A 57,325-nucleotide genomic window follows, 5' to 3' on the forward strand; every position below is an offset into this window, starting at 1 on the left:
ACGCGGGCGACAGTTGCAATCATTGGCCCTTTTGGCTCGTCGGGACACCAGTGGGCGGTTCCTCATCATCGATCACGCCGATGCGGCCGCCTATTGCCTGCCCGGACGGCGTAACGAAATAGTGTTCACATCGTCAGCATTGGACGCCCTCGATGCGGATCAGCGGGCCGCAGTGCTCGCCCATGAGATGGCCCACCTGCGTGGGCGCCATCATCTGATCCTCGCCGCCGCGAACGCCCTCCACCGCGCTTTCCCTCGCGTCCCGGCGTTCCGGATCGCACGCATCGAATTACAACGTCTGGTTGAAATGGAAGCCGACGACCGCGCCGCACGCGGCAGCAGCCGGCTCACCGTGGCTACCGCCGTTGTCCAGCTGGCCGAAGCGCGCAGCACCCCTGCGGCGGCCCTGGGCGCAGGAGGCGCAAGCGCCCTGGCAAGGGTACGCCGGCTCACCACCCCAAGGGCGCCCCTTGGAGCCTTGCGCACAACATTTGCGCTGGCCACGGCCGCAGCGATGCTCGTACTGCCACTGACCGTAGCGGCGACACCGGCCGTTTCCAGTGCTTACGCTCAAACCTGCCCCACCGGGTTCCCCGCCTCCGCCTAGTCCGGATTCCAGCACGCCGCTCCCCGGCCGCCGGAACACGCTGATCGTTCCCCGGTCTTGGGACTACCAGTCTACTAACGTCTATAGTAGGCTGGGTATTGCAGGCATGAAGTCAATTCGAGGGGGGTGTAGGGAATGGGCGGATTTATGGACGACGGCATGATGGGCGGGACCATGTTCGGCGGGGGTATGTTCGGCGCGGCGGTGATCTGGTCGGTTGTGGTGGTACTGCCTTGGCTGTGACTGCGACAGTAGTAGTCCTGATTGCCCGTGCGAGTGGCGCCGGGCACCGGTCCAATCGCGCGCCGCTACCGCGCAGCAGGCCGGCGATATCCTGCGAACCCGCTATGCCAACGGTGGGATACACGTAGAGGAATACCGGCGCCGGATCGCCACCATAAATACGCCCACCTAGCCGTCCAGCGAACCAGCCCCTCATAGATAACCGATAATCGCCGGTAGAGAATCCGCAGGCTGACTGCACCCTTGCTTGTTACCCATAAATTTTGCACCTCTATGACCCACGTCCAGGGCAACCGCCCCGCGGCTTACAGATCTTTACGAGAAAGTGCTTACCCCTATGAATGATGATGCGATGGATATGACAGCCATGGAAACAGTGATACCGGGCTGGTTGACGCCGGTGTCCTGGATCTTTGTTGCGCTGGGAGTGATCAGTGCGGCGCTGGTGCTCTACGACATCTACGGTCGTCGCAACCGCCAGCCCAACGCCGCCATGGGCATCGTATGGCCGATCTCCGCGCTTTATCTGGGGCCGTTCGGTCTCTGGGCCTACAATCGGTGGGGCAAGACCCGCAGCAGCACACCGGAGGGCCCGGCGGCACAGTCCGAGAAGGATCTCCACGGCAAGGCGCTTACTGGAAGCACACCGGGCGGAGCCGCTGCAACCGTGGGACACTTCATCGGCGTTCCCCTCGTCGTCGCCAGCGGGCTGACCATCGCCGGAACAAACCTCTGGGTACTGATCATCGTGATCGCGCTACTTGCCATCGCTTTGTTATTTGTCTATGAGTATTTCTTCGCCTCCCGGGCCGGCCGCAGTTCCGCGGGGAAAAACGCCGGTGTTGCCCTGGTGACCGCCGCCATCACAGTCCTGGCCTTCGACATCGGCATGGGCGGGTGGATGCTCTTGATGCACTTCGGCAACTTCATGCCAGCACCCACCGACATCAACTTCTTCTTCCTCATGCAGATCGGACTAGTCCTTGGTTTCCTCACTGCCTACCCAGTAGTCCGAGGACTCATGCGGCGCCGCGTCAAAGTCGCCGCATAAGGACAACACGGCCGAAACACCAGTTCCATCGAACCGCCCAACTGCTTCGACTAATCCGCGAGGAAGGCGCGGTTCAAGAAATCGTTTCCGCCTTCTTAACTCCACCCTTGGTCAGGGCAGGCCAAACTCCTTGTTAACCGCGAGAGCCGATCTGCCCTGCTCGTTAGGTGGATCCCGGCAGTCATCTTCCGAGCACAGGAATCATGTTCTGTTCGACATCCGCTCTCTACTATGTTGTATAGTAGTCATGCGTGTGCGTTTGACGGTCTCGGCAAAAGCCTTTGTCCAGCCCGCGTGGGTTCTTGCAACTTGGGATCGCCCGTGGCGCACGAGAAAAGCCCTACCCGAAAAATTGATTCTGGGCCTGTGGCCCAGAGTCGACACCTATCAAAGGAAAGCGCATGTCGACCAACGTTATCCCCCTGGAAATGACAGCCATGGGACCACCAGCCCTGCCCGAGTGGCTCGCCCCAGTCGCTTGGTTCTTTATTGCCCTGGGAGTATTGTCGGCGGCCGTCGTTCTATACGACGTCTACGGTCGAGGCTTCCGTCAGCCCCACCGCCTGATGGAAGCCGTGTGGCCGATAACGGCTTTATACCTCGGACCCTTTGCCATATGGGCTTATCACCGGTGGGGCCGAACACGAAGCGACAAATGGCAGCGAAAGAACGGGACAGGCCCCGAACAGGGATTGTCGTCCAAGGCGCTAGTCGCCGGAAGCCCCGGTGGAGCGGCCGCGACCGTGGCGCACATTATCGGGGTTCCTCTGGTTCTTGCCAGCGGGCTGACTATTGGTGGTATAGCCCTGTGGGTGCTGATTATCGTAATTGCGCTGCTCGCCATAGCCCTCCTGTTCGTTTTTGAATTTTCTGCATCAAGGGTCACGAAAAAGGGTATGCCCGTTGGTAAAAGGACCTCTGCTGCTCTGCTGGCGGCGACCGTAACGGTACTGGCCTTCGATATTGGCATGGGCGGCTGGATGATTTTCCTGCACTACGGGATGTTCATGCCGGCACCTACGGAGGCAAGCTTCATTTTCCTTATGCAAATTGGCAACATCCTCGGATTCGCCACTGCCTACCCGGCCGTCCGTTGGCTGGTTCGACGGGGCCTCATCGGCCCATCCGCCTCCACCGGCGGCACGACATCACACGACGGAGAGCTGGTCGACTCCACAACGGGCAAACTCCCGGGATAGTCCAGCCATTCGGCCGGGGGCATCGTCTGTGGTCCCCGGCCGCAACGGCACTTTGCCAGGACAGCTACTAAGTCAACGCCGTCGTGAGGTAAAGCCTTACCCTGTCTTATTCCCGGCGAAAATGGGCCCAGACCTCACCCAGACCGGTGTTCGTCGGTGCTTTTGATGATGGTGCCCCAGGCATAGACCGCAACGCCGATCGTGATGAAGGCATCGGCAAGGTTGAAGGTAGGGAACCATCCGGTGTGCAGGTAGTCCACAACTCCGCGTCCGTCGAGGCGATCGATAAAGTTACCGATGGCTCCGCCGAGCAGCAATGCAGCACCTGCCAAGGATACTCTCGTCATGGCCGGGATCGTCTTGATGGCGTACCAGATCAGTGTTGTAATGATCAGGCCGGTTGCCGCGATCACGACCCACGAGGGCAGATCCGCGCCGAGGCTGAACGCGACTCCGGGGTTGTAGGACAATCGGATATTCACCACCCCAAGCTCTGTCGTTGTGTCGGTGGAGAGCAGCGCTTCGGCTAAGGCTTTGATCAGTAGATCCGTTGCGGCCAGAACTATTGCCGACAAAAGCAACACTGTCCTGGACCGCCGAGCCCGCAGGTTCGATGGGTGCGGATCGGTGCTCATGTGGTCGGTTCCAGAGCCAAGGTGGGCTGATTTGCTTGAAATGCGGTTTTGCGGCTGATCCGGCCCGCGCGGACGCCATTGCCGATCACGAGGATTTCGGCCAGTTCGTGTATCAGTACGACGGCGGCCAAGCCGAGGGCCCCGAAGAGTGCCAACGGAATCAAAGCCGCGATCAGCAGCAGGGATAGCACGACGTTCTGGAGCATGATGCCCCGGGTTCGGCGGGCATGGTCGAGCACCTGGGGCAGGTGGTTCAAGTCCTCGCCCATCAGGGCGATGTCGGCAGTTTCGATGGCGACGTCGGTACCCATGGCACCCATTGCGATGCCCGTGTCGGCGGTGGCCAACGCCGGGGCATCGTTGACGCCGTCACCGACCATCGCCGTCGGTTGCCTAGATTTGAGGGTGCGGATAATTTCGGCTTTATCCTCGGGGCGCAGGTCAGCATGCACCACGCTGATGCCGGCAGCTTCACCTAGGGCTTTGGCGGTAAGGATGTTATCGCCGGTCAGCATGACCGTGGTGTACCCGGATCTGGTCAACCGGGCGATGACAGCGGGGGCTTCTGGGCGCAGTTCATCACGCACGGCGATCGCCCCGATGACTTGCCCTGCTTCCTCGATGAGGACCGCGGTCGCGCCGGCCTTCTGCATCCGTTCGACGTCCGCGGCCAGCGAACCGGGATCGATCCACCCGGGCCGGCCGAGGCGGACATGATTGCCGTCAAGCGATCCTTCAATACCTGCGCCGGGGATCGTTTCCATGTCAGTGATGTCGGCGCGTTGATCCGTGGCTGCGAGAATCGCTCTCGCCAGCGGGTGTTCGCTGCGCGCCTCCAAGCCGGCCGCGAGGGCGAGTACCCGGTCGCGGGTCGCGTTGCCGGCGGTGGCCACGTCGATCACAGCTGGCTGGTTGCGGGTGAGGGTCCCGGTCTTGTCCACGGCAATGGTGCGGATCTTTCCCAGCGTTTCCAATGCGCCGCCACCCTTGATGAGGACGCCGATGCGGCTCGCAGCGCCCACGGACGCGACGACCGTGACGGGGACGGAGATGGCTAGCGCACAAGGCGATGCGGCGACGAGCACCACAAGGGCGCGTTCAAACCACAGCAGCGGTTCCCCGACGATGAACCCGTAAGCAATGATGAGGGCCGCGGCAATGAGGATGCCCGGAACGAGTTTGCTCGCGATGGCATCTGCCAGACGCTGACCCGGCCCTTTGCGGGACTGCTCGGCTTCAACGATGTGCACGATGCGGGCCAGTGAGTTGTCTTCGGCGCTATTAGTGACTTCGACCTCAAGGGGGCCGGTGCCGTTGATGGACCCGGCATAAACTTCGGATCCCGGTCCTGCCTCGACGGGCACGGACTCCCCGGTCAGAGCAGAGGTATCCAGCGAGGTACGGCCAGCAATGATCCTGCCGTCCGTGGCAAGCCGTTCACCGGGACGAACCACCATCACATCGCCCGGGACAAGTTCAACCGGGGCAACGATGGTTTCAACCCCGCCTCGCAGCACCCTGGCTTCGGAAGGGACAAGATCCAAAAGAGCGCGAAGGCCCCGTCGGGCCTTCACCAGCGAATACTCCTCAAGCCCTTCCGAAATCGCGTAGAGGAAGGCGAGCATGGCCGCTTCCTGGACCTCGCCAAGGGCGACCGCCCCGACCGCGGCGATGGTCATTAACGTGCCGGCCCCGATCTTGCCCTTCATCAGGCGACGGAGAGTGGAGGGAACGAACGTCCAGGCCGCAACTATTAGCGCGGTGATCTCCAGGGGAAGCGTCAGCCACTGGGGTCCGTCGGCCCAAGACATGATCCACGCCGCAAGCAGCAGGACCCCCGGAAAGCCCTGCCGCCCGGACTTCGGTGACCTGCCAGATACCGACGGCGCCCTCCACCTCGTCGACCTCCCCCACTCCAGCCTTCCCATCGCTGCAGCCGCAAGCATCACTCATCGTTCGTTCTCATTAGATAGGGAGGCAGCGGTGATACCAATACCGTAATTCGGGCAGAGGATGACTGCGTTGCCGGTAGCGGCGAGCAGAATCTCGGCCTGAGCGAGCATGTCCATCAGCTCCGGCCGCGACAGCGAGTAGTACACGCTGCGGCCCTGCACCCGGCCGCTAACGAGGCCACACTCGCGCAAGCACGCCATGTGCGCCGAGACCGTGGACTGCGCCAGACCCAGCTCCCCCGTCAAATCACCCACACGGACCTCTCCGTTAACCATCCGGGTCACAATGGCCAACCTAGTCGGATCGCCCAAAGAGTGGAACAACGCAGCAGCCGGTTCGAGTCGGCCGCACGTTTCTCCAGAAACCACTGAATTTATGATCGTCATAGAGCGATGGTATCGCAAATTCCTGCTAGTTTCGGCAGTGGCCATGGTGATTGGGAAGGAAGCTGGCCGAGTGAATGCCGGCATGTGAGTTGAGATGGTGGGGCAGGAGGTCATTAAGGGAATGACATGGTCAGTCGAAGTTTTGCAGCCCAATCGGCGCCGTCTGCAGCAAACATGACAGGGCATCGGAATGAATTCCGCGTTTAAAGGATCTGTTTGCTTTTAGGATTCTGTGTTAGGCACCGGCGGTGGGGGTGTGAAGCGGTTGAGTCGGGCCGAGTTGACGACGACGCTAATGCTGGACAGTGCCATCGCCGCTCCGGCAACCATTGGTGAGAGCAACGCGCCGGTAAGTGGGTAGAGCAGGCCGGCTGCGAGGGGGATTGCTGCTGTGTTGTAGCCGAACGCGAGGACGAGGTTTTGGCGGATGTTGCGCATGGTGGCTTTGGAGAGTGCGATCGTTTTTGTCAGCCCTGAGAGGTCCCCGGACATGAGGGTCACGTCAGCGGCTTCGATGGCGACGTCGGTTCCGGTTCCGATGGCTATGCCGACGTCGGCTTGGGCGAGGGCGGGGGCGTCATTGATGCCATCGCCGACCATGGCCACGAGTTTGCCTTCGTCTTGCAGGTTACGAATTTCGGCAGCCTTGTGTTCGGGCAACACTTCGGCCAGTACCCGGTCGATGCCTACCTGTCGGGCGACGGCGAGGGCTGTTGCCTGGTGGTCACCGGTGATCATGGCAACTTCCAGGCCCAGCCCGCGTAGGCCAGCGACCGCCGATTTCGAGCTTGGTTTGAGGGTGTCGGCGACGGCGATGACGCCGGCCGGCTGGCCGTCAATGGCCACGAACATGGGTGTCTTTCCCTCGCCCGCGAACTGTTCAACCGCTTCCAGGAGGTCGCCGGTGGGTATCCCCTCCTCACTGAGCAGGACCGCGTTGCCGATGAGGACCTGCCGGTGATCAACGGTGGCACGTATCCCTTTGCCGGTGATCGATTCGAATCCGGTCGCGGGAATCAGTACCGCACCGCTGTTACGGGCGCCTTCGGTGATCGCTGCAGCCAACGGGTGCTCGCTGTCCGCTTCGGCCGACCCTGCCAGGCGAAGGAGCTCGGCCTCGTTGATGCCAGCTGTGAACACGTTGGTGAGCGCGGGTTTGCCCTCGGTGAGGGTGCCCGTCTTATCCAGGACGACGGTGTGCAGTTTGTGGACTGTTTCCAAGGCAGCAGCGGTCTTGATCAGCACGCCTAGGGCTGCGCCTTTGCCGGTCGCGACCATGATCGACAGTGGTGTGGCTAGGCCCAGCGCGCAGGGGCAAGCGATGATCAGCACGCTCACGGCTGCCACGACGGCCAGCGGGAGCGAATCGGCGAGGACGAACCACAGGACGAACGTGGTGATCGCGATGAACACCACTGCTGGTACGAAATAACCCGACACGGTGTCCGCGAGGCGTTGGATGGGAGCCTTGGAACTTTGCGCTTCCTGCACCAGCTTGATGATCTGCGCCAGGGCGGTATCTGATCCGACCCGGGTGGCGCGCATGGTGAACGCGCCGGTTGTGTTGACGGTTGCCCCGATCACGGTATCCCCGGTGGTTTTGGTCACCGGGATGCTTTCTCCGGTGACCATCGATTCGTCGATGGTCGAGCTTCCGTCGACGATTTCACCATCGACAGGTAGTTTCTCTCCTGGGCGGACTCGGATGTCGTCACCGACGCGTACCTGCTCAACCGGTGTTTCTACTTCCTGCCCGTCCCGCAGGACGCGTGCCGTCGCGGGAGTCAGTGCGACGAGGGCGCGGATGGCGTCTCCCGTACCTGCCCGGGCGCGCGCTTCGACCAGCCGGCCCAGCAGGATGATCGTGATGATGAAAGCCACCACTTCGTAGTAGACGTCTCTGACGCCTTCCGGGAGGATCTGTGGGGCGAAGGTGGCAACCAGGCTGTAAAGGAAAGCAGCGGTGGTTCCCAGGGTGATCAGGCTGTTCATTTCAGCGGAACGGTTTGCCAATGCCCGCCATCCGATCCGGTGGATAGGCCAGCCGACGACCAGCATCACCGGCAGGGCAAGCATCAACTGGCTCACGGGGTTCTGCAAGATGCCAGGCACATACTGCTCGCCGACTAATTCGGAGACCATGACCGCGTACAACACTGGCAGGGTCAACACCGTCCCCAGGCCAACCCGCCATCGCAGGTCTTTCAGCTCGGCTCTACGAGCCTCGGCCTCTGCATCCTCAGTTGACGCCGAGCCTGGCTCGGGGCGCAGACGTGCGGGGAAGCCGGTTGAATCGGCGACCGCACGCTCGAGTGTGTCAATGTCGACCTGCTCGGCGTCATAGGTCAGGACAGCGCGCTCGGCGCCGAAGTTGACCACGGCAGACCCGACTCCCGTGAGGGACCGGAGTTTGGATTCACTGCGTTCAGTGTCGATGGGCAGGCTGCGCAGGGCTCCCGGCAGTATGAACTCGGCACGCAGGTAATGGTCTTGAAGCTCAAGTGTCGGCCCAACACCAACAGCCCTAGCTACTTTGCTGGCGCTGCTACCACTGTCCGATGTTCTGACCGCAGACCCGCCAGTGTCCGCGGAAGCCTTCCCCGAAGTAGAGGTGCCATCGGCCGGGGGAGCTTCAACGATGAGTCTGCCGTGCAGCATGTTCATGCCACACGCCCAGGGATACTCACCCGGCTCCTCAATCATCAGATCAACTGTTGTGGTAGCGAAAGCCGCCAGGGAAGCGCTCTGGCGCAGATCGGGGAAAACCACGCGACTAGTGCAGTCGCTGTTGTCCTGCCGGTCAAACCGTAGCTGAACAGGAACCCCTGCGGTGACCCGGATCAGATTCGGGGAGTACCCGCCGCGCACTGAAATGTCCACAATCTGCCTTCCGGCGCGGACCAGAGCCACCTCGGCCGTGCGCGGTGCAAAAAAATACCACGCCAGAAAACCGATTGCCAGAATACCTCCGGCAATCACTACTGCATCGACTACATCCATCAACACTTCTCCTGTTAGCTTTGCCTGTCATAAAGCCCCGGCACAACACCATCGAACACCTTGCTACTATGGAAGATAGTATCGCATGTAGCGACGAAAGGTAGAACGATCATGCAACCAAACACAGCGGGGCTAAACACCTCGACCAGAGTTGGCCAGATGGGGCTAGTACCGCGCCCAACACAGCGAGTCGCCCGCCTTGCGGGCGGTATCGCGGTCGCGTCGGTTGTCTTCCTCACTGGATGCGGGGCAGCCGATCCGTTGGCACAGCAGGCGGCGGCGGGGGACAATAAAAACTACATCGCAGGGGATGGCTCCGTCTCAGAATTTGCCGCCGAAGACCGCGAAGAACCAATATCACTCGAAGGAACTCTTCTCGACGGAAGCACAGTCAGCACCACAGACCTTCAGGACCAAGTGACTGTGCTCAACTTCTGGTATGCCGCCTGCGCGCCATGCCGCGTGGAAGCACCGGACCTAGAAGCGCTCCATCAGGAGTTCTCCGGCCGAGGCGTGCAGTTCTACGGCGTCAATATTCGAGATGAAGCACCCACAGCGACCTCGTTCGAACGAAACTTCGGCATCTCCTATCCGAGCATGCTCGATACCGACGGAAGCATCCTGTTGGGGCTGAGCGCACAAGTCCCCCCACAAGCGGTGCCAACCACTCTGGTACTGGATAAACAGGGGCGAATCTCCGCGCGGATACTCGGCATAGCGGAAAAAAGCACCCTCAAAGCGCTCATAGAAGCCGCGTCCGGCGAGCCGTAACCTGACCATCCCCGCTCCGGGACACGCAATGGCTGCGCCGAACCGGCTTCTGGAAGCCTCCAAACACACCGTCGACCGGCTGATGCGCGAGGAGAGCATGAACGGTCTGATCAGGGGTTCTAAGGCCCATACCACGGTCCCCGGCAAGGACGGCCGCCGCGCCGGGGATCTGCTGAATCGGGACTTCACAGCCCTCTGCGCGAACATGACGCGCTACTGCGCGAACACCGTCAACACTCCACGGAGCCAACCTTCCAAGAGGACTATTGCACTCACCGGCCCATGGTCGAGCGGTCCATCGCCTGGCTCTCCCGCGGCAACCGACGCGTTCGGCACCGGGGCATCAGCCGGAACAACGCACGGCTACAGCGACGGATCGCGGGACTAAGCCTGCGACGAATGCTGGCCCGCGGACTGACCGCGAAGCAGGGAACATGGAGCGCTGGGCCAATCCACCGCTCCAACCCGGTTCATCCATAAAACCACTCGATGACAGCCCAAATTCGAGGCAGAATGAACGCAAGCGGGCGGAGCGACCCCGTTGTCGCACCCAAAGCGCTGACCAGAACACGCCGCTAGACGGCCATTGATGGCGTTCCGATCTCACGATTACCTCGTTGTTCAGCAGCCTTCTAGCGGCGGCGGTCCAAGTGAAGCCGGGTCCACCTTTCTGAAGCCAACTCAGCCGTAAATGGCTCCGCCTCGGCGCTCAGCCGCAGCTCAGCTGGTGCTATCGAGGATCAGGCGCACCGCTTCCGTTGGTTGGTCCCAGTGCGGGAAGTGACCGCAGTTTTCAAACCAGTGGAGCGTTGCATCCGGGAACAGCTCGGTGGCCCGCGCCGCCTGACTGGGAACGGTGACCTTGTCCTTCCGCCCCCATCCAATAACCATTTTGCCCTTGAGCGAACCAGCAGGCGCGCCTTCCTGACGGGGTCCGTGAATCAGCGCGTTGAGGGCCGGGTCGAGACTGGTCGATGTTTTGAAACCGCGAAGCTCGTGCAGGACCAGATCTTGTGGCAGCTTCCAGGGACGGGCGGAGAACTGCGCCAACAGGGCCGTGCGGCCCACGGGATTGCCTGTGAGGAAGGGCAGTGCCGGTTGGATGCGGCGCACCAGTGCTACGGATGCCTTGATGCTTGCACCAAAGATGGCTGCCTGGCGGTCATTCCAAAATCCACCGGGGTCCAGTGCGACAGTCGTGCCAGCGTGCCCTCGACGTGCCATTTCCATCACCATCCGGGCGCCCATGGAGCTGCCTACCAGGTCAAGGTCGCCCAGTTCCGCCTCGCGGATAAAGGCTTCGACGGCATCGGTCAGCGTGGCAATGGTGGTTTCGCCGGTCAACGGCTCTGATTCGCCGCAACCGGGGAGGTCGACGGCGATGACATCGCGTTCAGCGGCCAGCGCCGGGATTATCGGGTTCCAGTTGCCAATACTGGAACCGAGCCCGTGGATCAGGAGGAGTGGCTTACCGGAGCCTTGCCGGGTTGAGTGCAGCATTGTTTCACTCTAACCCGGATTCTTCATCGCCCGTCTGATCGGCAGAGAATTCTGAGTGGGCCGCTGTTGGTCTGGTGCAGGTTGTCTTTGGGCATGACAGTGTGTCCTTTGGGTCGCTGGGTGGACGCCGGTTCCATTGGCCAATGGATTTCCCGCATTGGTGGTCGGCGGGTTTCCGACCGGTCGCCCGGCTGTCTTCGGGCCACCGGGGATTCTTGGGTCAGTCACGTGCTGCGAGGAACTGCTCGAGGGCGGGGAGGTCATCGGTGTTGATGTGATCGACACCAGCATCCGCCAATTCTGCCCAAACGGCTTCACGTGCCGCTCCGGGGAGGTCCGGGGTTGCCCAGAACCGGACGCGTGCGTCCCGTTCGTGGGCAGTAGCGACATAGGTCCGGAGTTTCTCGCGTTCAGCGGCCGGCATTTCGCCCACGCCCTGCCAGAGGAAAAGTTGATTCCAGTTGTTGCTGATCAACGGCATAAGATTCGCTGGCAACGCGGAAATCAGGTCGGTTGCGCGTCCGTCGTAGAAGCTCGCGCGTTGCTGGTCTGCCGCCATCGTTGCTAGGGGACGGTTGCCGCTCACGACGACGCTCACCGCGCCCTGTTTCACTTTTCCGTTGTTGAAGCGGGTGAGCATGGAGCGGTGCTTGTCGAGCTCGGCCTCAAGGGCCGCGTAGGTCTGCTCGGCATCACCTTTGATGTCGACCAGCAACTGGAACTCGCCGTCCCATCCCGGGTAGACGCTTCCGGCTTTCCCGTCGACCAGTTCATCGAGCGGGTCAAGGTAGAGGCTTTCGAGTGTCACTCCAGCAGTGACATCTTCGCGGTCATGAGCTACGAGGAGCTCGCCGTCAACGAGCCAGACATCAGCTTCGACACTGGTGAAACCGTGCTGGAGTGCATCGAACAGCGGACGGTCGTGCTCATAGTCGTTATGAGCGTGTGCCGCCTCGCGGGGCTGGCCGAGAGATACCTCCTCTGTTGTCTGGGCTGCGTTCGCCGGAATGGCTGTAGAGATGGCAAGGGACGAGCAGACGAACAGCAGAACGAACGGACGGGGCAAGGACATGGTCCTCAACTTTCTCAAGGGGGATGCTGGCCCTCTGACGCTAGGACGTTCAGGTGAGCATTAGGCTGACACACGCTGGCGCACAGGTGAACATCGCACGACGCCAGGTCAGGCGAGCATCGGGGCATCCATCGACCCGGACGACGCAACCAGGCGCGAATCGCCTGAACTCGTTGGCCGCCTTCGTTTATCGTAAGTCAGCTGGCTCGGTTTTTTTGAGACCGGGATAACCCCTTGTTCACTATTCGTTTACCGAAGGGATGGCTGAACGGTTGAAGAGGGATGTCTACGACTGCGAAGTTGGCGGAGAACCATCCGATTGGCTTTTAGCCTTTATAGGTGAGTTGCTGCGGTGATTTCGGACAGCGGATTTGGTGGTTTTCTCCACGCTGCCATGTCTGGCTGTTTATAACTGTAATGGACTTCGTTGGGCCGGCGATGGGTATGTTTCGGTGGCACGGCATGACGCCGATAGTCCATTTGTTCTGTCAAGAAGCTACCTTGTTCGGTGACACCACCACGGCGCTTCTAAAGGCTCGCCTTGTTCCTGCGGTTCGGTCGCACACAGGTGGCGTTCAGCCCACGGCTTACCCACCGGAAACAACGAGCCGGGTCGAAAGGCGATGATCAGTCGGAATCACTCAAGGGGCGTTATTACTGGGGATTTATGGGGTGGTGGAATCCACCGGAAACTGACAAAAGACAGGGATTGCTAATCCGTTTGTCCTGGATTCAAGCCCCATCAGCCCTACCCCTGCGAAGTCCCCGGAACAATGCGTTCCGGGGACTTCGTTGTTTCGCCTGATCCCGCGTCGGTCATTGGCAACGAAGTTACTCATGGGTAACGTAGTCCCAAGAACCGCTGGACTACGTAAAGGACACCCGCATGAGCAAGCCGGTCATCGATGTAAACAACCTCCCGTACGCCGACGGCGACTTCTACTCCTACGAAGCACTACTCAGCCAGAAGGAACGAGACCGGCTCGAAGAGATTCGCCAGTTCCTGAAAGCCGAAGTCAAGCCTCATGCCACGGGTTGGTGGAACGCCTCAACGTTCCCCAAAGACCTCATCCCCAAGCTTGCCGAACTGGATATAATGAGCCCGGTCCGCCGTCAGGGCTTCTCCAATCTGTTCGCCGGTCTGATGCACGCCGAGTTCACCCGCGCCGATACCTCAATCGCAACATTCATTGGGGTCCATGATGGTCTGTTTACCGGGTCGATCGAAGAACTTGCCTCGCAGGAGCAGCAGGAAGCCTGGCTCCCAGACATCTACTCGATGAAAAAGATCGGCGCGTTCGGACTAACCGAGCCTCTCGGCGGATCCGACGTGGCCGGCGGCACCCGCACCACGGCCCGCCGCGACGGCGATAGCTGGATCATCAATGGAGCCAAACGATGGATCGGAAACGCCACCTTCTCGGACTGGGTCGTCATCTACGCCCGTGATCTCGAGGACAACCAGGTCAAAGGCTTCATGGTGGACACCGGTCTCAAGGGTTACCACGCCACCAAGATCGAAAACAAGATTGCGCTGCGCACCGTCGAGAACGCCGATATCACCCTCGACAACGTAGTGGTCCACGACGACTTCCACCTTAAAGGGGCCAACAGCTTCAAGGACACCAACAAAGTGCTGAAGGTTACCAGGCTCTCGGTCGGCTGGCAGGCGGTAGGTCAGCAGCTCGCAGCATTCGATGTGGCGCGTCGCTACACAGTGGAGCGGTACCAGTTTGGGCGCCCGCTCGCCTCCTTCCAGCTCGTCCAGCAGCAACTCGTCGAGATGCTAGGTAATACTGTTAGCTCAATGGGGATGATGGTCCGTCTGGCGCAGCTGGAAGACGATGGGCTTGCTAAGGACGAGCAGTCGGCCATGGCTAAGGCCTTCACCACGGCACGAATGCGCAAGACAGTTGCCATGGGCCGCAGCCTGCTCGGCGGAAACGGAATTGTCACTGACTACGAAATGGCCAAGATCTTCTCCGACGCGGAGGCCGTGTACTCCTATGAGGGCACTCACGAGATCAACACCCTGGTGACAGGACGAGCCATCACGGGTATCGCCGCATTCGTCTAAGCCCATGCGTATCGTTTGACTCACGGGCCGTGCAGGGGGAGAAGCACCGACGGGCGGCGGTCAACGACAAAGTCGAGCGGATTCACGTAAACGCCATCCCGTCGGACCCCCCAGTGCAGGCAGGTCGTCGGGCAGTGCGTCCCGGCGGCTTCCGGACCTGAGGTGCGCAGATCGGCGGCGTCCGGTTCGGGGCCTCGCAGCTCAGACGCAAGGGTGCCGACCGTTTGGCCCTTGTGAACCACCTCCCCGCGCTGCAGGCGGGCAACTACTGGCTCGAAACTGCTCAGTAGCCCGCCGCCGTGGTCCACGGTGACCACCGGCCGGTCCACCACCCACCCAGTGAAGACCACCCGACCCGGCGCAGGGCTGCGGATGTCGACGGTCCCGGTGGCTGGGAGATCGACGCCTCGATGGCCTGCCAGCCACCGCTGGGCCGGTGGTTCAAAGGGTCTCAGCACCCTCGGTGTGGGGGAGAGCGGCCAGGTCCACGTTGGCTCGGCCGTGATGCCCGGGCCCGTGCGAACCGCACCGGCACCAGCGGACCCGGTGGCCAGCACCAGCAAGGCGCTAGCCACGAGCACCACGAGAGCGGCGGCCCTGCTCCGAACTGAACCATGAATTTGGCCTGGGCTCGTGACCTGGCCGGATCCCTTATTCCAGTCGGTGCTTCTGACCAGGGTGGAACCCTTGCCTGGGGCGGGGCCCCTGCCCCCGATTTTGCCCCCGCGCCGGACTCGGTTTCGAATGCTGCTCTTCGACATGGTTCAAGTGTTCGCCGGCCGGCCCTGCATTGGGGGTGTGGGGCTGCTATGTGGATAAGTGCAGTTATGCCTCCGGTCCCGGCTGACGACCGCCCTGTAGTACACTCGATACAGCAGTCTGCTGCGATGCCGCGCGCCTTCCGCAAGATCTTCGGAGAGTGGCAGCTCGTCGTGACTGACTACGCGTATCTTTTCCCTTTGCGGCCCTGCGGGTCGCAAAGGGCATGGCTCCAACGGTCCGGAAAATCTTCCGGTGATGGACTCCATGGGCGAAGGCCAACTGGTACCAGGAGTGACGTTCATCCCGAACGGAACACTAGCAACCGTCAACAGGCAGAAACGGCGCCACGCGCCCTGCCGATAGAAAGGAACGACATGCCAGTCGTTACCATGCGCCAACTGCTCGACAGCGGCGTACATTTTGGCCACCAGACCCGTCGCTGGAACCCGAAGATGAAGCGTTTCATCTTCACCGAGCGCAACGGCATCTACATCATCGACCTCCAGCAGTCACTGTCCTACATTGACCGCGCCTACGAGTTCATCAAGGCCACCGTCGCACACGGCGGCACGGTGCTTTTCGTTGGCACGAAGAAGCAGGCACAGGAAGCCATCGCCGAGCAGGCGACCCGCGTGGGCCAGCCCTACGTCAACCAGCGCTGGCTCGGTGGCATGCTCACCAACTTCCAGACCGTGTCCAAGCGCATCCAGCGCATGAAGGAACTTGAGGAAATCGACTTCGACGATGTGGCCGGATCCGGGCACACCAAGAAGGAGCTCCTCCTCCTGCGCCGCGAACTCACCAAACTGGAAACCAACCTCGGTGGTATCCGCAACCTGACCAAGGCCCCTTCGGTCGTGTGGATCGTTGACACGAAGAAGGAACACCTGGCCATTGACGAAGCCAAGAAGCTCGGCATCCCCGTCGTCGCGATCCTCGACACCAACTGTGATCCTGACGAGGTTGACTTCCCGATCCCCGGCAACGACGACGCCATCCGCGCCGTTCACCTGCTGACCCGCGTGGTTGCAGATGCCGTTGCAGAGGGCCTGATCGCCCGTCACAACCGCTCCGGCGGAAACGACGCCGACGCCGCGACCGAGCCAATGGCCGAGTGGGAGCGCGAACTGCTGGGCGACAGCGCCGCAGACGCCGCCCCAGCGGCAGACGCCGCGCCAGCGGCAGACGCCGCGCCAGCAGTTGAGGAAGCTGCACCTGCAGAGGCCGCCGCTGAGGAAGCCGCACCTGAAGCAGCAGCAACTCCAGCAGCCGAGGAAGCACCAGCAGCCGACGACAGCAAGTAACCGGATGAGGGGGTGCGGGTGTCTCACCTGCGCCCCCTTCTCTATCTGCCCAGGCGTCAGAGCCTGCAGGCACCACCCTTCTTGGACACAACATACTTAGGAGTTCACATGGCGAACTACACCGCCGCTGATATCAAGGCCCTCCGCGAGCGCACTGGCGCTGGCATGATGGACGTGAAAAAAGCCCTCGACGAGGCCGACGGCGACGCCGGCAAGGCGATGGAGCTCATCCGCATCAAGGGTTTGAAGGGTGCAACGAAGCGCGAGGGCCGTTCAACCGCTGAGGGCCTCGTAGCAGCCAAGGTCGACGGCAACGTCGGCGTCATGGTCGAGGTCAACTGCGAGACCGACTTCGTCGCCAAGGCAGGCCCGTTTGTCGAATTCTCCAACAAGGTCCTTGCCGCAGCGATCGAGTCCGGCGCCAACGACGTCGACACCCTCCTCGCCTACACGGTTGACGGCAAGCCCGTCTCCGAGCATGTCATCGAGGCCGGCGCCCTGCTGGGCGAAAAGGTGGCTATCCGCCGTCTCGCACGCATCGAGGGCAGCATCGTCGATGCTTACCTGCACAAGACGTCCAAGGACCTTCCGGCCCAGGTTGGTGTGCTTTTCGCTGTTGAGGGTGAGGGCGACGCCGCCAAGGAAGCCACCCACGACATCGCAGTCCACATCGCTGCCTACTCGCCGACCTACCTCGTCCGTGACGAAGTACCGGCGGAACTTGTCGAGACGGAACGTCGCATCGCCGACGAGACCGCGCGCGCCGAAGGCAAGCCTGAGGCAGCATTGACCAAGATCGTTGAAGGGCGTCTGACGGGCTTCTTCAAGGAGGGCGTACTCGTCGACCAGGCATTCGCCAAGGACGCCAAGAAGTCGGTGGCCCAGGTGTTGGCTGAGGCCAACTCCACGCCGACCGCATTCGCCCGGTTCCGGGTTGGAGCCTAGGTCAGTTAGGCACAGCAGGCAGTTGGACAAAGGGGTGGTTACCACGGTGATCACCCCTTTTTCCTGCCCCATGGGACAAGCCAGACGGCACCGCAACGTATTCTTTTAGCAACGAACCCCGCAACCGCCCTTGGAGGCACAATGGATAACTCTGATTTGGGCACGCATGGCCAGGAAAGCCAACGACGTCGGGTGCTTCTGAAGCTCTCCGGCGAAGTCTTCGGCGGTGGCAAGCTCGGCGTCGACCCGGAGACGGTCCGCTCGGTAGCGAAGCAGATCGCCGCGACGGTCGGTCAGGTGGAAGTTGCCATCGTCGTTGGCGGCGGTAACTTCTTCCGGGGAGCCGAACTTTCGCAGAGCGGCATGGACCGGTCCCGCGCCGACTACATGGGCATGCTCGGCACCGTCATGAACTGCCTGGCCTTGCAGGACTTCCTGGAGCAGGCGGGTGTCGAAACCCGGGTACAGAGCGCCATCACGATGGGGCAGGTCGCCGAGGCCTACATCCCGCGCCGCGCCATCCGCCACCTCGAGAAGGGCCGCGTCGTCATCTTCGGCGCCGGGGCGGGGCTCCCCTACTTCTCCACCGACACGGTCGCGGCGCAGCGGGCCCTCGAAGTGCACGCTGACCTGGTGCTGATGGCCAAGAGCGGTGTCGACGGCGTTTATACCGCCGACCCGCATAAGGATCCCACAGCGAAGAAGCTTGAGACGCTTTCCTACGATGATGCGTTGCGCCAGGACATCCGGGTCATGGACCAGACAGCCATGACCATGTGCAAGGACAATGACCTGTCGATGGTCGTCTTCGGCATGGAGGGCGAGGGCAACGTCACCCGGGCGATCCTCGGCGAAAAGATCGGGACCATCGTCACCACCTAGGCGGACTCCGCCGGTTTGCCCCAGCGGGGCGGCCCGCGTGAACTAGGATTGGAAATCGAACCGGACGACGCGCCGCTGCACCTCAGCGGGCGCACTGCTTAGGAGTTACAGTGATCGACGAAACATTGCTAGAGGCCACCCAGAAAATGGATAAGGCGGTGGAGGCCGCGAAGGAAGATTTCGCCACCATCCGCACCGGACGTGCCAACGCTTCGCTGTTCTCCAAGGTCATGGTCAACTACTACGGCGCTCCAACGCCGCTCCAGCAGTTGGCGTCCTTCCAGAACCCTGAGGCGCGTACCCTCCTGATCACACCCTTCGACCGGGCGGCGCTGAACGACATTGAACGGGCCTTGCGGGACTCCGACCTAGGCGCCAATCCATCAAACGATGGCAACATTATCCGGGTGGTCCTTCCGGAGCTGACCGAGGAACGCCGCAAAGAATACGTCAAGCTGGTCAAGACGAAAGCCGAAGACGCCAAGATTGCCATCCGCAACATCCGCCGCAAGGCGAAAGACGGCATTGATAAGGCAGTCAAGGACGGCGGCGCCGGCGAAGACGAGGGATCGCGAGGCGAAAAAGACCTCGACGCCCGCACCAAATCGCACACAGACACGATCGACGAGCTGCTCAAGCGCAAGGAAACCGAGCTGCTCGAGGTCTGATGAGCGACACCCACCACTCTGCTAACACCGGCGCCCAGCCAGCGGCCAGCGTGGACGCCGTGGTGAGGGGGCGGCGCGCCCAGCAGGCTCCCGGCACCCGGCAGCTCCGCCGCAGGTCCGGGCGGAAGACCCGTGGCACGCCGAAGGGCCCATCCCGGGCAGGAAGAAACCTGCCAGCGGCAATCGCCGTGGGAGTCGCGCTCCTCGGGTCGGTGCTGGGCGGGATCCTCTACCTGCCCATTGCCTTCGTGGCGATTTCCACAGCCTTTGCACTGCTCGGCGTTTGGGAAGTTTCCCGGGCGCTCGAGGTGCGACAGATTCGGCTTCCCCTGGTACCCGCCATCGTTGCGACGATTGCGCTGCCGTTTGCTGCCTACCTCGGCGGCCCCGAGGCCCTGGCCTACGCCGTCGTCCTATCCACCACCGCCCTGGCCTTATGGCGCAGTGTCGATCCGGCACCGGATGCAGCGAGATCCATCACGGCTGGCATTTTCGTTGTGCTCTGGATACCACTGTTGCTCAGCTTCGCCATGTTGTTGTTGCGGGAACCTTCGGGCAAGCTGCTGGTGGCGACGCTGCTTCTTCTGGTGGTCGCTAACGACACCTTCGGCTATCTGATCGGAGCGTTCTTCGGGAAGCACGCCATGGCGCCGAAGATCAGCCCGAAGAAGTCATGGGAGGGGTTCGCCGGTTCAGTGGGCGGCGCCGTGCTGGTGGGAACCGTTGCAGCGGTGTTCCTCCTGGAGCGGCCCTGGTGGTTTGGCCTCGTCCTGGCAGTGGCCACCGTCTCCGCCGCGACCGCCGGGGACCTCGCCGAGTCAATGATCAAACGTGAACTGGGCGTCAAGGACATGGGCAATATTCTGCCGGGGCACGGCGGCATGATGGACCGGCTCGACTCCATTGTCTTCGCCTCCCCGGTTGCGTTCGTGCTGTCAGTTACATTGGTACCGGGATTCCTCTAGCCCCGGCCGCACAACCCAAAGGACTCAGGACACCATGGACGAAGCTCGTCAGGGCAGCTCTCCCTTCGCGCGGGTGGGACGCCGGGAGTATGGCTACAACCTTCGGCAAGTGGACAGCTTTCTCACCCGGGCTCGCGAGTTCTACAACACGGAAGACCTGACCGGTGGCCCGGTGAGCAGCATCGACGTTCGGTCGATGGCCTTCGACCCCGCCAAGGGTGGTTACGAGCCGCAGGCCGTCGACGCTGCGCTGGACCGGTTGGAGGACGTCTTCGCGCAGCGCGAGCGCGACCGCCTGATCTCGGCGAAGGGCGAGGACGTCTGGCTCATGCAGATTGGCCGCTCCTCGGCCGTGCTGCGAAGCAGGCTGCACCGTGAGCCCGGCGAAAGGTTCAGGCGTCCCACCAGGCGGAAGGCCGCCAGCTACAACGTCGACGACGTCGACACCCTCTGCAACGAACTTCTCGCCTACTTCGAAAGCGATGCTCCGCTGAGTGTCGACGTCGTACGCCGCTCCGTCTTCCGTGACGCGGTGGGCGCTGAGGGTTACGAGGAAACCCAGGTCGACGCATTCATGGACCGCGTGGTCGAACTGATGGCAGCCATCGACTAGTTGCGGCCTACGTTGGTCCCTGCACCGGTTCCGGTGTATGCAGCCTGGCCAGGACCCGTGACACGCTTCCCGGCGTCCGGCGGGCGGTCAGCCGCGACACCAGGATGGTGACAGCGAACGCCGCTGGCACCGTCCACAACGCGGGTTGCTCAAGCCATTCGTAGCGCGCCGCCGCTGGCCCCAGCGCCGCCGCGGTCAGGATAGATCCGCCGCACAGTACGGCCCCAGCGAGCATGCCCGCAACGGCTCCCACATCGGTCAGCCCGCGCCACCAGATTCCGAGCAGCAGGAGCGGACAGATCGTGGAGGCAGTAAAGGCGAACACCATGCTCACGCTGCCGGCCAACGCCAGCGTGTTGGTGGCTAGTGCCAACAGCAAGGGGATCAACGCCGAAATCACTGCGGCCCGCCTGAACCCGCGCACGCTGCCCTGGAAGAACTCCTGGCTGACCACCCCGGCGAGGGATACCACCAGCCCACTGGTCGTCGAGAGGAACGCGGCAAACGCCCCCGCCGTGACCAGGGCCGACAGCAGATCCCCGGCGGTACCCTCGAAGATACGGCTCGGGAGTAGCAAGACCGTGGCGTCGGCGGTGCCGTCGGCCGCAAGATCGGGGGTATAGATCCGGCCGAGAATCCCGTACATGGTGGGGAACAGGTAGAACACCGACAGCAAGCCCAGCACAATGAGGGTGGTCCGGCGAGCCGAGGCGCCGTCCGGGTTGGTGTAGAAACGCACCAGCACATGGGGCAGGCCAAGAGTGCCGAACAGCAGCGCGATCACCAGGGAAATATTGCGGTACAGCGATGCGTCCCCGACAATATTTAGCTCGGTAGCAAACACCGCACCGGCATCGGTGATCGGGCTCCCGGTTGCGGAAAGCCGCAGCAGGATAAAGACGATCGGCACCGCCAGCGCGGTCAGCTTGAGCCAGTATTGGAAGGCCTGCACAAAAGTGATGGACCGCATCCCGCCGGTCACGACGCTGAGGCAGACCACCACCACCACCGCCACCGCGCCCACCCACGGCGGGAGCCCAGTGGTGATCTGGACGGTGAGTGCGGCCCCGTGCAGTTGCGGCACAATGTAGAGCCAGCCGACGACGACGACGAGCAGGCTGGTCACGCGCCGCACCATCAGCGATTCGAGGCGGGCTTCAGCGAAGTCGGGGATCGTGTAGGCGCCGGAGCGCCGCAGGGGAGCGGCCACGAAGAGGAGCAGCATCAGGTACCCGGCCGTGTACCCGATCGGAAACCAGAGTGCATCCACACCGGAGATGAGAATCAGCCCGGCGACGCCGAGGAAGCTCGCAGCCGACAGGTATTCGCCGCCGATCGCTGACGCATTCCACCAGGGCCGTACGGTCCGCGAGGCCACGTAGAAGTCGCCGGTGGTCCGCGAGATCCGCAGCCCATAGATGCCGATCAGCACGGTGCTCAGGGAGACCAGGGCCAGCGCCAGGTAGCCGACCACCGGATTCAGTTCAGCGCTCACAGCGGCCTAGTCCTCATCGACCAGGTCCCTGAAACGTTGTTCGTTGCGGGAAGCGCTGCGCACGTAGAGGGCCGCGCAGCTGATGACCAGCGGGTAGACGCCCACCCCCAACAGGAGCCAGGGCACCGGGATGGTGAACACCGAAAGATTCCCGATTTGTGGAAAGACCGCCAACATCACGGGGATACCAATCAGGATGACCAGGAAGCCGGCGGCGACCACCACGGCGAGCCTGAGCTGGGACCGGATCAAGGAACGGACAAACAGTTCGCCCACCTCCGACTGCTCGGCCATTTCCCGGGTGACCGGGTAGGAGCCGCCAACCGGCCGGGCGGCGCTGCGCGGCGCGGTGACCCGCACCCGCTGGGGTACGCCGTCCGGCGTCGTCATCGAGGGCACCTCACGGCTGTCGGGGCCGGAGGCGGGTGGCCTCAAGCTTGTCCCGCACCACCGGAAGGTGCCGGCGGCTGACCGGAAGCTCGGCGTCCCCCACGAGGAGCGATGCGCGGCCCGCCCCGATCCTGACCTGACGGACCTGGTTCATCGCCACCAGGTAGGACCGGTGGATCCGCAGGAAGCCGGCGTCGGCCCACTGACGCTCCAGATCGTTGAGGGGAATACGGATCAGGTAGCTCGACTCGGCGGTGTGGAGGCGCGCATAGTCGCCCTGCGCCTGGACGTAGCGGATATCGTCCCGCCGGATCATCCGGCTGATACCGCCCTGATCGACGGTGATCACCTCGGGCGCGGCCGCGGTGCCGTCCTGGCCCGCTTCCATCAGTTCACAGATACGCCGGACAGACTCGGCGAGGCGTTCCAGCCGCACCGGTTTGAGCAGGTAATCGACGGCCCGCAGATCGAACGCCTCAAGGGCACGGTCCTCGTCAGCGGTGACGAAGACGACGGCGGGAGGTCGGCTGAACCGGGAAATGACCCGGGCGATGTCCAGGCCGGAGAGGGCCGGCATGTGAATGTCGAGGAACAACGCGTCGACGTCGTGGGTCTCGAGGGCGCGCAGTGCCTCGGCGCCGCTGGAGGCACGGTGGATGGTGTCGATCCGCGCATCCTTGGCGAGTAGGAAAGCCAGTTCCTCAACTGCGGGGAGCTCATCGTCGGCGATGACAACATTGACCATGTGCTCCAGATTACGCGCACCTGCCGGTCGACGTGTGACGTGGGCTGTGTCACCTGTGATGTGGGACAGGTGCTCAGGCGTGGTGGTCTGGCTGCGACTTCGGGATCCGCAGGGTGATCATGGTGCCAGCGCCCACCGCGGTGTCGATGGCGAGCCCGTGATCCTCGCCGTACACCTGGCGTAGCCGCTGATCGACGTTCCGGAGCCCAACATGTACCCCGTCGGTATGCCCAGCGAGGACTGACCGCAGATAGTCGGGATCCATGCCGACGCCGTCGTCCTCAATCGTCACCTCGGCGACTGCTCCGGCGTCGTGCGCCGTAATGGTGATGTGACCCGATCCGTCAGTGGATTCGAGGCCATGCCGGACGGCGTTCTCCACCAGGGGCTGGAGGCTGAGGAACGGAATGACTGTGCTGAGCACCTCGGGGCCAATCTCCAGGCTCACCTTCAGTCGGTCCCCGAACCGGGCACGCTCCAGCAGCAGGTAGCGGTCGATGGACCGGAGCTCCTCCGCAACGGTGGTGAAGTCACCATGCCGACGGAAGGAGTACCGGGTAAAGTCGGCGAACTCCACCACCAGTTCGCGGGCCCGGACGGGGTCCGTATTGATGAAGGATGCGATGGCGTTGAGCGAGTTGTAGATGAAATGGGGGCTGATCTGGGCGCGGAGGGCACGCACCTCAGCCTCCATCAGCAGGGTCCGGGAGGAGTCAAGTTCGGCGAGTTCCACCTGGGTGGACACCCAGCCGGCCACCTCGTTGGCGGCCCGTACCAGGCCGGCATTGACGTGCGGGGCGAAGGCGCCCACCGTGCCGACCACCCGCTTGTCGACGCGGATCGGGGAGATCACCACCTGCCCGTCACCTGGTACTGCGGCCGGGCCCAACTGGGCCTCCCTGAAAATCTGGGTCCGCCCACTGGTGAGGACCTGCTGCACCAGGTCCATCACCTGCTCGGGCATCTCGCGCCCACCATCCCAGGCGAGCACAGCGCTTTCGTCGGTGATCAGGAGCGTGTCGCACCGCAGCAGGCTGCGTAAATGCTTGCTGGCCTTCGAGGCTCCCGCGGGGGTGAGCCCGGCACGCAGGTGCTCCGACGCGAGCGCCGCGGTGTGCAGGGTCGCATAGGTGGCGCGGTCGGCGTCGGACCCCAGGTCTCGGTAGGAGCGGGACAGCTTGAATCCCAGGGCAGCAACCATGGCGATCGTCAGGGAGACGATGGCGCCTACCAGGGCGGTGTCGACGGCAGTGCTGAACATTGCTCAACAGTAGCCGTCAACCACTCCGCGGTCGTCCCACTCGCCGCACGAGGGGTCCGCTCACCGCAGCTGAGCGTCCACTGAGCGATACACCGTGCTGCGGTACTGTGAAACCGCGCTCGCAGGACGCAAGGTGATGGGAGTCACACCTTCACGCGCCTGTCGCTGCTCCCAACCGAATCGGAGTCGGCCCGGCGTGGAAGACGTTCTCAACGAGGAGGAACCATGGCTACCGAGCCATCGCCGCCGGAAGCTGGCACCACAGCGACCGTCGACTTCACCGCATACCAGAAGAATCCGCAGTTCGTGGAACTGCGCAAACGCCACCGCAGTTTCGTTTTTCCCATGGCAGTCTTCTTTCTGCTCTGGTACTTCCTGTATGTGCTGCTGGCGTCCTACGCGACGGACTTCATGTCCACCCCGGTCTGGGGAAACATCAACATCGGGCTCATCATGGGCCTGCTGCAGTTCGTCACCACCTTCGCCATCACGATGGGGTACGTCACCTACGCCAACCGGAAGCTCGACCCGATCGCCGCGGATATCCGCCACGAGCTTGAGGTCACCGCTCCGGAGGTCTTCACTGAAAAGCCAGGAGTGAACAAATGATGCCGGTCTCCCTGCCGATGCAGACGGTCGAAAGCACCCAGGTCGGTGAACCATGGCTGAACATGACCATTTTTGGTTTGTTCGTCGCCGTCACCCTCGTGATCGTGCTCCGTGCAAGCCGTAACACCAAGACCGCCGCCGACTACTACGCAGCGGGCCGGTCCTTCAGCGGACCGCAGAACGGCACCGCCATTGCCGGCGACTACCTCTCGGCGGCTTCCTTCCTCGGAATCGTCGGTGCTATTGCCATCAACGGCTACGACGGATTCCTTTACTCCATCGGCTTCCTGGTGGCCTGGCTGGTGGCCCTGCTCCTCGTGGCGGAACTGCTCCGCAACACCGGCAAGTTCACCATGGCCGACGTCCTCTCGTTCCGGTTGCGCCAGCGCCCCGTGCGCATCGCCGCCGCCATCACCACCCTGGCCGTCTGCTTCTTCTATCTGCTCGCACAGATGGCTGGCGCCGGCGGACTGGTCTCCCTGTTGCTGGGGATCGACGACCGGATCGGTCAGTCCCTGGTCATTACCGTCGTCGGCGGGTTGATGATCCTCTACGTACTGATCGGTGGGATGAAGGGCACCACCTGGGTGCAGATCATCAAGGCGGTCATGCTCATCACCGGCGCGTTCATCATGACCATCTGGGTGCTTGCTCTCCACGACTTCAACCTCTCCACGCTGCTGGGTGCAGCGATGGAAACCGCTGGAAACCCCGACATCATCAACCCGGGCCTGCAGTACGGTGCCACCAGCACCTCGCAGCTGGACTTCGTGTCCCTCGCCCTGGCGCTGGTCCTCGGCACCGCAGCACTACCGCACGTGCTGATGCGGTTCTACACCGTACCAACCGCCAAGGAAGCCCGCCGCTCAGTGGTGTGGGCCATCTGGCTGATCGGCGGGTTCTACCTGTTCACCCTGGTCCTCGGCTACGGCGCCGGCGCCATGATCGGCGCGGATCGCATCCAGGCCGCTCCGGGTGGGGTCAACTCGGCAGCACCACTGCTTGCGTTTGAACTGGGCGGGCCCATCCTGCTCGGCATCATTTCGGCGGTCGCGTTCGCGACGATCCTCGCCGTCGTCGCCGGTTTGACGATCACTGCCGCAGCCTCGTTCGCTCACGACATCTACGCGAACGTCATCCGCAAGGGCAACCTGGATCCCGACGGTGAGGTGAAGGTGGCGCGGCGGACCGTCGTCGTGATCGGCATCCTCTCCATCCTGGGTGGCATCGGCGCGCAGGGGCAGAATATCGCCTTCCTGGTGGCGTTGGCCTTCGCGGTTGCAGCCAGCGCCAACCTGCCGACCATCCTCTACTCGCTGTTCTGGAAGCGTTTCAACACCCAGGGTGCGATCTGGAGCATGTACGGCGGGCTCGGTTCAGCACTGCTGCTCATCGCCTTCTCGCCCGTCGTCTCGGGCAAGGAGACCTCGATGATTCAGGGCGCCGACTTCGTCTTGTTCCCACTGAACAACCCGGGTATCGTCTCCATCCCGCTGGCGTTCTTCCTCGGCTGGCTGGGTAGCGTCCTCGCCAAGACCACCGAGGATCCGCAGAAGCAGGCGGAAATGGAAGTACGGTCCCTGACCGGGGTCGGCGCGGAAAAGGCGACTGAACACTAAGTCGCCGGGTTCGATCATTTCCTTACACGGCAGCAGGCCGACCCGACATCGGGTCGGCCTGCTGCCGTGTAAGGGGGTTGTGCCTGACCCGGCCGCTCCCTACTTGCCCGGGTGACGGGGCCCGCGCTCCAGGAGGGGCTTAACCCGGAAGGGAACCAGTTCCCCCATGGCCAGGGAGGTATCGCATCGTTCCACCCCGTCGCAGCCGAGGATTTTCCCGTTGATCCTGAAGAGGTCCTCGGCGTCGGCGCACACCACCCGTACCAGGATGTCCGCCTGACCGGTGAGCCCGTACGCTTCGAGCACCTCGGGAATATCGGCCAGTTGTTCAGTGATGGCGGCGAGTTTTTGCTGCTGAACGTGGACGTGAATGAACGCCATCAGCGGGTAGCCCAGGGCTACCGGATTGATCCGGCGCTCGAAGGAGAGGAACACCGACTTCTTCTCCAACTGAGCCATCCTGGCCTGTACCGTGTTGCGGGACAGACCCAGCTTTTGGGCCAGCGCCACGACCGTGCGCCGGGGGTCTTTCGCCAGGGCGATCAGGAGGCGAGTGTCAGTAGAATCCAAGGGTAGCATAATGCGCAATGCTAACACGGTGCTGATGCCGGATATCTGGCATTGTGCTCAATCAAACGGTTATCGGTTGTGCTCCATGGCGCCTGTGAGTAGGGTCACAGTATCTTTGGGTAAAGACGCCTGGAGGTCAAGGATCAGGCTTCCCTTTCCGTCTCATGCGATCCGGATGGGGGCCCGACCACACCATTGAAGGTTGTGTAATTGTGCCCCTGAATGACGCCACTTCCGCCGGAGAAGACACACTGATCCAGCTCCTGACACCCTCGGGTGTTCGGCGAACGAGCGGACACTACGACCGGTGGGTCGCCGACGTCGACGGCCCGGCGCTGCAGGCGCTCTACGAGGACATGGTGGTGGTGCGCCGGATCGACGCCGAGGCAACCGCGTTGCAGCGGCAGGGAGAGCTGGCACTGTGGCCGCCCCTGTTGGGGCAGGAGGCAGCGCAGATCGGTTCGGGGCGCGCGTTGCGTGAGGATGACTTTGTTTTCTCCAGCTACCGCGAGAACGCGGTGGCGTACTGCCGGGGGGTTGACTTCACCGACATCCTGCGGGTCTGGCGGGGCAACGCGTCGGCGGGTTGGGACCCCTTCTCGATCAACATGGCCACCCCGCAGGTGATCATCGGTGCGCAGACCTTGCATGCCACCGGATATGCGATGGGGATCCAACAGGATGGTGCGAACTCGGTAGCTGTCACCTACTTCGGCGATGGCGCCACCAGCCAGGGGGACGTTAACGAGGCGATGGTCTTCGCCGCGAGCTACCAGGCGCCGGTCATCTTCTTCTGCCAGAACAACCACTGGGCCATCTCGGAACCCGTGGGCCTGCAGGCACACGTTCCCATTGCCAACCGGGCGCCCGGCTTCGGGATCCCTTCGGTACGCGTTGACGGCAACGACGTGCTTGCCTGCCTGGCGGTCACTCGCGAAGCGCTTGACCGGGCACGGACCGGCGGCGGGCCGAGCTTCATTGAGGCCGTCACCTACCGGATGGGTCCCCACACCACAGCCGACGACCCCACCAAATATCGTGACGCGAACGAACTTGAGGACTGGGCGGCAAAGGACCCCATTTCCCGGCTGTCGGCGCTGCTTGACTCACTGGGTCTGCTCACCGCCGACTTCATTTCCACGGTCGGTGCCAAGGCCGACGACGTCGCCGCGAAACTCCGCGCCGGCTGCATTGAGATGCCCGAGCCCGAACCGATGGACGTCTTCAAGCACGTCTACAGCACCCCCAATTCCTGGCTGGACCGTCAGCAGGACAACTACGGACGCTACCTGGCGTCGTTCGACTCGGCGCCTGTTGACTTGGCGTCTGACGATTCAGCGCCTTTTGATTCAGCGTCACAGGATGCCAGCGGGTCAGCCACGGAAGGAAGCCACTAATGTCCACGATGACCTTTGGCCGGGCCATCAACGCCGGTATGCGCAGGGCCATGGAGAACGATCCGAAGGTGATCCTCATGGGTGAGGACATCGGGAAGCTCGGCGGTGTCTTCCGCATCACTGAGGGGCTGCAGAAAGACTTCGGCGAGCACCGTGTCCTTGACACCCCGTTGGCCGAGTCGGCCATCATGGGCACCGCCGTCGGGATGGCGTACCGCGGGTACCGACCGGTGGTGGAAATCCAGTTCGACGGGTTTATCTATCCGGCGTTTGACCAGATCGTCTGCCAGGTGGCGAAGCTGCATTACCGGACCCAGGGCGCCGTGAAGATGCCCATCACCATCAGGGTGCCGTTTGGTGGGGGCATCGGGTCACCCGAGCATCACTCCGAGTCGCCGGAAGCCTACTTCACCCACACCTCCGGGTTGAGGGTGGTGAGCGTTTCCAACCCGCAGGACGCGTACACGATGATCCAGCAGGCGATCGCCAGCGACGACCCGGTGCTGTACTTCGAGCCGAAGCGCCGTTACCACGTCAAGGGCGAGGTGGATGAGTCGATCGACCTGTCAGCAACATCGATGGAAGACGCTCACGTGGTCACCCAGGGCAGCGACGTCACCCTGGTCACGTACGGTCCGCTGGTTCCCACCGCGCGGGACGCGGCAATCGCGGCGTCCGACGACGGTGTCTCCGTCGAGGTGATTGACCTGCGGTCGCTCGCCCCCATCGACTTCGCCACCATTGAGGCTTCGGTGCGTAAGACCGGCCGGCTGGTGATCACTCACGAGGCGGCACAGTCGGGCGGATTGGGCGCTGAGATTGCTGCCAGCATCACCGAACGCTGCTTCGACTATCTGGAGCACGCACCGGTTCGGGTGACCGGCTTCGACATCCCGTACCCGTACTCCAAACTCGAATTTCATCACCTGCCCGATCTGGATCGTATTCTCGACGGCGTTGACCGCGTCCTGGGACGGACCAATTCGCTGAGCGGGCTCGAAAGGTAGTGGCAACTGTGATCAAGGAATTCAGGCTCCCGGATCTTGGCGAAGGTCTGACCGAATCGGAGATTGTCAGCTGGCATGTCGCCGAGGGCGACGTCGTCGAACTTAACCAGATCATTGCCGACGTCGAGACCGCCAAAGCGGTGGTCGAGTTGCCGTCGCCCTATGCCGGGGTGGTCGCCAGGCTGCACGAGCAGCCGGGCACGGTGGTCGAGGTAGGGGCACCGATCATTTCGTTTGATGTTCCAGCTGTCGAAGGAGCGAAGGGAGGGATCCCCGGGGTCGGGGGGCCGGCGGCCGCGGGTTCTGACCGCGCGGAGGCTGTTGCGGGAACGACCGACGGGGATGTCCCCGCCAAACGCGAACCCAACCTGGTGGGGTATGGCGCAGCAGTCGAGAAGGGTGGCCGTCCGGCCCGGCGTGCGCGAGGCGGAGCGGCTGTAGGTGGATCGGCTGTAGCGAGCCTGCTGCCAGTATCGGTACCAGCGGCACTAGCGGTACCAGCGGTACCAGCGGCACTAGCGCCGGCACCCGCTGTGCTGCCGCGCGCTGTGCCGGCGCCTGAACCAACGGCTAGCCCGCTGGCCACCTCTCCGTCGGGACGTCCCCGATCCACTCCACCCGTGCGGAAGCTTGCCCGCGACCTTGGGATCGAGCTCGCATCGGTGACCGGATCCGGTCCCGCCGGGCTGATTACCCGTGACGATGTGGTGGGCGCGGTCAGCCACCGCGAGCAACCGGTAGTTGAGCCGGAGACGGCCGCCATGCCGCAGCGGTCAACCCAGCGGGAAACCAGGACACCGATTAAGGGAGTCCGCAAGCACACCGCTGCGGCGATGGTCGCGAGCGCGTTTACCGCGCCGCACGTGACCGAGTTCCTCACGATCGATGTCACGCCCACCATGGACCTCATCGCACGGCTGAAAGCCAGCCGGGCGTTTGCCGGTGTGAAGATCACCCCGCTCACAGTGGTCGCCAAGGCGCTCTGTATTGCGGCGGACCGCAACCCGACGGTCAATACCCGCTGGGACGCTGCCAGTTCCGAGATCGTGCAGCACCACTACGTGAACCTCGGCATTGCTGCCGCGACGCCGCGGGGACTGATGGTGCCGAACATCAAGGATGCCGATCAGCTGACGCTCAAGGAGATCGCTCAGGCATTGACCGGACTCACCGAGACTGCACGCGCTGGGAAGACCAGCCCGGCCGACCTCTCCGATGGGACCATCTCCATCACCAATGTTGGGGTGTTCGGGATCGATGCCGGCACGCCGATCCTCAATCCGGGGGAGGCAGCCATCCTGGCGATGGGAGCCGTCCGTCGGACCCCGTGGGAGTACCAGGGCGAGATCGCGTTGCGCTCGGTGATGACGTTGAGCCTGTCCTTCGACCACAGGCTGGTCGACGGAGAGCAGGGATCACGGTTCCTTGCCGATATCGGAACCATCCTGTCCGATCCCGGCATGGTCCTGACCATGATCTAGCAGAGGCGACGCGCGGGCAGCAGACTCACTTTCGAATGGGTGGCTGCAGGCCGGCTTCACCCTCGATGACGGTGAGCAAAGTGGACCGGAGGGGTCAAATCGGGCCTCGGTGCCCAACCTGTCCCTCCCTCAGGTCTACCTTGCTCACCGGAGCAGAACGGGCCGGAGCGGAACGGATCGGGTCAGATGGTGTCCTGAGCCGGCTCGGTGTCCTGATTCGGCTCGGCCTCCGCCAGGACCCCGGCCGGGAGGACCCGCCCGGCGCCAAGAACCTCTACGCCGAGCAAGCGTCCCTGGCTGTCGAAATCCAGCGCAATCTCGCCGTGTCCGCCGGGCGTCGCTATCTCATGCACCTGCGTGCCCGACTCCCAATCCCTGATCTGATGGGCAATCATGACATACGCGGCGTCAGCCTGCTTGTCGTAGGTAATCTTCATGGTCGACCTTTGATCCTGCGGGTCTAGCGGAGTTCCAGCACCAGTTCCTTGACGACGGCGCTACACGGCTTTCGTCATCGGTTCCGGTGAGTTTCGTACCCGATTCTGGTGAGCGAAGTGGACCAGGCGGGTCAATCCGGGCATCAGTGTCCGATATGTCCCTCCCTCTGGTCCACATTCCCCACCTGAGTGGAGCGGGGTTCACCGGACCGGGGCGGTACCCACCGGTACCCGGCGGTACCCACCGGTACCCGGCGGTACCCTCCGGTACCCACCGGAACGCGACAGTAAAGAAGCGTCGCGGAGCCTGGAGGGTTTAGCGGAGTTCCAGCACCAGTTCCTTGACGACGGCGCCGCGGGCGTTGGCGAATCCCTGGACCTCGCCAATGTGCTCGAAGCCGTAGCGTTCGAGGATCTTGATGGAATTGACGTTGTCCACCACGGCGCGGGCACGGATGGGTCGGTCGGTGAACTCTTCGAGGAACAGCCCCACGGCCGCCGTCGTAATGCCCTGACCCCACTGGGCCTTATCGATCCAGTAGCTGATCTCGGGGGTTTCGTCGTTACGGTAGGCGAGGATACTGCCGACCACTGCGCCGTCGTTGAGAATGGTGCGCACGGTGATCTGGGGATCGTTGAGGATGTTCTGCCAGTGATGGTTGAACACCCCACGGTCCGCTGGGTTCTTGGCCGTGAAGGCAGCCATGTGGTTGGCGCTGGGATCGAGTTGATGGGTGAAAAACTCGTCCAGGTCGGAGGGTTCAACGGCGCGTAGTGAAGTCACATCGAACTTTCGGTTAGGTGGCGGGTAGAAACAGGGTACTAGGCAATGGACTACGCATTAAGCGCCGACCATGCCATTTTCTCCAGCAGGAGTCGCAGGTCGGAAATGTCGCTACTGCTTTTCCGGCGGGGAGTCGTGTGCGGAGTCGAGTTGATCAGTCCGAAGGCCGCGTGGGCCTTGCGGCGAAGCTGGGCGGGGTCGTCGTCGGGCAGGAGTTTGGCCATGATATCCACCCACACTTCCACATATTGGCGCTGCAGGAACCGCACAGTGTGCTCATCCTCGGGGGTCAGGCTGTTGAGGTCCCGATCCTGCACCCTGATCACATTGGCATTGCGCAATGCGAAATCCACCTGGAACTCGATCAGTCCCCGGAGCGCCGACGCCGGATCAGGGGCGTTCGCTACCACGGCGTTACTGCCACGGAGCAAATCCTCGCTGACCCCGGCCAGGAGCGCCGCGAGGACCGCTGGCTTGTTGCTGAAGTGACGGTACACGGCCGGACCGCTGACGCCGGCGGCGGCGCCGAGGTCCTCGATGGAGACACCGTTGTAGCCTCGATCGGCAAACAGCTGGGCCGCAGCATCCAGGAGCGCAGCGCGCCGGGAGGCCTTCGCCATGCTGCGGCCGGTCATCCGACTCGGAGCAGAAGCTTCCATTGTCGCCCCCATCTCGTGCGGTCTCATGGACCGGTCACCCCATTTTGGTGGACAAGTCGGTTATTAGCTACTAACCTAAACTCAGTTAGTACATACTAACTGAAAGTGCTTCCAAACAGACGGTCCGCTCGTCGACGAGCGACCAGTCAGGGAAAGACCCCTATGCAGACGCTGACATCCCAGGTGGATCCCACCAGCCCCGGCTTCCTCGCGAACGACACTGCGCAGCGGCAACTGGTCACCGAACTGCGTGAGAGGCTCGCTGCGGCTTCTCTCGGGGGCCCGCCGCGGTCGCGTGAGCGGCATGTCGCCCGCGGCAAGCTCCTCCCGCGCGAGCGCATCGATCAACTGCTCGACGACGGTAGCCCTTTCCTGGAAATCGCACCGCTGGCTGCCAACGGCCTGTACGACGACGAATGCCCCGGCGCGGGCGTGATCGCCGGTGTCGGACTGGTTCACGGACGCCAGGTGCTGGTGATTTCCAACGACGCAACCGTGAAGGGCGGCACCTACTACCCCCTCACGGTGAAGAAGCATTTGCGCGCCCAGGAGATTGCGCTGGAAAACAACCTGCCGTGTGTCTACCTGGTGGACTCCGGTGGGGCGTTCCTGCCCAGGCAGGACGAGGTGTTTCCCGATAAGGAGCACTTCGGCCGGATCTTCTTCAACCAGGCCACCATGTCCTCCCGGAAAATCCCCCAGATTGCAGCGGTCATGGGGTCCTGCACCGCAGGCGGAGCCTACGTTCCGGCGATGAGCGACGAGACGGTCATCGTCCGCAATCAGGGCACCATCTTCCTCGGTGGGCCGCCCCTGGTGAAAGCGGCGATCGGCGAGATCGTCACCGCCGAGGAACTGGGCGGGGGAGACGTCCACTCGAAAATTTCGGGGGTCACCGATCACCTGGCGGAGCATGATACCCATGCGCTGGAGATCGTGCGTGACATCATCTCCACCCTGCCCCGGAACTCGCCGGCCTGGGAGATCACGGAGTCCGCCGAACCAACAGTCGACCCTGACGAGGTGTACGGGGCCGTCCCTACCGACGTCAACGCTTCCTACGACGCCCGCGAAGTCGTCGCCCGGCTCGTCGATGGCAGCCTGTTCCACGAATTCAAAAAGGAGTACGGCACGACCTTGGTCACCGGCTTCGCCACCCTGCACGGCCACCAGGTGGGCATCGTCGCCAACAATGGTGTGCTGTTCAGCGAGTCGGCCCTCAAGGGAGCCCACTTCATCGAACTCTGCGACCAGCGCGGGATTCCGCTGATCTTCCTGCAAAACCTGTCGGGCTTCATGGTCGGCCGCGACTACGAGGCGGGTGGAATCGCCAAGAACGGCGCCAAAATGGTCACCGCCGTCGCCACCTGCCGGGTCCCCAAACTGACCGTCGTCGTCGGCGGCTCCTTCGGGGCCGGTAACTACTCGATGTGCGGGCGGGCCTATTCGCCGCGGTTCCTGTGGATGTGGCCGTCCAGCCGGATTTCGGTGATGGGCGGCAATCAGGCCTCATCGGTGTTGGGTACCGTCAAGCGGGACCAGCTTGAGGGACGCGGCGAGCAGTGGAGCGCTCAGGACGAAGAGGCGTTCAAGGCCCCGATCCGTGACCAGTACGAGGCGCAGGGCAGCCCCTACTATTCGACGGCCCGCCTCTGGGATGACGGCATTATTGACCCCGCGGATACCCGCACGGTGCTCGGCCTCGCATTGGACATCTGTGCCAACGCGCCGGTCCGGGACACCTCCTTCGGCCTTTTCCGGATGTGAGCGAGATGTTACCTATCGAACCTGATACCGATTGCGCCCTGTTCGACACCGTCCTCGTGGCCAACCGCGGCGAAATCGCGTGCCGGGTGATCCGTTCCCTCCGTACGCTGGGCATCCGGTCGGTCGCCGTCTACAGCGACGCCGACGCCGGTGCCCTCCATGTGCGGGAAGCCGACGTAGCGGTGCGGATCGGGCCAGCGTCACCAGCGCTCAGCTACCTGTCCATCGACGCCATCCTCGACGCCTGCCGGCGCACCGGCGCCCAGGCGGTCCATCCCGGATACGGATTCCTCAGTGAGAATCAGGCCTTCGCGCAGGCGCTGAGCGACGCCGGAATAGCCTTCATCGGTCCCTCGGTGCACGCCCTGAACGTCATGGGCGACAAGATCCGGTCCAAGAACCATGTGATGGACTACGGGGTGCCGGTGGTGCCTGGTATTGCCCAGCCGGGGCTGACCGATCAGCAGCTACTGGAGGCTGCGGCCGACGTCGGGTTCCCCCTGCTGATCAAGCCCTCGGCCGGCGGTGGCGGCAAGGGGATGCACGTGGTCGAACGCCCGGAGGACCTCGCCGGGACCCTGCCGACCGCGCGCCGGGTCGCCGCGTCGGCGTTTGGGGACGACACCTTGTTCCTGGAACGCCTGATCCTCACGCCGCGACATATCGAAGTCCAGGTCCTGGCCGACAACCACGGCAACGTCATTCACCTGGGGGAGCGGGAGTGCTCGCTGCAGCGCCGGCACCAGAAGGTCATTGAGGAGGCCCCTTCGCCCCTGTTGGATGAGGCAACCCGGGCCCGCATCGGCGAAGCCGCCTGCAACGCTGCCCGCAGCGTCGACTACAGCGGAGCGGGAACCGTCGAGTTCCTCGTGTCAGCCGACGCGCCCGATGAGTTCTTCTTCATGGAGATGAACACCCGGCTCCAGGTGGAGCACCCTGTCACCGAGCTGGTCACCGGCATCGACCTGGTGCAGTGGCAGGTGCGTATCACGGCAGGCGAGAAGCTCACCGTGTCCCAGGACGACGTCGTGCTCACCGGCCACGCGGTTGAGGCGCGCGTTTACGCCGAGGATCCGGAGGCGGGGTTCCTGCCCTCCACCGGTACAGTAGTCCACCTCGTGGAACCAGTCGGCGAGGGAATCCGGGTAGACAGCTCCCTGCTCGGCGGACTCGACATCTCGGCCAGCTACGATCCGATGCTCGCCAAGGTGGTCGCGTGGGGTCGGCACCGCACCGAGGCCCTCGACCGGTTGGACCAGGCGCTCGCCGACACCGTCGTGTTGGGCATCAGCACCAACATCGAGTACCTCAAGCTGCTGATCAACGACGACGACGTCCGCGCCGGCCGTCTCGACACCACCATGATCGAACGCAAGTTGCCGGGATTGGCGTTCCGCCGTATTTCCGACGAGGAAGTGTCGATCCTTGCAGCCGTCGGGGCGGGGACACCGGACGCCACCACCGCCGGCTCGCCCTGGGCGCGTCGGGACGGGTGGCGGATTGGCGCGCACCGACCCCGCACGCTGCATCTCGCCGTCACACCGGACGATGTGCGGGAGGTGCTGGTGCAGCCGACAGCGACAGGGTACGGCGTTCGGATCGGCGACGGGTTGTCCCGGTCGGTGACCCATGATCGGGCACAGGGCATCGTCACGGTGGATGGCATCCGCCGTCGGGCTGCCGTCGAACAGGACGGGGCTACCCTCTGGTATTCCGACGCCGGGTGGTCGACGTCGGTCCGGATTCTTGAACGTGCCGAGCGCCTCGAAACCCAGCTGTCGCAGATCGCCTGGGCCGACGGGACCGCCGACCCCGAGGTGCGCTCCACAATGCCAGGAACCGTCACCTCGGTGTCAGTGGCCGACGGCGACACGGTCGTCGCGGGACAGCCGATCCTCAGCGTCGAGGCCATGAAGATGGAACACCAGTTGACGGCCTCCGTCGCCGGCACGGTGGCCATCCACCTCAAAGCCGGTGATCTGGTCAAAGCCAACCAGGTCGTCGCACGAATTCACGCCACAGAAACCCTGCCCGCCGCCGCAGGACACACCCCAAGGAAAGAAGAAGCGTAAGTCATGAACTTTGAACTCAGCGAGGAATACCAGGACCTGGTAGCCACCGTCCGCGATTTCGCCGACGAGGTTGTTGCGCCAGTATCAGCCAAGCATGACGAGGAGCACAGCTTCCCGTACGCCGTCGTGGACCAGATGGCCGACATGGGCCTGTTCGGGCTGCCCTTCCCCGAGGAATACGGCGGCATGGGTGGCGACTACTTCGCCCTCTGCCTCGCCCTGGAACAGTTGGCCAGGGTCGACCAGTCGGTGGCTATTACCCTCGAGGCCGGCGTGTCACTCGGCGCGATGCCGGTCTACCGGTTCGGTACCGAGGAGCAGAAGCAAGAATGGCTTCCGATGCTGGCCAGCGGCAAGGCACTCGGCGGCTTTGGTCTGACCGAGTCGGAGGCCGGTTCGGATGCGTCGGGCACCAAGACGACGGCGAAACTCGTTGACGGTGAATGGGTCATCAACGGCACCAAGGAGTTCATCACCAACTCCGGCACCGACATCACCCGTCTGGTCACCGTCACCGCGGTCACCGACACCATCACACGTGACGACGGGTCGGTGAAAAAGGAAATTTCAACAATCCTGGTGCCGTCCAACACGTCGGGCTTCACAGCCGAGAAGGCCTACAACAAGGTGGGGTGGAACGCCTCGGACACCCACCCGCTCACGCTCACCGATGTCCGCGTTCCCGAAGCCAATCTGTTGGGTACCCGCGGCCGCGGCTACGCCAACTTCCTGCAGATCCTCGACGAAGGCCGCATCGCCATCGCCGCGCTGGCCACCGGTGCCGCCCAGGGCTGTGTCGAAGAGTCGATCAAGTACGCCAAGGAACGGCAGGCGTTCGGCACCAACATCGGGTCGTTCCAGTCGATCCAGTTCAAGATCGCGCGGATGGAGGCTCGGGCGCACACCGCGCGGCTGGCGTACTACGACGCCGCATCCCGCATGCTCGCTGGTAAGCCGTTCAAGACGCAGGCTTCCATCGCTAAGCTGGTGGCGGGCGAAGCTGCAATGGATAACGCCCGTGACGCCACCCAGATCTTCGGCGGCTACGGCTTCATCAACGAGTTCACCGTCTCACGTCACTACCGCGACTCGAAGATTCTCGAAGTGGGCGAGGGAACCACCGAGGTTCAGCTGATGCTGATCGCCCGGGAACTCGGGCTGTAGCAGCCCGTCAAACGCCAGTAGTGAAGGAGTTACAGTGATCGACAAAGTTGTTGCGACGGCCGCCGAGGCAGTGTCCGATATCCCCGATGGTGCGTCCCTGGCCGTCGGCGGGTTTGGGCTGTGCGGAATCCCGGTGGCCCTGATCGACGCGCTGCACCAGCAGGGCACCACCGACCTCGAAACCATCAGCAACAACTGCGGTGTCGACGACTGGGGACTGGGTGTCCTGCTGTTCGACGGCCGCATCCGCCGCACCATCAGCTCTTATGTGGGTGAGAACAAGGAATTCGCGCGTCAATATTTGTCGGGCGAACTCGAGGTGGAGTTGACGCCGCAGGGCACCCTCGCCGAACGGCTGCGCGCCGGTGGAGCCGGTATCCCCGCGTTCTACACGCCGGCCGGGGTCGGCACCCAGGTGAGCGAGGGTGGTTTGCCGCAGAAGTACGATGACGCCGGCAACGTGACCGTCGCATCGGCACCGAAAGAGGTACGCAGCTTCGGCGGGCAGGACTATGTGCTGGAAGAGTCCGTCAACCCCGACTTCGCGTTGGTTCATGCCTGGAAGGGCGACCGGCACGGCAACCTCGTCTTCCATGCCACCGCTATGAACTTCAACCCGCTCTGCGCGCAGGCGGGAAAGATCACTATCGCTGAGGTTGAAGAGCTGGTCGAGCCGGGGGAGCTCGATCCCGAGCACGTCCACATTCCGGGGATCTTCGTTCAGCGCGTGGTTCTCACGCCGGATCCGGAGAAACGGATCGAGAAGCGGACCGTGGCGCTCGCCGCCGATCGGGCGCAGCCGTCCGGGCTGACGCCGGCCACCGAGCAGCCGTTGTTCTCCGAAGCATCTGATATCTCCAACCCGGCGAAGGCGGTCTGACCATGGCACTGACACGTAACGAGCTCGCAGCCCGGGTCGCCCAGGAACTGGACAACGGACAGTACGTCAATTTGGGTATCGGCATGCCAACGCTGATTCCCAACTACATCCCCGAGGGTGTCGAGGTGGTACTGCATTCGGAGAACGGGATTCTCGGCGTCGGACCCTATCCCACCGAGGATCAGCTGGATCCGGACCTGATCAATGCAGGAAAGGAGACGGTGACTGTCAATCCCGGGGCGGCGTTCTTCGACTCGGCGGCCTCCTTCGGCATGATCCGCGGTGGCCACGTCGATGTGGCGGTTCTGGGCGCAATGGAAGTTGCCGAGAATGGCGATCTCGCCAACTGGATGATTCCCGGCAAGATGGTCAAGGGTATGGGCGGTGCCATGGACCTGGTGTTTGGCGCCAAGCGGGTCATCGTGATGATGGAGCATGTTGATCGCAGCGGCAAGCCGAAGATCGTTGGATCCTGCTCGCTGCCACTGACGGGCAAGGGGTGCGTCAACCGGATCATCACCGATCTCGCGGTGATCGACGTCGACCCCCATCGCGACGGCGGCACTCTGGTGTTGCGCGAAACGGCGCCCGGCGTGAGCGTCGACGAGGTTATTGCCGCCACCGGCGCCCACCTGGAGGTTGACGTCCATGCCTGAGCCGTCGTCGTCGGGATCGACGTCAGCATCGTCGTCGGGATCGGATTGGACCGTCGTCGAGCAACGGGGGCTGTACTTCGATGAGCTCGATACCGGGGTGATCTATTCGCACAAGCCAGGGCGCACCCTGACCGAGGCGGACAACGTCCTGTTCACCACCATGACCATGAACACCCAGGCGCTGCACCTCGATGCGGCGTGGAGCGAATCACAGCCGTTCGGGCAGCGGCTGATGAACTCGATGCTGACGTTGGCGACCGTCGTCGGGCAGTCAGTCCCGCAGCTCACGCAGGGGACCATCGTGGCGCAGTTGGGCATGACCAACGTGCGATTTCCGCACCCGTTGTTCAATGGCGACACCCTGTACACGGAGACCGTGGTGACTGAGAAGCGGCTGTCGGCGTCGCGTCCCGGCCAGGGAATCGTCACGATGGATCACACCGGCCGCAATCAGGACGGGACGGTTGTCGCCACGCTGACCCGGAGCGTGTTGATGTGGACCAAGGAAGGGCACCAAAATTCATGAGTACTTTCACCATGGGCCCGGCGGTGTTGTTTTGCCCGGCAGATCGGCCTGAGCGGTTCGGTAAGGCGGCCGAACGTGCGGATGCGGTCATTCTCGATCTTGAGGATGCTGTTGCGCCAGCGGCCAAGATGGCGGCCCGTGACGCTGTTGCTGTCAGCCGACTCGACCCGTCGCGAACCATCGTGAGAATCAACCCTGCGTCGACGGCCGACTTCGCGCTCGACGTCGAGATGCTCAAGCACTCGGCGTACCGCACGGTGATGCTGGCGAAGACCGAATCAGCGGCCGACCTATGGGGGTTGAACCGGTTCGCGGTCGTTGCGCTGTGTGAGACTGCGAGAGGAATTCTCAACGCGCCGGCGATCGCCGCTGAACCCAACGTCGTGGCTTTGATGTGGGGTGCGGAGGACCTGGTGGCTTCGTTGGGCGGATCCTCGAGCCGTACCGACGACGGGTCGTACCGCCAGGTGGCATCGCACGCACGATCGCAGGTGTTGCTGTCGGCGGCGGCCGCTGGCAAGGCGGCGATGGATTCGGTGTATATCAATATCGCTGATCTTGACGGGTTGGCTGCTGAATCGCGAGACGCTGTGGCGTCCGGCTTCGGCTCGAAGGCGTGTATCCATCCGAGCCAGGCGACGGTGATCCGGGCGGCGTATCGACCAACTGCGGAGGAGGTCGACTACGCTCGAGCGATTCTGGCTGAGGCTGCCCGAAGTGGTGGCGTGTTCCAGTTACGGGGGCGGATGATCGACGGCCCGATTCTCCGTCACGCAGAGCAGACCCTGGCGAGGGCCGACGAAGGCTAGGAAGTAGCCGGCGGAAGCCGGAAAGCGTCGCATCGCTTTCGCGCCCGGTGCTTCGCCGTCCAGCCACTGCGGCATCCGCAGACCTAGAACGGCGGTGGGTCGTCTCGGGGTAGTTGTTTCGGTGACTGTTCCGCAGTCTGTTTGTGACTCGATCGTGGTGGGGCCAGGTCGACGGCCGGTCTGGTGGTGTATTTTCCACCGGACGGTGAGGTCCAGTCGAGCCAGCCGGTACGGTCTTGAACCACGTTCCATCGGGTGAGGGTTTTGAACCGGTGATGCTTTCGACAGAGGTGTGCAAGGTTGGCGTGGTGAGTGTCGTGTACCTTCGCCCAGGGGATGAGATGGTCGATCTCAGAATTTGCCGCCGACCGTCGACAACCGGGAAACCGGCAGGTCTCGTCACGGACCCGGAGCCATCGGCGGACCATCGGTGAAGATAATCGTCGTTTACGGCCGATAGCCAGCAGGTTGCCGTGGTCGTCGGTGAGTAGTGGGGTGAAAGTCCCGGCCACGGCCGCGATGCCGCGAGCCACGTCGGGGCTGAGCGGTCCGTACCCTTCGAGGGTGCCGTTATGGTCGGTGAGCCCGGCGAGGGTGGCCGCGTCAATGGTGACCAGAACCTCCGGGCCGGTGAACCGTTGCCGGGACGGTTGGGGTGGGCTACCGGTTTCACCTGTCGGTTCGCCAGCAGACCTAGCGCCAGACTCTTCACCCGGTTCGACCGCAGACTCTTCGCCGGGCTCGACCGATGACTCAGCGCCGGATCCGCCTGCAGACTTGGCACCGGACTCACCAATAGATTCCCCGGCTTCTACGGCTGATCCTTCTACACTGGGTCGAGCCGTGGGGGCTCCTTCTGCTGGGTGAGCCAGGCTGCCGGGCAGCGCGGAGCGGCCCGTGAGGAGATCGCTGAAGATATCTGCGCGGAGTTGGGTGAGGGTGCGCGGTTCGTCGGGTCCCTGGCATTGTTGGGCAAGGGCGGTCAACATGTTGTGGATTCCGATTCCAATTTCTGCGGCCAGATGTGCGGAGATCCAGCACATGCCGTCCTGATCAGGCTGAACGTTGACCGAGCGGCCCTCCACTACTTTGGCCCGGCGGGCCTGGATGGTTTCCGGGTGACACTTTTCCCTTTCGCATCGGGCGACCCAGCTGAGCTGCGCTCGGTCATTTCCGGGGCTCTTTCCAGCAGTGCTGCCTCAAACGACACGCGGGCGGTTGAGGGGAGGAGCGTTGCTTCCTCAACGATGGTCAGCGCCTGCGGGTAATTGATCTTCCCCCAGGTCAGGGCTTCGGGGGTGGCCGGGAAGTCCCTGCATAAGATAATGCTGTCCTGAAGGAGGCCTAGCGCCGTGCGATCCGGTAACCTCAGAGCGCACGCTATCTCGGCGGCGGCCAGACTCTCGGTCATCGACTCGGCTAGTTTGGCCGCCGCCGCCGGGTCAACCCAACCATCGAGACCTTGAGTGTTCCGAGCTTCATCACGTACCTGCGCTTCGACCACCGTAATGACCTTCGCCTTCATCGCCTGGGCCCACCCGATGAGTGATTCCAGAACTGTCAGCGTCTCAATGGCCCGTTCCGGTGTCAGCTCATCCTCCCGGAACAGGCAAATACTGCCGCTTACCCCCGGCCGGACGTCACTTATTGTGCGCTCTCCGCTACTGCTGGGCGGGGTGGTGTCCTGTCCGAGCTTCGTCTGGTCAGCGGTCTCAACGGCCATAACTAATTATATTCGAATATGTGTACTAAAACCAGTACTCCTAAAAATTGCCCGAGGGAATTTGATGGACCCCTTCAGCCGTTACCCCTTTATGAGAACAGTAATAGCAGGAGCCCACGGAAAAATTGCCCGCGAACTCACCCGCCAGCTTGTTCACCAGGGTCACGAGGTTGTCGGTCTTATTCGCAACCCTGAGCACAACAAAGACATCGAGAACGACGGCGGCACCCCAGCGGTCGTTGACCTTGAATCAAGTTCGGCCGACGATCTTGCCACGGTGCTGGCCGGAGCCGACGCCGTCGTCTTCGCAGCAGGTGCCGGGGCAGGGAGCAGCGCAGAGCGCAAAGACACGGTCGACCGCGGTGCGTCGGTGCTGCTGGCGGACGCGGCCGAAATAGCTGGCGTGAAACGGTTTGTGCAGATCTCGTCAATGGGAGCCGACACGGTCCGCAACGGCCAGCGTCCCGACGACCTCGACGACACCTTCTACGCCTACCTCCAGGCGAAGCTCGCCGCCGAAGAAGACCTGGCAGCGCGGTCCTCCTTTAGCTGGACCATCGTTCGACCGGGTGGATTGACCGACGACCCCGCCACCGGACGGGTGCGCCTCACCTCGAAGACCGGCCAGGGGTCGGTGCCTCGGAAGGACGTGGCAGCAGTGATCGCCGCACTGCTCGAAACAAAGCTGGGGGACCGGCAGATCCTCGAGTTGATTTCGGGCGAGGAAGCCATCCCCGACGCACTTGCCTCGATCAGCCGCTAAGCGGTCTACCCCGCAAGATCCGCGAGATCACAGAAACGGCCCTTGGGCTCCGATGCTGCCAATCCAACCGGCGGACGTGGGCCTGGGGGCCGTTTTTTTGCGTAGACGAACCTGCCGGTGCGCGATACTTGAACCATGATATTCACCGCGCCTGACACAGGACGCCGCCGGGTCGTCATCCTCGGATCGACCGGCTCGATCGGCACCCAGGCCATCGACGTCATCCGCCAGGCGCCGGACCGGTTTGCCGTCGCGGCCGTCGCGGCCGGCGGTGGAAACCTCGCGTTGCTGGCGGAACAGGCCGTCGCGACCAACGCCCAGGCAGTCGCCTCAGCAACCGGCACCGAAGCAGAACTCAGCGCCGCCATCCGCGCGGCAGCCGCCGGGACAGCGTCAGGCAAGAACTATTCGCCGACACTGTTTACCGGTCCGGACGCCTCGGCCCACCTCGCCGCCTGGCCTGACGCCGACGTCGTTCTCAATGCCATCACGGGATCGATCGGACTCGCCCCGACCCTTGCGGCGCTCAAAGCCGGACATATGCTCGCCCTTGCGAACAAGGAATCCCTCATTGTGGGTGGCCAGCTGGTTCAGGACGAAGCAGCCGAGGGCCAGATTGTCCCAGTGGATTCCGAACACTCAGCGATCGCCCAGTGCCTCCGCTCCGGCGCCGCGGGCGAGGTGGACCGGCTGATCCTCACCGCATCGGGCGGCCCCTTCCGCGGCAAAGCGAAGAAAGACCTCGAAGACGTCACCCCGCAGCAGGCCCTGGCACACCCCACCTGGGACATGGGCAAAATGGTTACCACCAATTCCGCGACCATGGTCAATAAGGCGCTCGAGGTCATCGAGGCGCACCTGCTCTTCGGCATCCCACTGGAGCGGATCGACGTCGTCGTCCACCCCCAGTCGATCATCCACTCGATGGTGCAGTTCACCGACGGGTCCACCATCGCCCAGGCGTCGCCACCCGACATGCGCCTGCCCATCGCCCTCGGCATCGGGTGGCCGCACCGCGTTCCTGGAGCGGCGACCCCCTGCGACTGGACGACGGCGGCCACCTGGACGTTCGAGCCCCTCGACGAGGAGGCGTTCCCCGCCGTCCGGCTCGCCAAAGCGGCAGCGGCCCGCGGCGGAACGGCGATGGCCGTTTACAACGCCGCCAACGAAGAAGCGGTTGAAGCTTTTCACGGCGGAGCGATAGGTTTCACTGACATTGTGGATACGGTAGAGGCCGTCACCGCTGAGCACGACAGCAGCGGGCCGCTCACTGTCAGCACGGTGCTCGACGCCGAGAAACGGGCACGCACACTGGCCCGGATTCGTTGTGGTGTGCAGGATCAGTTCAGCTAAGCCAAAGGAAACGCGTTGTCCATTCTGCTCTTCGTTCTGGGAGTGCTCTTCGTTGCAATAGGTATTGCCGCGTCCATCGCTCTCCACGAAGTGGGGCACCTTGTCCCCGCCAAGCTCTTCAAGGTCCGCGTGACCCAGTACATGATTGGGTTTGGGCCCACCCTCTTCTCGCGCCGCCGCGGCGACACCGAATACGGATTCAAGGCCATTCCCCTCGGCGGCTACGTCTCCATGGTCGGAATGTTCCCGCCAGCGAAGGACAACGACGGCGACAGCACCGGGACAGCAGTCCGCCCCTCCAGCACCGGGATGTTCCAGCAACTGACCACCGACGCGCGACAGGCCGCCGCCGAGCAGCTCCGCCCAGGCGACGAAAACCGGGTCTTCTACAAGCTGCCCATCTGGAAGCGCATCGTCATCATGCTCGGCGGGCCGGTGATGAACCTGCTCATCGGCGTCATCATGTTCGCCATCCTGATCATGGGTTTCGGCTCGCCGCAGGCGACCACCACGGTTTCCGAGGTCTACGAATGTGTGGTGCCAGCCAGCCAGCAGGCATCGACGGGGCAGACTGCCTGCTCCGACGAGGATCCCCCCGCCCCAGCCTTCGACGCCGGACTGCAGCCAGGCGACCAGGTGGTGAGCTACGACGGTCAGGAAGTCACCGACTGGACCCAGCTGTCCGCCTGGATCAGGGACACGGCAGGCGAAGAAACCGACATTAGTTACGTGCGCGACGGCGACACCGTCAACGCCACCATTACGCCGCTGCTGACGGAACGCCCCGTTCCCGACATTGACGGGCGGCCCAAGCTTGACGACGACGGCAGCCCGGTCCTCGAAGCCGTCGGGTTTATCGGCGTCGGCTCCCAACAGGAACTCGTTCCCGGCCCGGCAAGCGACGTGTTGCCTGCGGTGGGTGAAAACGTTGTGGCAGTGACCGGCGTGGTAATCAATCTGCCGCAGCGGGTCGTCGAAGTGGGGCAAGCCGCGTTCTCCGATGCGCCGCGGGATCCCGAAGGGCCGATCAGCGTGGTCGGCGTCGGCCGGATTGCCGGGGAGGTGTCCGCCATGGACGAAATCCCCATCGAATCCCGGGTGGCGACCCTGGTGGGCCTGGTGGGTGGCGTCAATATCGCCTTGTTTGTCTTCAACCTCATCCCGTTACTGCCCCTCGACGGCGGACACATCGCGGGTGCGCTGTGGGAAGGAATCCGCAGGACCTCCGCACGGCTGTTCAAGCGCCCCGATCCCGGCCCTTTCGACATGGCCAGGCTTCTCCCGCTCACCTATGTGGTCGCTGTCCTGCTCATGGGAATGGGTGCCCTGCTGATTTACGCGGACATCGTGAAGCCGGTCAATCTGTTCGGCTAGCTTCCACCCAACGAGCCGAACCGCTGCCGAACCGCGCGAACTAGTGGTCTAGGCGCAGGATCGCTGTTGGCCGACCACTTCCCTGCAGCTAGCCCACTTTTCTGGCGTCGGTGGGATGCGCAGTCGGGCGTCGGATTAAAGGTTGTAAATCGAATTGAGCGCCAAATAGGTTGTTATTACTTTTGCAACCCTTTAGGGTGAAGCTATGTTTGTCATGACCATCGACCAAAAGGGCAGCTCCCATGCCAATGACGGCGTCCCCGGGCTCCTCGACCTGCTGCGGCACGTGCCAACGGTCGTCCCCTTCGACCGGTCGGTGGGCGACGAAGCTCAAGGGGTCCTTGACTCGCCAGAGGCGGTGGTCGACGTCGCACTCCTCTGCCTTCGAGTGGGCGGCTGGTATGTCGGAATCGGCGTTGGGGGCGTGGACCTGCCCCTGCCATCGAGCGCGCGTGAGGGGAGAGGCTCCGCCTTCGTCGCCGCCCGTTCCGCAGTCGAACAAGCAAAGAAGGCTGGCGACCGCGCGGCCGTCGCAGTTGATGGTGGACTGGGGACCGCCGAAGCCGAGGGCGTGTTGATGCTGATCGGGCTGCACGTCATGAAACGGACCGCCGCGGAATGGCGTGTCCTCGATCTGCTGGAACCAGGCAAATGGGGGAGTCAGACTGCTGTGGCGCGCCAGCTCGGCATCACCTCCCAGGCTGTCAGCAAGGCGGTTAGCCGGTCGGCGTGGGTCGAGGAATGGGCCGCCCGTCCCGCTGCGGCGGTGCTGTTGCAGCGGGCCGACGTCGCTTCGCGTGGGTAAGGTCGTTTCCCGGGGGGAAAGCGTCAGACCCAGACTGTAGAGTCCCGGTGTAACGACAGGAAGACGAGGGCCTACATGGAAGCACTGTGGATCATACTGACGCTGCTGGTGGCGGCCGGTGTCGGTTGGCCGGTGACCACCGGTGTGCTCAAGCTCGCACGCTCGGTCGACGAGCACGAGGAGACGACCCAGCTCGAGACAGCCGAGCACGAGAAGGCCGAGCACAAGAAGGCCGAGCACGAATCGCTGGATCGCGCTGAGCAGGTACCCGCCGGTGCCGCAAGGGTCGTGATTCCAGACCCGCCAGCACACGAACCAGCAACCCCGGCGCAGCCACCAGCCCGACCCGGGGTCCTCCGTGGTGGTCTGGTCATCGGCATCCTGGAGCGTCTCGGGGTGGCTGGCGCCATCATCGCCAACGAACCGGTCGCGATCGCCTACGTCGTGGCGATCAAGGGCCTCGGCAGGTACGCGGAGTTGAAGGAGACCCCAGCGGTTGCCGAACGCTTCATCATCGGAACCCTGACATCCCTGTTGTGGGCTGCCGCCGTCGCCGGCTTCGCGGCGGCGTACCTCCTGTAATCACGTATAAGGTGGATCCATGAGTGTTTACGCAGTGGAATATGTGTATGGCCCCGATAGCTCCGACCTACGCGACGAGCACCGGCCGGCTCACCGCGAGTGGCTCACCAGCCTCGTGACCGATGGTCGGGTCCTTGCGTCCGGCGCGTTCGCCGATGGCGCGGGTGCGCTGCTGATCTTCACCGCCGACGACGAGCAGTCGCTCAACGACCTTCTGCGCCAGGATCCGTTCGCCCTCCAGGGTGCCATCGCCGCGGTAAAGGCCACCGAGTGGAAGCCCGGCATTGGCCTGCTGTCGCAGTATGCCTAGACCCACCACATTTGATGTACCGATGAACTACACATGGAGGATCCTTTGACCTCGGTCAGTTTAGGAATGCCAGCCGCCCCACCGCCCGTCCTTGCTCCCCGCCGCAAAACCCGGCAGATCAAGGTCGGCTCAGTGGGCGTCGGATCGGATTCGCCTATCAGCATCCAGTCCATGACCACCACCCCCACCACCGATATCAACGCGACCCTGCAACAGATTGCTGAGCTGACGGCCACCGGCTGCGACATTGTGCGGGTCGCCTGCCCGTCCGCTGACGACGCCGCAGCGCTGCCGATCATCGCCCGAAAGTCACAGATCCCGGTCATCGCTGATATTCACTTCCAGCCGAAGTACGTTTTTGCTGCCATCGATGCTGGTTGCGCGGCCGTCCGGGTCAACCCTGGAAACATCCGCAAGTTCGACGACCAGATCAAGGAGATCGCCGCCGCGGCCAAGGCCGCCGGAACCTCGATCCGCATCGGCGTCAACGCTGGCTCCCTCGACCCGCGGCTGATGGAAAAATACGGCAAGGCAACCCCGGAAGCGCTCGTAGAGTCGGCTGTCTGGGAAGCCTCCCTCTTCGAGGAACACGACTTCCACGACTTCAAGATCTCCGTGAAGCACAATGACCCGGTGATCATGGTCCGAGCCTACGAACTGCTGGCCGAACGGGGCGACTGGCCCCTGCACCTCGGCGTCACTGAGGCGGGTCCCGCTTTCCAGGGCACCATCAAGTCGGCGACAGCGTTCGGCGCGCTGCTGTCCAAGGGGATTGGTGACACCATTCGGGTGTCCCTCTCGGCCCCGCCCGTGGAGGAAATCAAGGTAGGGAACCAGATTCTGCAGTCGCTGAACCTGCGGCCGCGCAAACTGGAAATAGTGTCCTGCCCCTCCTGTGGGCGTGCGCAGGTCGACGTGTACACGCTCGCCGAGCAGGTGACCGCCGGCCTTGAAGGCATGGAGATCCCGCTCCGGGTGGCAGTGATGGGTTGTGTGGTGAATGGTCCAGGCGAAGCCCGCGAAGCGGACCTTGGTGTGGCCTCCGGCAACGGCAAAGGCCAGATCTTTGTGAAGGGCCAAGTCATCAAGACTGTTCCCGAAGACCAGATTGTTGAGACACTCATTGAAGAAGCCATGAGAATAGCCGAGGAGATGGGGGAAGCAGATGGCGAGACTGCTGGCCAGGGTGGCCCCATGGTTACCGTCAGTTAGGTCCCCCACCGAGCAGTACGACACGACCGGCCCGGTCGGGCCGGCGAATCCCGCCCCGTCCGATGGGTTCGCGACGCTCGGCAAGGAGCACAACGAAGCCCTCGGACGGCTGGTTGAGCGGGACCCGACCGCCAACGTCTTCATCGCCTCGCACCTTGAGGCATCCCGCGGCTTGTCGCCGTCCTATGCTGGCGGCGAAGTGATCGGCATTTTCCGTGACGGTGAGCTGGTTTCGGCGTGCTGGGCGGGTGTCAACCTGGTGCCCATCGCAGTGTCGGCTGCCGACGGCGCCGCCCTCGGCACCTACCTGGGGCAGTCCACGCGAAAGTTCTCCTCGATCTTCGGGCCCTCCGAAGCGGTGCTGGCCATCTGGTCCACCCTGCAGGAGTACAGTCCAGAGCCATTCGACGTGCGCCCCGCACAGCCGCTGCTGGCCATCACCGGACAGCCCAAGGTCGAGCCCGCTGCTGGGCTCCGATTCACCCGTGAAGACGAGCTGGACGTCATTGTTCCTGCGTGCGCCGCCATGTTCGAGGAAGAAGTCGGCTACTCACCCTTCACCGGCGGCGGCGAATATTACCGTCGCAGGGTGGCGTCCCTGGTCCGGCGACAGGCGTCGCTGGCAGATTTCGACGACGGCGGCCAGGTGATCTTCAAGGCCGAACTCGGCACAGTCTCGAGCACCACGGTTCAGATCCAGGGTGTCTGGATGAACCCGGCCTACCGCGGGCAGGGGCTCAGCGCGGGCTACCTTGCCGCCGTCGTCCTCGCCGCCCAGCAACGCGCCCCGGTAGTGAGTCTCTACGTCAACTCGTTCAACACGAGGGCGCTGGCCGCCTACCGGACGGTGGGATTCAGCGAAGTGGGGACCTTCGCCACGGTCCTGCTTTGAGTGGGCGGGGTGGCCGCCGGCTGACCGCGCTATCGTGTGCCGTGCTGGTCATCGGCACCGGGTGCAGTGCGGACCAGGGCACTGACGACCGCCCGCCCCCGGCCACATTGTCGCCCGCTCCGGCCCCTGACCCAGGAGGAGGCAGCGACCCAACGGTCACCGCCGAACCTGGCGGTGACCCGTCGGCCAGCCTGAACGCCGAGTTCACTCCCAGCGAGCTGGCAGCGGCACTGGCAACGGTCAACGAGGAGGCGTCCCTTGAAGGGGTCATCCTGACCGACCCGGAGATTCGGGAGCTCATCGCGGATCAGGCCGCGAACCCAGGCGAGCTGACCGTCTCGCCCGAGGAATGCAACGTCTTCGCCGACCCGGCGCTCACCGAACAGGCCCTGAGCGCAGCACTCGCCACCATGACCTTCGCCGGAGCGTCGTCTCTGCAGCCGGATTCGATCGGCCTGTCCAGCCACGAATCGGATGAAGTGATCCAGGACCAACTCGACGCCAACCGGGACCAACTCGCCGACTGCAGCGATTTCGACATGGAGATCGCTGGGGAAGTGGTATCCGTGGGCGTCACCGAACTGCCGGTCACCACCATCGCCGACGAAGCCTTCGCAGTCCAGACCGTGGTCCGGGTGCCGGGGACTATTCAGCAAACCATCTCGCTGACCGCCGTCACCGGGACCACCACCATCAACGTGACGATCGGCAGCTCGGGGGACGACACGCTGGATTTGGCACGGGGACGGGACCTCGCTGATTCGACGGTTGCCGCGCTGCGTGGTCTTTAGCGGTCCGTGACAAGCGTCGGTGTCAAGCGTCCGTGCCAAGTGTCCGTGACGAGCGTCTGTGTCACCGGGGTCTGCCGGAAACGGTTAGATTGGTATCTGATTAAGCTGCCGAGGCAGTCAGTGCTGAAGAAACGGATTTTAACGCGTGGTCCTTCGACTTTCCACACTTTTCCTGCGCACCCTGCGCGAGGACCCCTCCGACGCCGAGGTAGCCAGCCACCGGCTCCTGGTCCGGGCCGGCTATATCCGCAGGGCAGCGCCAGGGATCTACACCTGGTTGCCGCTCGGACTGCGGGTGCTCGGCAAGGTGGAGACCATCATCCGCGAGGAAATGGCAGCCATCGGCGCCCAGGAAGTCCATTTCCCTGCACTGCTGCCCAAAGAGCCCTACGAAGCAACCAACCGGTGGACCGAGTACGGTGACGGGATCTTCCGGCTGCAGGACCGCAAGGGCGCAGATTACCTGCTGGCACCCACCCATGAGGAGATGTTCACCCTCCTGGTGAAGGACCTGTACAACTCGTACAAGGATCTTCCCCTGAGCCTCTTCCAGATCCAGTCCAAGTACCGCGACGAGGCACGCCCCCGCGCTGGACTGCTGCGCGGCCGGGAGTTCATCATGAAGGATTCCTACTCCTTCGACATCGACGACGCCGGCCTGGAGCGCAGCTACCAGTTGCACCGCGGCGCCTACCTCCGGATTTTTGAGCGCCTCGGCCTCACAGTGGTCCCCGTTGCCGCCACTGCCGGCGCGATGGGCGGATCCAAGAGCGAAGAATTCCTGCACCCGTCAGAAATCGGCGAAGACACGTTCGTCGCATCCGAAGGCGGTTACACCGCCAATGTCGAGGCAGTCACCACCGTCGTGCCGAAGGAAATCGACTTCACCGGTGCCGCGCCGGCGGACATCAAGGACACCCCTCACACCCCCACCATCGACACGCTGGTCAGCCATGCCAACGAGGTTCTCGCACGCGACGACCGTCAGTGGACTGCCGCTGACACCCTGAAAAATGTCGTGCTTGCCGCGGTCCTGCCCACCGGTGAACGCCGCCTGGTGATTGTCGGTCTGCCGGGCGACCGGAGCGTTGACCTGAAACGCATCGAAGCGAACCTGCCGCCGCACCTTGAAGTCGGTGGCGAAGTGATGGTGGAACCCGCTTCAGAAGACGATCTCAGGAAGCACCCGGGCCTGGTCAAGGGCTACATCGGCCCGGGGCTGAGCCTCGACGCTCCGGTACTTGGCGCCGACGGATCCACCGGGATTCCTTATCTGGTGGACCCGCGTGTCGTTCCGGGCACCTCTTGGATCACCGGTGCCAACGTGTCCGGCAAACACGTCTTCGGTCTGGTCGCCTCCCGCGACTTCGCCTGGGACGGGGTCATCGAGTCAGTCGAGGTGCGCGACGGCGACGAGGCACCCGACGGGTCCGGCCCATTGAAGGCGGCCCGCGGTATCGAGATGGGCCACATTTTTCAGCTCGGCAGGAAATACGCTGACGCGTTGGGGCTGAAGGTCCTCGACCAGAACGGCAAACTCGCAACCGTCACGATGGGCTCCTACGGCGTCGGGGTAACCCGTGCCATCGCTGCCCTGGCCGAATCCAACCGGGACGACAAGGGCATCATCTGGCCACGGAATGTGTCGCCAGCCGACATCCATTTGGTGGCCACCGGTAAGGGCGAGGAAATTTTCGCTGCAGCGAACCAGCTCGCCGAGGACCTCACCGCCGCCGGGTTGGAGGTCATCTACGACGACCGACCCAAGGTCTCCCCGGGGGTGAAGTTCGGTGACGCCGAGCTGATCGGCGTGCCGACCGTCGTCGTCGTCGGGCGCGGCCTGGTGGACGGCGTGGTGGAGGTCAAGGATCGCCGCAGCGGCGAGGCGGAGAACGTCGCAGTGGCTGAGGTTGTTGAACACCTCCGCCGCCTTGTCACCCAGTAGCGGGACCGGATGTACTCCGGGCTGGAGGAGATCCAGCTCGCGACCCTGCTCCTGGTGGTGGTCGCGGGATTCGCTGCGGGCTGGGTGGATGCTGTAGTCGGTGGTGGCGGGCTGCTTCAGCTACCCGCCCTGCTCCTGGTCCCGGGGATCACCCCGGTGCAGGCCTTGGCGACCAACAAGATGGGGTCCCTCTTCGGCACCACCACCAGCGCTATCACCTATTACCGGCGGGCAAAACCGGACCTGAGGACGGCGTTGCCGATGGCAGGTATCGCCCTGGTGGGTGGGTTCGGTGGGGCGATCATCGCCACCTCCCTGCCGTCCTCGGTTTTCAAACCCATCATCGTGGTGGCGCTCATCGCGGTCGCCGTGTTCACCGCGTTCCGCCCCACCGTAGGCACGCTGACGACGCTGCGCCACGCCGGTGGGCGGCACTACGGAACAGCAGCGGCAATCGGGCTGGTGCTGGGGTTCTACGACGGGCTGATCGGCCCGGGCACCGGGTCCTTCCTGATCATCGCGATGGTGACACTGCTCGGCTACAGCTTCCTCGACGCCAGCGCCAAATCGAAAATCGTGAACCTGGCCACCAACTTCGGTGCGCTGATGTTCTTCCTCCCGAATGGTTCGCTGCTGTGGGGGCTGGGCCTGGTGCTCGGCCTCGCCAACATGGCCGGTGGGTACCTCGGCTCACGCATGGCCATCACGCAGGGCAGCAAATTCATCAGGATTGTCTTTCTGGTGGTGGTGTCAGCGCTGGTCGCCAAACTCGGTTACGACGTGTGGATCGAGAACATTAGACCGAACCTGTAGGTCCCGAACCGGGAGATCGTTCAGGGCCTGACCAGGTCCGCTGGCGCCGGCAGCTCGGGCAGGGTGCGCCGCAGCAGGGTGCTGGCCACCCACAGGGAGCGCTGCGCACCGTCCCGATTTCCCGATTCGACTGCTGAGAGTGCATTTTGCACCTCCCTGACCACGGACCAGTCCCGCGCCAGCAGCGGGTCCAGGTCAGCGGCGAACGCCAGATCGGAACATCTTTCCCGAAGGTGGCCAGCCGGGTCCCGGGGAAACAGCTCGCCGATCCGGTTCCACAGCATCGGCGCGACGGCGAACTCGGCATCTCCAATCATCGGCTTCGGATCGATCGCCACGAAGGTGGAAGCACCGGACCCAGGGCCGGTGGATCCTGTGCGAGCAGATGCCGGCCGGGGGAGGATGTTGGAATAGTGGAGATCGGAATGCACCAGCACGTCCTGCTCGGACCGGCGCCCCACCGCGCCGCGCACCTGGCAAACCTCCAGGGCGCACTCGAGTAGCCATCGGTCGAACGGTCGGCCCAGCCGGTCCCAGTCAGCGGGCAGCGTGTCGGTCCACATCTCGGCCTGGGCAGCAACCGAAGGGATGTCCTGCCACAAGTTGCCGTTATTCGGGCGCAAGGAAAGGGACCGGACCAGGGTGCCCCACACGGACGCCGTCTCATCCAGCGGCGTCCCGGTGAGTGACCGATCGCCGTCCAACCGCTCCAGCAGCAGGACATAGTCGTCCCGGGCTGCTGCCAGGAGACGCACGGCTCCCCGGCCAGCCCAGAGTGCCAGCGCATCAGGTTCGGTGAGTGCCTCGTCGTGGGGGACCGATACCTTCAGCACGGCGGGGCTGCCGTCGTCGCACCGAACCGGGAGGACCACAGCGGCGCTGCCGAACCAGGGGCGAGTTGCGGCGGAAAGATCGAGGGTCAGATCCCACTCGGCCAGCAGGGTCTGGGCCAGCTCCCGCCACCGGGTAAGCCAGCCGCGCCCGCCCGGAAGGCGCAGTGCATTACCGACCAACGCGGCGGGGAGCTCGATTCCGGGTACGTCCACGAGGCTAAGTCTAGGCTCCGAGCCCCCGCCCAAAGCCCCCGCCGAGGCGTGAGATCTGGCGAGTCAGGGGCACCCCGGGTCGCGGTGGAGTCCCAGGTCGGCGGATCTCGCTTCTCGGCGGTGTTAGACGAGGTTGCTCGCGCCCAGCCATGACCCAATCACAAAGGTCGCGACCAGGGCTAACGCGCCGCCGGCCACCACGCGGAGGGAGGCCCGGGTCTTGGATCCGCCACCGATTGCCGCCCCCATCGCCCCAGTCACCGACAAGGCAAGAAGGACAGCAACGAATGTGCTGGGGACCCGCCATTCTGGCGGCGGCAGCAAAATGGCCAGCAGCGGCAGGATCGCACCCAGGATGAAGGCAGCCGCCGAGGCGAACGCAGCGTTCCAGGCGCTGACGACGTCGGTTTCCTTGATGCCCAGCTCGGCGTCCAGATGGGCGGCAAGAGCGTCGTGGCCGGTGAGCTCCACAGCCACCGTGTGAGCCGTGGCCGGGGTGAGACCGCGGCCCTCATAGATGGCAGCGAGTTCGGCAAGCTCCTCGTCGGGCTGTTCCCTGAGCTCACGGCGTTCCTTCTCAATCAGGGAGCGCTGGCTGTCACTCTGACTGCTCACCGATACGTACTCGCCGAGTGCCATGGAGATGGCCCCACCGACCAGTGCCGCCAGGCCGGCGGTCAGGATGGGGCCCGTGGTGTTGGTCACTCCGGCGACGCCGACCACTATCGCAGCCACCGACACGATCCCGTCGTTTGCTCCGAGGACACCGGCGCGCAGCCAGTTCAGGCGGTGCGCCAGATCGCCGCGGTGTGGTTCGTCGGTGTGCAGGGCAGCGTTGGCGGCCGTGACTGGCCCAGAAACACTGGCCGGTCGAGGAACGCTATTCGAATCAGGAACACGGTCTGACATGGTGGCTACCTTTCAGGACTTCACTTGGCGATGCCGGGAAACGCCTCAACGACGTTGGTGGTTGAGCGCCGGTGGTCGGTCACGGCAGCGAACCGCTGGACCGCCCACTGCCGTGCTGAACCGTCGGTCAAACCCACCAGATCGGCGTACATCCCGACCAGGCTCGTGTCGAGGGCGGCGAGCGTCGCGGCCGGATCCTCAACGAATCCGGGGTCGAGGGAGAACGCTTGAAGGTGCGGGGGGACAGGGGTGCAGGCTCCAGCGTCGAGTAGGGTCTCACCCTCCACTGCTGCGGCTGTGTGTTGGTCTGCCAACATCAGCAGGGGTGCCGGGTCGGGTGTTCGCGCTGCAGTGACCTCGTAGGCATAGGCCGATCGGTATTCGGCGGTCACCGCATCAGCAAGCCAGCTGGCCTCCGTGCTATTGGCCGGGGTGGCACCGGCGCAGTCTGGGGACGGGTTCACCGCGGCGGCAGGCATGACGGCTGCCGGCGGAACTTCCAGGTCCTGCAGCCCGGCCAGTGTGATTGCCTGCTGCCGTTGGCTGGTCCCCACTGAGGCGAGGAGCCGTGCAATACCCGGTTCGGCGGTGATCGCGGCGTCGAGGTTCTGTTGGGCTGAGGCGAACAGGTCAGCAACGAACCCGGACGGCGTAGGTGCCGGCTCGAGGGGGATGGGTGCCTCGGTGGTAGACCGGTCGGTCGTCGCCGGAGCGGAGGGCATCGGGTGCCTGAGGGCCTCGGCCTGGTCCTGCAGCATGCTGGCAGTCTTGGTGTAGGTGCCCCCCAGATCCGATCCCGGGGTAGCCGATACGGTGGAGCCAGCAAGCACTGCTGCCGCACCGGAGAGGTCCGCCGCCCGGACCTCGGCAGCCAGCTGGGCTTCCTCGGTCAAGGTCAGGGGCGGCGGGCCCTCGGGTTGGGGGCCGTCGAGGTTCAGTCCGAGGGCAACCACGAGGGCGAACGTCAGGAGAAGGCCGAGCGTCCTGGCGATTCGTCGTGCGACGGTACGCGCGGCGACGGGGAAGCCGGAAGGCCGGGGGGCAGCAGAGTCCTTCACAACTCCTGATGATGTCACGATCCCCGCCCGATCGGCAGCAGGTACACCGCATACGCCGGAAAGTCGGTACCCTAGAGCTACAACATCATCGAGTGGGAGGCAGCAATGGCGGTTCGGCCGGGCAATGACAGTCCGCCTGCGGCAAGCACGCTGCAGCAACAGGCACGCGAGGCCGACGACCAGGGCGAATCGGCCAGGCTCACCGCGCTGCTGCTGCCCACCGTTGAGCGGCACGGCCTGTTCCTGGAGGCCGTTGAGATCAAATCTGCGGGATCCGAGCGGGTAGTGAACGTGGTGGTCGACCTGCCCGAGGATCAGAACGGTTCAGTCAATCTTGACCTGATCTCCGCCGTCGCCCACGATGTCTCGCTCGCCATGGATGCCGATCCCCACGACCACGGGCGTCCCTACAGCCTCGAAGTTTCCTCGCCGGGGGTGTCGCGTCCCCTCACCCAGCCCCGCCACTGGCGGCGCAACGTGGGTCGACTGGTTACGGTCCGCCCGTCAAAGGGCGACGACGTGACTGGCCGGCTTCTGACAGTCACCGCCGACGGTATCCGGTTGACCCCCCACCTACCCGTAAAAAAGGGGATGAAGCCTAAAACAGGCGACCCCCTGACTCTGCTGTTCACTGACATCCGGAAGGGCACAGTGCAGGTTGAGTTTGCGCATCTTGATGACACCGGGGACGAAGGCATCGGCGACGATGCCCGTACCTCTACGACACACCCAGCTTCGGAGGCCTAAATGGATATTGATATGAGTGCGCTAAGGCTGCTTGAACGTGA

General features: G+C 63.6%; 54 protein-coding genes and 2 pseudogenes (1 of these 56 cut by a window edge). 37 read left to right on the forward strand and 19 right to left on the reverse strand.

Annotated features, from left to right (window positions below; genetic code table 11):
• The 3 genes from ACX80O_RS08340 to ACX80O_RS08350 all read left to right on the forward strand — a co-directional run.
• Window positions 1-607, forward strand: a 607-nt coding sequence (locus tag ACX80O_RS08340) for a M56 family metallopeptidase (protein ID WP_459333156.1), incomplete at its 5' end; no start/stop codon positions are given.
• A 610-nt stretch (window positions 608-1,217) separates the two neighbouring features.
• Window positions 1,218-1,901: a DUF4396 domain-containing protein gene (locus tag ACX80O_RS08345; RefSeq protein WP_459333157.1), complete on the forward strand. Its 684-nt coding sequence runs from the start codon at window positions 1,218-1,220 to the stop codon at window positions 1,899-1,901.
• A 401-nt stretch (window positions 1,902-2,302) separates the two neighbouring features.
• The gene (locus tag ACX80O_RS08350; RefSeq protein WP_459333158.1) at window positions 2,303-3,100 is read left to right on the forward strand and encodes a DUF4396 domain-containing protein; all 798 of its coding nucleotides are present in this window, start codon (window positions 2,303-2,305) and stop codon (window positions 3,098-3,100) included.
• Between the two features lie 134 nt (window positions 3,101-3,234).
• On the opposite strand, the gene lspA is transcribed toward ACX80O_RS08350, so the two are convergent.
• The 4 genes and pseudogenes from lspA to ACX80O_RS08370 form a co-directional block, all read right to left on the reverse strand.
• Entirely contained in the window at window positions 3,235-3,735 is a 501-nt protein-coding gene (lspA, locus tag ACX80O_RS08355) for a signal peptidase II (protein ID WP_459333159.1), read from the reverse strand.
• Window positions 3,732-5,688 (reverse strand): annotated as a pseudogene (locus tag ACX80O_RS08360) (heavy metal translocating P-type ATPase). Before ACX80O_RS08360 ends, lspA begins: the two are co-directional and overlap by 4 nt.
• Window positions 5,685-6,074, reverse strand: coding sequence for an ArsR/SmtB family transcription factor (locus tag ACX80O_RS08365; RefSeq protein WP_459333160.1), 390 nt, complete (start codon window positions 6,072-6,074; stop codon window positions 5,685-5,687). Before ACX80O_RS08365 ends, ACX80O_RS08360 begins: the two are co-directional and overlap by 4 nt.
• Window positions 6,075-6,296: 222 nt before the next feature.
• Window positions 6,297-9,074: a heavy metal translocating P-type ATPase gene (locus ACX80O_RS08370; protein WP_459333161.1), complete on the reverse strand. Its 2,778-nt coding sequence runs from the start codon at window positions 9,072-9,074 to the stop codon at window positions 6,297-6,299.
• Window positions 9,075-9,335: 261 nt separating this feature from the next.
• Here ACX80O_RS08370 and ACX80O_RS08375 point away from each other — a divergent pair, with 261 nt between their 5' ends.
• The gene (locus ACX80O_RS08375) at window positions 9,336-9,845 is read left to right on the forward strand and encodes a TlpA family protein disulfide reductase (RefSeq protein WP_459333162.1); all 510 of its coding nucleotides are present in this window, start codon (window positions 9,336-9,338) and stop codon (window positions 9,843-9,845) included.
• Between the two features lie 216 nt (window positions 9,846-10,061).
• Window positions 10,062-10,325 (forward strand): transposase, encoded by a 264-nt coding sequence (locus tag ACX80O_RS08380; RefSeq protein ID WP_459333230.1) that lies wholly within the window; start codon window positions 10,062-10,064, stop codon window positions 10,323-10,325.
• A gap of 240 nt (window positions 10,326-10,565) precedes the next feature.
• On the opposite strand, the gene ACX80O_RS08385 is transcribed toward ACX80O_RS08380, so the two are convergent.
• Both ACX80O_RS08385 and ACX80O_RS08390 read right to left on the reverse strand, forming a co-directional pair.
• Window positions 10,566-11,345 (reverse strand): alpha/beta fold hydrolase, encoded by a 780-nt coding sequence (locus tag ACX80O_RS08385; RefSeq protein ID WP_459333163.1) that lies wholly within the window; start codon window positions 11,343-11,345, stop codon window positions 10,566-10,568.
• A gap of 220 nt (window positions 11,346-11,565) precedes the next feature.
• On the reverse strand, window positions 11,566-12,417 hold the full coding sequence (locus tag ACX80O_RS08390; RefSeq protein ID WP_459333164.1) for a phosphatidylinositol-specific phospholipase C/glycerophosphodiester phosphodiesterase family protein: 852 nt from the start codon (window positions 12,415-12,417) through the stop codon (window positions 11,566-11,568).
• An 886-nt stretch (window positions 12,418-13,303) separates the two neighbouring features.
• Between ACX80O_RS08390 and ACX80O_RS08395 the strand changes: the two genes are divergently transcribed.
• On the forward strand, window positions 13,304-14,494 hold the full coding sequence (locus ACX80O_RS08395; protein ID WP_459333165.1) for an acyl-CoA dehydrogenase family protein: 1,191 nt from the start codon (window positions 13,304-13,306) through the stop codon (window positions 14,492-14,494).
• A gap of 20 nt (window positions 14,495-14,514) precedes the next feature.
• Here the strand turns inward: ACX80O_RS08395 and ACX80O_RS08400 are convergent, their stop codons facing one another.
• Window positions 14,515-15,255: a M23 family metallopeptidase gene (locus ACX80O_RS08400; RefSeq protein ID WP_459333166.1), complete on the reverse strand. Its 741-nt coding sequence runs from the start codon at window positions 15,253-15,255 to the stop codon at window positions 14,515-14,517.
• A gap of 375 nt (window positions 15,256-15,630) precedes the next feature.
• Between ACX80O_RS08400 and rpsB the strand changes: the two genes are divergently transcribed.
• The 6 genes from rpsB (at window position 15,631) to ACX80O_RS08430 (ending at window position 20,633) form a co-directional block, all read left to right on the forward strand.
• The gene (gene rpsB, locus ACX80O_RS08405) at window positions 15,631-16,560 is read left to right on the forward strand and encodes a 30S ribosomal protein S2 (protein WP_459333167.1); all 930 of its coding nucleotides are present in this window, start codon (window positions 15,631-15,633) and stop codon (window positions 16,558-16,560) included.
• Between the two features lie 108 nt (window positions 16,561-16,668).
• A complete protein-coding gene (gene tsf, locus ACX80O_RS08410) occupies window positions 16,669-17,505 on the forward strand; it encodes a translation elongation factor Ts (RefSeq protein WP_459308020.1) in 837 nt (278 codons plus the stop codon).
• Window positions 17,506-17,646: 141 nt separating this feature from the next.
• A complete protein-coding gene (gene pyrH, locus ACX80O_RS08415) occupies window positions 17,647-18,387 on the forward strand; it encodes a UMP kinase (RefSeq protein ID WP_459333168.1) in 741 nt (246 codons plus the stop codon).
• A 110-nt stretch (window positions 18,388-18,497) separates the two neighbouring features.
• Window positions 18,498-19,055, forward strand: coding sequence for a ribosome recycling factor (frr, locus tag ACX80O_RS08420; RefSeq protein ID WP_459308018.1), 558 nt, complete (start codon window positions 18,498-18,500; stop codon window positions 19,053-19,055).
• Entirely contained in the window at window positions 19,055-20,020 is a 966-nt protein-coding gene (locus tag ACX80O_RS08425; protein ID WP_459333169.1) for a phosphatidate cytidylyltransferase, read from the forward strand. The genes frr and ACX80O_RS08425 overlap by 1 nt, the downstream gene beginning before the upstream one ends.
• 34 nt (window positions 20,021-20,054) lie before the next feature.
• Window positions 20,055-20,633 carry a DivIVA domain-containing protein gene (locus tag ACX80O_RS08430; protein ID WP_459308016.1) on the forward strand — a complete coding sequence of 193 codons (579 nt, stop codon included), beginning with the start codon at window positions 20,055-20,057 and terminating at the stop codon, window positions 20,631-20,633.
• Window positions 20,634-20,640: 7 nt separating this feature from the next.
• Here ACX80O_RS08430 and ACX80O_RS08435 read toward each other — a convergent pair whose 3' ends face one another.
• The 4 genes from ACX80O_RS08435 to ACX80O_RS08450 all read right to left on the reverse strand — a co-directional run bounded on the left by ACX80O_RS08435 (window position 20,641) and on the right by ACX80O_RS08450 (window position 24,524).
• The gene (locus ACX80O_RS08435) at window positions 20,641-22,116 is read right to left on the reverse strand and encodes a sodium/solute symporter (RefSeq protein WP_459308050.1); all 1,476 of its coding nucleotides are present in this window, start codon (window positions 22,114-22,116) and stop codon (window positions 20,641-20,643) included.
• Window positions 22,117-22,134: 18 nt separating this feature from the next.
• Window positions 22,135-22,518: a DUF485 domain-containing protein gene (locus tag ACX80O_RS08440; protein ID WP_459308015.1), complete on the reverse strand. Its 384-nt coding sequence runs from the start codon at window positions 22,516-22,518 to the stop codon at window positions 22,135-22,137.
• A 10-nt stretch (window positions 22,519-22,528) separates the two neighbouring features.
• Window positions 22,529-23,263, reverse strand: a complete 735-nt coding sequence (locus ACX80O_RS08445) for a LytR/AlgR family response regulator transcription factor (protein WP_459308014.1) — start codon at window positions 23,261-23,263, stop codon at window positions 22,529-22,531.
• Between the two features lie 73 nt (window positions 23,264-23,336).
• Window positions 23,337-24,524, reverse strand: a complete 1,188-nt coding sequence (locus ACX80O_RS08450; protein ID WP_459308013.1) for a sensor histidine kinase — start codon at window positions 24,522-24,524, stop codon at window positions 23,337-23,339.
• A gap of 225 nt (window positions 24,525-24,749) precedes the next feature.
• Between ACX80O_RS08450 and ACX80O_RS08455 the strand changes: the two genes are divergently transcribed.
• A complete protein-coding gene (locus ACX80O_RS08455) occupies window positions 24,750-25,133 on the forward strand; it encodes a DUF485 domain-containing protein (RefSeq protein ID WP_459308012.1) in 384 nt (127 codons plus the stop codon).
• A complete protein-coding gene (locus ACX80O_RS08460) occupies window positions 25,130-26,752 on the forward strand; it encodes a monocarboxylic acid transporter (RefSeq protein WP_459308011.1) in 1,623 nt (540 codons plus the stop codon). The genes ACX80O_RS08455 and ACX80O_RS08460 overlap by 4 nt, the downstream gene beginning before the upstream one ends.
• A gap of 99 nt (window positions 26,753-26,851) precedes the next feature.
• Here the strand turns inward: ACX80O_RS08460 and ACX80O_RS08465 are convergent, their stop codons facing one another.
• Window positions 26,852-27,331, reverse strand: a complete 480-nt coding sequence (locus tag ACX80O_RS08465; RefSeq protein WP_459333170.1) for an Lrp/AsnC family transcriptional regulator — start codon at window positions 27,329-27,331, stop codon at window positions 26,852-26,854.
• Window positions 27,332-27,486: 155 nt separating this feature from the next.
• On the opposite strand from ACX80O_RS08465, the gene pdhA reads away from it, so the two are divergent.
• From pdhA to ACX80O_RS08480, 3 genes are read left to right on the forward strand one after another with little or no spacing between them, the layout of a single operon-like run.
• Window positions 27,487-28,719, forward strand: coding sequence for a pyruvate dehydrogenase (acetyl-transferring) E1 component subunit alpha (gene pdhA / locus ACX80O_RS08470; RefSeq protein WP_459333171.1), 1,233 nt, complete (start codon window positions 27,487-27,489; stop codon window positions 28,717-28,719).
• On the forward strand, window positions 28,719-29,726 hold the full coding sequence (locus ACX80O_RS08475; RefSeq protein ID WP_459333172.1) for an alpha-ketoacid dehydrogenase subunit beta: 1,008 nt from the start codon (window positions 28,719-28,721) through the stop codon (window positions 29,724-29,726). The genes pdhA and ACX80O_RS08475 overlap by 1 nt, the downstream gene beginning before the upstream one ends.
• A complete protein-coding gene (locus ACX80O_RS08480; protein ID WP_459333173.1) occupies window positions 29,726-31,207 on the forward strand; it encodes a dihydrolipoamide acetyltransferase family protein in 1,482 nt (493 codons plus the stop codon). The genes ACX80O_RS08475 and ACX80O_RS08480 overlap by 1 nt, the downstream gene beginning before the upstream one ends.
• Before the next feature lie 182 nt (window positions 31,208-31,389).
• Here ACX80O_RS08480 and ACX80O_RS08485 read toward each other — a convergent pair whose 3' ends face one another.
• The 3 genes from ACX80O_RS08485 to ACX80O_RS08495 form a co-directional block, all read right to left on the reverse strand.
• Window positions 31,390-31,644 carry a DUF2283 domain-containing protein gene (locus ACX80O_RS08485; protein ID WP_459333174.1) on the reverse strand — a complete coding sequence of 85 codons (255 nt, stop codon included), beginning with the start codon at window positions 31,642-31,644 and terminating at the stop codon, window positions 31,390-31,392.
• Window positions 31,645-31,960: 316 nt separating this feature from the next.
• A complete protein-coding gene (locus ACX80O_RS08490) occupies window positions 31,961-32,428 on the reverse strand; it encodes a GNAT family N-acetyltransferase (RefSeq protein WP_459308006.1) in 468 nt (155 codons plus the stop codon).
• 50 nt (window positions 32,429-32,478) lie between these two features.
• Complete coding sequence (locus tag ACX80O_RS08495) at window positions 32,479-33,087, reverse strand: TetR/AcrR family transcriptional regulator (RefSeq protein WP_459308005.1); 609 nt, start codon at window positions 33,085-33,087, stop codon at window positions 32,479-32,481.
• Window positions 33,088-33,249: 162 nt separating this feature from the next.
• Here ACX80O_RS08495 and ACX80O_RS08500 point away from each other — a divergent pair, with 162 nt between their 5' ends.
• From ACX80O_RS08500 to ACX80O_RS08530, 7 genes are read left to right on the forward strand one after another with little or no spacing between them, the layout of a single operon-like run.
• A complete protein-coding gene (locus ACX80O_RS08500; protein ID WP_459333175.1) occupies window positions 33,250-34,854 on the forward strand; it encodes a carboxyl transferase domain-containing protein in 1,605 nt (534 codons plus the stop codon).
• Between the two features lie 5 nt (window positions 34,855-34,859).
• A complete protein-coding gene (locus ACX80O_RS08505; protein WP_459333176.1) occupies window positions 34,860-36,926 on the forward strand; it encodes an acetyl/propionyl/methylcrotonyl-CoA carboxylase subunit alpha in 2,067 nt (688 codons plus the stop codon).
• A 3-nt stretch (window positions 36,927-36,929) separates the two neighbouring features.
• Window positions 36,930-38,090, forward strand: a complete 1,161-nt coding sequence (locus ACX80O_RS08510) for an acyl-CoA dehydrogenase family protein (RefSeq protein ID WP_459333177.1) — start codon at window positions 36,930-36,932, stop codon at window positions 38,088-38,090.
• A 34-nt stretch (window positions 38,091-38,124) separates the two neighbouring features.
• Window positions 38,125-38,970, forward strand: coding sequence for a CoA transferase subunit A (locus ACX80O_RS08515; RefSeq protein ID WP_459333178.1), 846 nt, complete (start codon window positions 38,125-38,127; stop codon window positions 38,968-38,970).
• A gap of 2 nt (window positions 38,971-38,972) precedes the next feature.
• Window positions 38,973-39,626, forward strand: a complete 654-nt coding sequence (locus ACX80O_RS08520) for a CoA transferase subunit B (protein WP_459333179.1) — start codon at window positions 38,973-38,975, stop codon at window positions 39,624-39,626.
• Window positions 39,619-40,152 (forward strand): MaoC family dehydratase, encoded by a 534-nt coding sequence (locus ACX80O_RS08525; protein ID WP_459333180.1) that lies wholly within the window; start codon window positions 39,619-39,621, stop codon window positions 40,150-40,152. The genes ACX80O_RS08520 and ACX80O_RS08525 overlap by 8 nt, the downstream gene beginning before the upstream one ends.
• The gene (locus tag ACX80O_RS08530) at window positions 40,149-40,961 is read left to right on the forward strand and encodes an HpcH/HpaI aldolase/citrate lyase family protein (protein WP_459333181.1); all 813 of its coding nucleotides are present in this window, start codon (window positions 40,149-40,151) and stop codon (window positions 40,959-40,961) included. Before ACX80O_RS08525 ends, ACX80O_RS08530 begins: the two co-directional genes overlap by 4 nt.
• Before the next feature lie 83 nt (window positions 40,962-41,044).
• On the opposite strand, the pseudogene ACX80O_RS08535 reads toward ACX80O_RS08530, so the two are convergent.
• A pseudogene (locus tag ACX80O_RS08535) lies at window positions 41,045-42,684 on the reverse strand (HNH endonuclease signature motif containing protein).
• Between the two features lie 91 nt (window positions 42,685-42,775).
• Here ACX80O_RS08535 and ACX80O_RS08540 point away from each other — a divergent pair.
• From ACX80O_RS08540 to ACX80O_RS08590, 11 genes are all read left to right on the forward strand, one after another.
• A complete protein-coding gene (locus ACX80O_RS08540; protein WP_459333182.1) occupies window positions 42,776-43,447 on the forward strand; it encodes an SDR family oxidoreductase in 672 nt (223 codons plus the stop codon).
• A 135-nt stretch (window positions 43,448-43,582) separates the two neighbouring features.
• The gene (dxr, locus tag ACX80O_RS08545) at window positions 43,583-44,800 is read left to right on the forward strand and encodes a 1-deoxy-D-xylulose-5-phosphate reductoisomerase (protein WP_459307996.1); all 1,218 of its coding nucleotides are present in this window, start codon (window positions 43,583-43,585) and stop codon (window positions 44,798-44,800) included.
• 15 nt (window positions 44,801-44,815) lie between these two features.
• Window positions 44,816-46,174, forward strand: a complete 1,359-nt coding sequence (locus ACX80O_RS08550) for a M50 family metallopeptidase (protein ID WP_459307995.1) — start codon at window positions 44,816-44,818, stop codon at window positions 46,172-46,174.
• Between the two features lie 205 nt (window positions 46,175-46,379).
• Window positions 46,380-46,979 carry a MarR family transcriptional regulator gene (locus tag ACX80O_RS08555; protein WP_459307994.1) on the forward strand — a complete coding sequence of 200 codons (600 nt, stop codon included), beginning with the start codon at window positions 46,380-46,382 and terminating at the stop codon, window positions 46,977-46,979.
• Window positions 46,980-47,054: 75 nt separating this feature from the next.
• Window positions 47,055-47,561, forward strand: coding sequence for a hypothetical protein (locus ACX80O_RS08560; protein ID WP_459333183.1), 507 nt, complete (start codon window positions 47,055-47,057; stop codon window positions 47,559-47,561).
• 19 nt (window positions 47,562-47,580) lie between these two features.
• Complete coding sequence (locus ACX80O_RS08565) at window positions 47,581-47,871, forward strand: YciI family protein (RefSeq protein WP_459307992.1); 291 nt, start codon at window positions 47,581-47,583, stop codon at window positions 47,869-47,871.
• Window positions 47,872-47,916: 45 nt separating this feature from the next.
• Complete coding sequence (ispG, locus tag ACX80O_RS08570; RefSeq protein WP_196841195.1) at window positions 47,917-49,083, forward strand: flavodoxin-dependent (E)-4-hydroxy-3-methylbut-2-enyl-diphosphate synthase; 1,167 nt, start codon at window positions 47,917-47,919, stop codon at window positions 49,081-49,083.
• Window positions 49,037-49,975: a GNAT family N-acetyltransferase gene (locus tag ACX80O_RS08575; protein WP_459333184.1), complete on the forward strand. Its 939-nt coding sequence runs from the start codon at window positions 49,037-49,039 to the stop codon at window positions 49,973-49,975. Before ispG ends, ACX80O_RS08575 begins: the two co-directional genes overlap by 47 nt.
• A 41-nt stretch (window positions 49,976-50,016) precedes the next feature.
• Window positions 50,017-50,766 carry a hypothetical protein gene (locus ACX80O_RS08580; protein ID WP_459333185.1) on the forward strand — a complete coding sequence of 250 codons (750 nt, stop codon included), beginning with the start codon at window positions 50,017-50,019 and terminating at the stop codon, window positions 50,764-50,766.
• A gap of 145 nt (window positions 50,767-50,911) precedes the next feature.
• Window positions 50,912-52,711, forward strand: coding sequence for a proline--tRNA ligase (locus ACX80O_RS08585; protein ID WP_459307989.1), 1,800 nt, complete (start codon window positions 50,912-50,914; stop codon window positions 52,709-52,711).
• Window positions 52,712-52,720: 9 nt separating this feature from the next.
• Entirely contained in the window at window positions 52,721-53,524 is an 804-nt protein-coding gene (locus ACX80O_RS08590; RefSeq protein WP_459307988.1) for a sulfite exporter TauE/SafE family protein, read from the forward strand.
• A 20-nt stretch (window positions 53,525-53,544) separates the two neighbouring features.
• Here the strand turns inward: ACX80O_RS08590 and ACX80O_RS08595 are convergent, their stop codons facing one another.
• From ACX80O_RS08595 to ACX80O_RS08605, 3 genes are all read right to left on the reverse strand, one after another.
• Window positions 53,545-54,570, reverse strand: coding sequence for an aminoglycoside phosphotransferase family protein (locus ACX80O_RS08595; RefSeq protein WP_459333186.1), 1,026 nt, complete (start codon window positions 54,568-54,570; stop codon window positions 53,545-53,547).
• Window positions 54,571-54,693: 123 nt separating this feature from the next.
• Window positions 54,694-55,479: a VIT1/CCC1 transporter family protein gene (locus tag ACX80O_RS08600; RefSeq protein WP_459333187.1), complete on the reverse strand. Its 786-nt coding sequence runs from the start codon at window positions 55,477-55,479 to the stop codon at window positions 54,694-54,696.
• Window positions 55,480-55,499: 20 nt separating this feature from the next.
• Window positions 55,500-56,537: a DUF4439 domain-containing protein gene (locus ACX80O_RS08605; protein WP_459333188.1), complete on the reverse strand. Its 1,038-nt coding sequence runs from the start codon at window positions 56,535-56,537 to the stop codon at window positions 55,500-55,502.
• A 105-nt stretch (window positions 56,538-56,642) separates the two neighbouring features.
• Here ACX80O_RS08605 and rimP point away from each other — a divergent pair, with 105 nt between their 5' ends.
• A complete protein-coding gene (gene rimP, locus ACX80O_RS08610) occupies window positions 56,643-57,284 on the forward strand; it encodes a ribosome maturation factor RimP (RefSeq protein WP_459307984.1) in 642 nt (213 codons plus the stop codon).
• On the forward strand, window positions 57,285-57,325 hold the beginning of the coding sequence (gene nusA / locus ACX80O_RS08615; RefSeq protein ID WP_459307983.1) for a transcription termination factor NusA. The gene runs 931 nt beyond the window's last position; the window shows 41 of its 972 coding nt (coding positions 1-41); its start codon is at window positions 57,285-57,287; its stop codon lies off the right edge, out of view.

This window comes from Arthrobacter glycogeni, from assembly GCF_054511155.1.

Coding starts and splice junctions, on each gene's coding strand:
- ACX80O_RS08345 (WP_459333157.1), top strand. CDS start 1,218: ATGGAAACAGTGATACCGGGCTGGTTGACGCCGGTGTCCTGGATCTTT.
- ACX80O_RS08350 (WP_459333158.1), top strand. CDS start 2,303: ATGTCGACCAACGTTATCCCCCTGGAAATGACAGCCATGGGACCACCA.
- lspA (WP_459333159.1), bottom strand. CDS start 3,735: ATGAGCACCGATCCGCACCCATCGAACCTGCGGGCTCGGCGGTCCAGG.
- ACX80O_RS08365 (WP_459333160.1), bottom strand. CDS start 6,074: ATGACGATCATAAATTCAGTGGTTTCTGGAGAAACGTGCGGCCGACTC.
- ACX80O_RS08370 (WP_459333161.1), bottom strand. CDS start 9,074: ATGGATGTAGTCGATGCAGTAGTGATTGCCGGAGGTATTCTGGCAATC.
- ACX80O_RS08385 (WP_459333163.1), bottom strand. CDS start 11,345: ATGCTGCACTCAACCCGGCAAGGCTCCGGTAAGCCACTCCTCCTGATC.
- ACX80O_RS08390 (WP_459333164.1), bottom strand. CDS start 12,417: ATGTCCTTGCCCCGTCCGTTCGTTCTGCTGTTCGTCTGCTCGTCCCTT.
- ACX80O_RS08395 (WP_459333165.1), top strand. CDS start 13,304: ATGAGCAAGCCGGTCATCGATGTAAACAACCTCCCGTACGCCGACGGC.
- ACX80O_RS08400 (WP_459333166.1), bottom strand. CDS start 15,255: ATGTCGAAGAGCAGCATTCGAAACCGAGTCCGGCGCGGGGGCAAAATC.
- rpsB (WP_459333167.1), top strand. CDS start 15,631: ATGCCAGTCGTTACCATGCGCCAACTGCTCGACAGCGGCGTACATTTT.
- tsf (WP_459308020.1), top strand. CDS start 16,669: ATGGCGAACTACACCGCCGCTGATATCAAGGCCCTCCGCGAGCGCACT.
- pyrH (WP_459333168.1), top strand. CDS start 17,647: ATGGATAACTCTGATTTGGGCACGCATGGCCAGGAAAGCCAACGACGT.
- ACX80O_RS08425 (WP_459333169.1), top strand. CDS start 19,055: ATGAGCGACACCCACCACTCTGCTAACACCGGCGCCCAGCCAGCGGCC.
- ACX80O_RS08430 (WP_459308016.1), top strand. CDS start 20,055: ATGGACGAAGCTCGTCAGGGCAGCTCTCCCTTCGCGCGGGTGGGACGC.
- ACX80O_RS08440 (WP_459308015.1), bottom strand. CDS start 22,518: ATGACGACGCCGGACGGCGTACCCCAGCGGGTGCGGGTCACCGCGCCG.
- ACX80O_RS08445 (WP_459308014.1), bottom strand. CDS start 23,263: ATGGTCAATGTTGTCATCGCCGACGATGAGCTCCCCGCAGTTGAGGAA.
- ACX80O_RS08450 (WP_459308013.1), bottom strand. CDS start 24,524: ATGTTCAGCACTGCCGTCGACACCGCCCTGGTAGGCGCCATCGTCTCC.
- ACX80O_RS08455 (WP_459308012.1), top strand. CDS start 24,750: ATGGCTACCGAGCCATCGCCGCCGGAAGCTGGCACCACAGCGACCGTC.
- ACX80O_RS08460 (WP_459308011.1), top strand. CDS start 25,130: ATGATGCCGGTCTCCCTGCCGATGCAGACGGTCGAAAGCACCCAGGTC.
- ACX80O_RS08465 (WP_459333170.1), bottom strand. CDS start 27,331: ATGCTACCCTTGGATTCTACTGACACTCGCCTCCTGATCGCCCTGGCG.
- pdhA (WP_459333171.1), top strand. CDS start 27,487: ATGCGATCCGGATGGGGGCCCGACCACACCATTGAAGGTTGTGTAATT.
- ACX80O_RS08475 (WP_459333172.1), top strand. CDS start 28,719: ATGTCCACGATGACCTTTGGCCGGGCCATCAACGCCGGTATGCGCAGG.
- ACX80O_RS08485 (WP_459333174.1), bottom strand. CDS start 31,644: ATGAAGATTACCTACGACAAGCAGGCTGACGCCGCGTATGTCATGATT.
- ACX80O_RS08495 (WP_459308005.1), bottom strand. CDS start 33,087: ATGGAAGCTTCTGCTCCGAGTCGGATGACCGGCCGCAGCATGGCGAAG.
- ACX80O_RS08500 (WP_459333175.1), top strand. CDS start 33,250: ATGCAGACGCTGACATCCCAGGTGGATCCCACCAGCCCCGGCTTCCTC.
- ACX80O_RS08505 (WP_459333176.1), top strand. CDS start 34,860: ATGTTACCTATCGAACCTGATACCGATTGCGCCCTGTTCGACACCGTC.
- ACX80O_RS08510 (WP_459333177.1), top strand. CDS start 36,930: ATGAACTTTGAACTCAGCGAGGAATACCAGGACCTGGTAGCCACCGTC.
- ACX80O_RS08520 (WP_459333179.1), top strand. CDS start 38,973: ATGGCACTGACACGTAACGAGCTCGCAGCCCGGGTCGCCCAGGAACTG.
- ACX80O_RS08525 (WP_459333180.1), top strand. CDS start 39,619: ATGCCTGAGCCGTCGTCGTCGGGATCGACGTCAGCATCGTCGTCGGGA.
- ACX80O_RS08530 (WP_459333181.1), top strand. CDS start 40,149: ATGAGTACTTTCACCATGGGCCCGGCGGTGTTGTTTTGCCCGGCAGAT.
- ACX80O_RS08540 (WP_459333182.1), top strand. CDS start 42,776: ATGAGAACAGTAATAGCAGGAGCCCACGGAAAAATTGCCCGCGAACTC.
- dxr (WP_459307996.1), top strand. CDS start 43,583: ATGATATTCACCGCGCCTGACACAGGACGCCGCCGGGTCGTCATCCTC.
- ACX80O_RS08555 (WP_459307994.1), top strand. CDS start 46,380: ATGTTTGTCATGACCATCGACCAAAAGGGCAGCTCCCATGCCAATGAC.
- ACX80O_RS08560 (WP_459333183.1), top strand. CDS start 47,055: ATGGAAGCACTGTGGATCATACTGACGCTGCTGGTGGCGGCCGGTGTC.
- ACX80O_RS08565 (WP_459307992.1), top strand. CDS start 47,581: ATGAGTGTTTACGCAGTGGAATATGTGTATGGCCCCGATAGCTCCGAC.
- ACX80O_RS08575 (WP_459333184.1), top strand. CDS start 49,037: ATGGCGAGACTGCTGGCCAGGGTGGCCCCATGGTTACCGTCAGTTAGG.
- ACX80O_RS08590 (WP_459307988.1), top strand. CDS start 52,721: ATGTACTCCGGGCTGGAGGAGATCCAGCTCGCGACCCTGCTCCTGGTG.
- ACX80O_RS08600 (WP_459333187.1), bottom strand. CDS start 55,479: ATGTCAGACCGTGTTCCTGATTCGAATAGCGTTCCTCGACCGGCCAGT.
- rimP (WP_459307984.1), top strand. CDS start 56,643: ATGGCGGTTCGGCCGGGCAATGACAGTCCGCCTGCGGCAAGCACGCTG.